Annotated in this window: 44 protein-coding genes and 2 pseudogenes (1 of these 46 running past the window's edge); 30 read left to right on the top strand and 16 right to left on the bottom strand. The window is 58.5% G+C overall.

The annotated features are described in order from the left end of the window. Positions 1–3,795, top strand: partial view of an Eco57I restriction-modification methylase domain-containing protein gene (locus CF161_RS02365; RefSeq protein ID WP_020294949.1) — the 3' portion only. The gene continues 189 nt to the left of window position 1, outside the view; 3,795 of the gene's 3,984 nt are visible here — the last part of the coding sequence; its start codon lies off the left edge, out of view; its stop codon occupies positions 3,793–3,795. On the opposite strand, the gene drmC is transcribed toward CF161_RS02365, so the two are convergent. The 8 genes from drmC to dnaA form a co-directional block, all read right to left on the bottom strand. Further along, on the bottom strand, positions 3,792–4,610 hold the full coding sequence (gene drmC / locus CF161_RS02360; protein ID WP_020294948.1) for a DISARM system phospholipase D-like protein DrmC: 819 nt from the start codon (positions 4,608–4,610) through the stop codon (positions 3,792–3,794). The two genes, CF161_RS02365 and drmC, sit on opposite strands and share 4 nt — an antisense overlap. Before the next feature lie 9 nt (positions 4,611–4,619). Continuing rightward, positions 4,620–6,419: a DUF1998 domain-containing protein gene (drmB, locus tag CF161_RS31970; protein WP_043228450.1), complete on the bottom strand. Its 1,800-nt coding sequence runs from the start codon at positions 6,417–6,419 to the stop codon at positions 4,620–4,622. Between the two features lie 5 nt (positions 6,420–6,424). Further along, on the bottom strand, positions 6,425–9,856 hold the full coding sequence (gene drmA, locus CF161_RS31965) for a DISARM system helicase DrmA (RefSeq protein WP_043228448.1): 3,432 nt from the start codon (positions 9,854–9,856) through the stop codon (positions 6,425–6,427). Beyond that, positions 9,846–11,096 carry a DNA cytosine methyltransferase gene (locus CF161_RS31960; protein WP_218187555.1) on the bottom strand — a complete coding sequence of 417 codons (1,251 nt, stop codon included), beginning with the start codon at positions 11,094–11,096 and terminating at the stop codon, positions 9,846–9,848. The genes drmA and CF161_RS31960 overlap by 11 nt, the downstream gene beginning before the upstream one ends. A gap of 534 nt (positions 11,097–11,630) precedes the next feature. Beyond that, complete coding sequence (gene gyrB / locus CF161_RS02340; RefSeq protein ID WP_020294943.1) at positions 11,631–14,048, bottom strand: DNA topoisomerase (ATP-hydrolyzing) subunit B; 2,418 nt, start codon at positions 14,046–14,048, stop codon at positions 11,631–11,633. A 4-nt stretch (positions 14,049–14,052) separates the two neighbouring features. Then, positions 14,053–15,156, bottom strand: a complete 1,104-nt coding sequence (recF, locus tag CF161_RS02335; RefSeq protein ID WP_020294942.1) for a DNA replication/repair protein RecF — start codon at positions 15,154–15,156, stop codon at positions 14,053–14,055. A gap of 20 nt (positions 15,157–15,176) precedes the next feature. Then, a complete protein-coding gene (dnaN, locus tag CF161_RS02330) occupies positions 15,177–16,280 on the bottom strand; it encodes a DNA polymerase III subunit beta (protein ID WP_020294941.1) in 1,104 nt (367 codons plus the stop codon). A 38-nt stretch (positions 16,281–16,318) separates the two neighbouring features. Further along, entirely contained in the window at positions 16,319–17,830 is a 1,512-nt protein-coding gene (dnaA, locus tag CF161_RS02325; RefSeq protein ID WP_043228446.1) for a chromosomal replication initiator protein DnaA, read from the bottom strand. A 565-nt stretch (positions 17,831–18,395) separates the two neighbouring features. Here dnaA and rpmH point away from each other — a divergent pair. From rpmH to glmS, 21 genes are all read left to right on the top strand, one after another. Further along, positions 18,396–18,530: a 50S ribosomal protein L34 gene (gene rpmH, locus CF161_RS31955; protein WP_003213577.1), complete on the top strand. Its 135-nt coding sequence runs from the start codon at positions 18,396–18,398 to the stop codon at positions 18,528–18,530. A gap of 16 nt (positions 18,531–18,546) precedes the next feature. After that, positions 18,547–18,948, top strand: a complete 402-nt coding sequence (rnpA, locus tag CF161_RS31950; RefSeq protein WP_020294939.1) for a ribonuclease P protein component — start codon at positions 18,547–18,549, stop codon at positions 18,946–18,948. After that, entirely contained in the window at positions 18,941–19,186 is a 246-nt protein-coding gene (gene yidD / locus CF161_RS31945; protein WP_010465488.1) for a membrane protein insertion efficiency factor YidD, read from the top strand. Before rnpA ends, yidD begins: the two co-directional genes overlap by 8 nt. 2 nt (positions 19,187–19,188) lie before the next feature. Beyond that, positions 19,189–20,892, top strand: coding sequence for a membrane protein insertase YidC (yidC, locus tag CF161_RS02315; RefSeq protein WP_020294938.1), 1,704 nt, complete (start codon positions 19,189–19,191; stop codon positions 20,890–20,892). A 79-nt stretch (positions 20,893–20,971) separates the two neighbouring features. Next, on the top strand, positions 20,972–22,342 hold the full coding sequence (gene mnmE / locus CF161_RS02310) for a tRNA uridine-5-carboxymethylaminomethyl(34) synthesis GTPase MnmE (protein WP_020294937.1): 1,371 nt from the start codon (positions 20,972–20,974) through the stop codon (positions 22,340–22,342). Between the two features lie 551 nt (positions 22,343–22,893). Further along, on the top strand, positions 22,894–24,786 hold the full coding sequence (gene mnmG, locus CF161_RS02305; RefSeq protein WP_043228469.1) for a tRNA uridine-5-carboxymethylaminomethyl(34) synthesis enzyme MnmG: 1,893 nt from the start codon (positions 22,894–22,896) through the stop codon (positions 24,784–24,786). A gap of 5 nt (positions 24,787–24,791) precedes the next feature. Continuing rightward, positions 24,792–25,427 (top strand): 16S rRNA (guanine(527)-N(7))-methyltransferase RsmG, encoded by a 636-nt coding sequence (rsmG, locus tag CF161_RS02300; RefSeq protein WP_177326747.1) that lies wholly within the window; start codon positions 24,792–24,794, stop codon positions 25,425–25,427. Positions 25,428–25,445: 18 nt separating this feature from the next. After that, the gene (locus tag CF161_RS02295) at positions 25,446–26,243 is read left to right on the top strand and encodes a ParA family protein (RefSeq protein WP_020294934.1); all 798 of its coding nucleotides are present in this window, start codon (positions 25,446–25,448) and stop codon (positions 26,241–26,243) included. 9 nt (positions 26,244–26,252) lie between these two features. Then, entirely contained in the window at positions 26,253–27,125 is an 873-nt protein-coding gene (locus CF161_RS02290; protein ID WP_020294933.1) for a ParB/RepB/Spo0J family partition protein, read from the top strand. 148 nt (positions 27,126–27,273) lie between these two features. After that, positions 27,274–27,681, top strand: a complete 408-nt coding sequence (locus CF161_RS02285) for a F0F1 ATP synthase subunit I (RefSeq protein WP_020294932.1) — start codon at positions 27,274–27,276, stop codon at positions 27,679–27,681. Positions 27,682–27,697: 16 nt separating this feature from the next. Continuing rightward, entirely contained in the window at positions 27,698–28,570 is an 873-nt protein-coding gene (gene atpB / locus CF161_RS02280) for a F0F1 ATP synthase subunit A (protein ID WP_020294931.1), read from the top strand. 130 nt (positions 28,571–28,700) lie between these two features. Then, positions 28,701–28,958, top strand: coding sequence for a F0F1 ATP synthase subunit C (atpE, locus tag CF161_RS31935; RefSeq protein WP_002555987.1), 258 nt, complete (start codon positions 28,701–28,703; stop codon positions 28,956–28,958). Between the two features lie 57 nt (positions 28,959–29,015). Further along, positions 29,016–29,486 carry a F0F1 ATP synthase subunit B gene (locus tag CF161_RS02270; RefSeq protein ID WP_020294929.1) on the top strand — a complete coding sequence of 157 codons (471 nt, stop codon included), beginning with the start codon at positions 29,016–29,018 and terminating at the stop codon, positions 29,484–29,486. A gap of 12 nt (positions 29,487–29,498) precedes the next feature. Continuing rightward, entirely contained in the window at positions 29,499–30,035 is a 537-nt protein-coding gene (locus CF161_RS02265) for a F0F1 ATP synthase subunit delta (RefSeq protein ID WP_020294928.1), read from the top strand. Positions 30,036–30,056: 21 nt separating this feature from the next. Then, the gene (gene atpA / locus CF161_RS02260; RefSeq protein ID WP_020294927.1) at positions 30,057–31,601 is read left to right on the top strand and encodes a F0F1 ATP synthase subunit alpha; all 1,545 of its coding nucleotides are present in this window, start codon (positions 30,057–30,059) and stop codon (positions 31,599–31,601) included. Between the two features lie 50 nt (positions 31,602–31,651). After that, entirely contained in the window at positions 31,652–32,512 is an 861-nt protein-coding gene (gene atpG, locus CF161_RS02255; protein WP_020294926.1) for a F0F1 ATP synthase subunit gamma, read from the top strand. A gap of 27 nt (positions 32,513–32,539) precedes the next feature. After that, the gene (gene atpD / locus CF161_RS02250) at positions 32,540–33,916 is read left to right on the top strand and encodes a F0F1 ATP synthase subunit beta (protein ID WP_020294925.1); all 1,377 of its coding nucleotides are present in this window, start codon (positions 32,540–32,542) and stop codon (positions 33,914–33,916) included. A gap of 45 nt (positions 33,917–33,961) precedes the next feature. Further along, a complete protein-coding gene (locus tag CF161_RS02245; protein WP_020294923.1) occupies positions 33,962–34,387 on the top strand; it encodes a F0F1 ATP synthase subunit epsilon in 426 nt (141 codons plus the stop codon). 114 nt (positions 34,388–34,501) lie between these two features. Continuing rightward, positions 34,502–35,869 (top strand): bifunctional UDP-N-acetylglucosamine diphosphorylase/glucosamine-1-phosphate N-acetyltransferase GlmU, encoded by a 1,368-nt coding sequence (glmU, locus tag CF161_RS02240; RefSeq protein ID WP_020294922.1) that lies wholly within the window; start codon positions 34,502–34,504, stop codon positions 35,867–35,869. Between the two features lie 225 nt (positions 35,870–36,094). Next, on the top strand, positions 36,095–36,862 hold the full coding sequence (locus CF161_RS02235) for a DeoR/GlpR family DNA-binding transcription regulator (RefSeq protein ID WP_020294921.1): 768 nt from the start codon (positions 36,095–36,097) through the stop codon (positions 36,860–36,862). A 10-nt stretch (positions 36,863–36,872) separates the two neighbouring features. After that, on the top strand, positions 36,873–38,705 hold the full coding sequence (glmS, locus tag CF161_RS02230) for a glutamine--fructose-6-phosphate transaminase (isomerizing) (RefSeq protein ID WP_020294920.1): 1,833 nt from the start codon (positions 36,873–36,875) through the stop codon (positions 38,703–38,705). A 120-nt stretch (positions 38,706–38,825) separates the two neighbouring features. Here the strand turns inward: glmS and CF161_RS02225 are convergent, their stop codons facing one another. Further along, on the bottom strand, positions 38,826–39,737 hold the full coding sequence (locus CF161_RS02225; RefSeq protein WP_043228441.1) for a bifunctional GNAT family N-acetyltransferase/nucleoside diphosphate kinase regulator: 912 nt from the start codon (positions 39,735–39,737) through the stop codon (positions 38,826–38,828). Positions 39,738–40,316: 579 nt separating this feature from the next. Here CF161_RS02225 and CF161_RS02220 point away from each other — a divergent pair. The 7 genes and pseudogenes from CF161_RS02220 to CF161_RS02190 all read left to right on the top strand — a co-directional run bounded on the left by CF161_RS02220 (position 40,317) and on the right by CF161_RS02190 (position 49,134). Beyond that, the gene (locus tag CF161_RS02220; protein ID WP_020294918.1) at positions 40,317–42,521 is read left to right on the top strand and encodes an OsmC domain/YcaO domain-containing protein; all 2,205 of its coding nucleotides are present in this window, start codon (positions 40,317–40,319) and stop codon (positions 42,519–42,521) included. Continuing rightward, on the top strand, positions 42,522–42,845 hold the full coding sequence (locus tag CF161_RS02215) for a hypothetical protein (protein ID WP_020294917.1): 324 nt from the start codon (positions 42,522–42,524) through the stop codon (positions 42,843–42,845). It abuts the gene before it with no gap. 27 nt (positions 42,846–42,872) lie between these two features. Beyond that, positions 42,873–43,775: a LysR family transcriptional regulator gene (locus CF161_RS02210; protein ID WP_043228439.1), complete on the top strand. Its 903-nt coding sequence runs from the start codon at positions 42,873–42,875 to the stop codon at positions 43,773–43,775. 131 nt (positions 43,776–43,906) lie between these two features. Continuing rightward, on the top strand, positions 43,907–44,536 hold the full coding sequence (locus CF161_RS02205) for a glutathione S-transferase family protein (RefSeq protein ID WP_043228466.1): 630 nt from the start codon (positions 43,907–43,909) through the stop codon (positions 44,534–44,536). A gap of 67 nt (positions 44,537–44,603) precedes the next feature. Continuing rightward, a pseudogene (locus CF161_RS02200) lies at positions 44,604–45,500 on the top strand (pyridoxamine 5'-phosphate oxidase family protein); the annotation flags it as partial. Between the two features lie 318 nt (positions 45,501–45,818). Beyond that, the gene (locus tag CF161_RS02195; protein ID WP_020294913.1) at positions 45,819–47,018 is read left to right on the top strand and encodes a DUF3142 domain-containing protein; all 1,200 of its coding nucleotides are present in this window, start codon (positions 45,819–45,821) and stop codon (positions 47,016–47,018) included. Further along, complete coding sequence (locus tag CF161_RS02190; RefSeq protein WP_020294912.1) at positions 47,005–49,134, top strand: hypothetical protein; 2,130 nt, start codon at positions 47,005–47,007, stop codon at positions 49,132–49,134. The genes CF161_RS02195 and CF161_RS02190 overlap by 14 nt, the downstream gene beginning before the upstream one ends. A gap of 51 nt (positions 49,135–49,185) precedes the next feature. On the opposite strand, the gene lpdA is transcribed toward CF161_RS02190, so the two are convergent. The 7 genes from lpdA to CF161_RS02155 all read right to left on the bottom strand — a co-directional run bounded on the left by lpdA (position 49,186) and on the right by CF161_RS02155 (position 56,526). Next, a complete protein-coding gene (gene lpdA / locus CF161_RS02185) occupies positions 49,186–50,586 on the bottom strand; it encodes a dihydrolipoyl dehydrogenase (RefSeq protein ID WP_020294911.1) in 1,401 nt (466 codons plus the stop codon). A 196-nt stretch (positions 50,587–50,782) separates the two neighbouring features. Then, on the bottom strand, positions 50,783–51,715 hold the full coding sequence (locus tag CF161_RS02180; RefSeq protein ID WP_020294910.1) for a phosphatidate cytidylyltransferase: 933 nt from the start codon (positions 51,713–51,715) through the stop codon (positions 50,783–50,785). A gap of 1 nt (position 51,716) precedes the next feature. Continuing rightward, entirely contained in the window at positions 51,717–52,337 is a 621-nt protein-coding gene (locus CF161_RS02175; RefSeq protein ID WP_020294909.1) for a 1-acyl-sn-glycerol-3-phosphate acyltransferase, read from the bottom strand. A 9-nt stretch (positions 52,338–52,346) separates the two neighbouring features. Further along, positions 52,347–52,802 carry a hypothetical protein gene (locus CF161_RS02170; protein ID WP_020294908.1) on the bottom strand — a complete coding sequence of 152 codons (456 nt, stop codon included), beginning with the start codon at positions 52,800–52,802 and terminating at the stop codon, positions 52,347–52,349. Then, positions 52,792–54,135, bottom strand: a complete 1,344-nt coding sequence (locus CF161_RS02165) for a phosphatase PAP2/dual specificity phosphatase family protein (protein ID WP_020294907.1) — start codon at positions 54,133–54,135, stop codon at positions 52,792–52,794. The genes CF161_RS02170 and CF161_RS02165 overlap by 11 nt, the downstream gene beginning before the upstream one ends. Beyond that, the gene (locus CF161_RS02160; RefSeq protein ID WP_020294906.1) at positions 54,135–55,892 is read right to left on the bottom strand and encodes a bifunctional alpha/beta hydrolase/class I SAM-dependent methyltransferase; all 1,758 of its coding nucleotides are present in this window, start codon (positions 55,890–55,892) and stop codon (positions 54,135–54,137) included. The genes CF161_RS02165 and CF161_RS02160 overlap by 1 nt, the downstream gene beginning before the upstream one ends. A 10-nt stretch (positions 55,893–55,902) precedes the next feature. Then, complete coding sequence (locus CF161_RS02155) at positions 55,903–56,526, bottom strand: CDP-alcohol phosphatidyltransferase family protein (RefSeq protein ID WP_020294905.1); 624 nt, start codon at positions 56,524–56,526, stop codon at positions 55,903–55,905. A 252-nt stretch (positions 56,527–56,778) separates the two neighbouring features. On the opposite strand from CF161_RS02155, the pseudogene CF161_RS02150 reads away from it, so the two are divergent. Continuing rightward, a pseudogene (locus CF161_RS02150) lies at positions 56,779–57,671 on the top strand (protease modulator HflK); the annotation flags it as partial.

Here is a 57,671-nt window from a genome sequence, read left to right as displayed (position 1 = left end):
AATGGTCAGCCTGCCTGGATTAGTTTTATTCTCGAAGATTTTCTCGGCCTGAAAGACAAAAACTACTGGCAAGTCGGTGCAGCGATTCCCTTCGACAAAGTAGTAAATTTGCATGAGAAGCAGGAAATTCTGCGCCCAAGTCGCGTCCTGTTGGATGAAGAAAACGCCGTCATGCTAGTGCTTGAAGTGCCGCGTGAGCAGTCGTTAGACAAACCTTGGCAGCAAGAGAAGGGCCGCTGGAAGGCATCGCCCACCACCAAGTTTGAACGATTGTTGCGAGAAGCCGGCGTAGAACTCGGACTGCTAACTAATGGCGAAGCTTGGCGTTTGGTCGTTGCATCACCTTCAGAAACCACATCCTGGATGACCTGGACGACGCAAACCTGGGATGACGACCTATTGACCTTGGCGGCCTTCAAGGATCTGCTGGGGGAGTCGCGCTTTTTTGCCGGGCGTCGGGATCAGGTCATTCTCGAACTGATCAAGCAGAGCCGTCAGCGACAATTGGACGTAGCCGACCAACTGGGCAATCAGGTACGCGAGGTATTACAGATTCTGGTACACGAGTTCGATAGAGTCGATGCCGAACTTGGCGGCGACTACCTTCGCGGATATACCGAAGCTGAGATATTTGAGTCCAGTGTCGCCTTTATCATGCGCCTGTTGTTTACCCTCTATGCGGAAGAGAACGGCTTGCTACCGCACGGTAATGTCACTTACGACAGAGCCTATGGCGTGCTACACCTGCTAACTGAACTCGAAGAAACCCGCCGGCTATCGCCGGAAAAACTCAAACACTCCTACGCAGCCTATGCCCGTCTGTTAGCAAGCTCACGTCTCTTGCATGACGGCAGTGTCGACGCCGACATTCGCATTGCCGCCCATGGAGGGCAGCTGTTCGACCCCAACCGATACCCATTGCTGGATGGAAGGGCTAAGGACGGTAATTGGCCGACCGATATGCCGGAACCGCCAAAGGTCAGCGATGCTGCGATTCGCGATATTTTGCGCAGCCTGAAATACGCCAAGGCTGAAGGCGTTCGCCAACTGGTGAGCTATCGGACACTGGCGGTAGAGCAAATCGGCCATATGTATGAAGGACTGCTGGATCGACGAGTAGCCAGAGCACCTGCTAACCAAACCCTGCTGCTGTTGCAGGGCGGCTCCAAAATTACTGAATCGGAACCTGTGAATGCAATTGAATTTGCAGGCCTGGATAAAGTTGCACTGATCAAGGCCATTGCCCAGCACACCAGTAAAACGGCTGGCACTATCAAGATAGTGCTGGAACGAAACGAAGATCGGCAGACACTGGTTAACCCCGGTACTGATGATGCCGAGCTGCTGGCGCAAGCGAAACCAGTTGAACGATTTTTACAGCCCTTGGGCATCCTCCGGCCGGGCGGACTGTATGTTACCCACGGGCAGGATCGCCGCTCCAGTGGGGCCCACTACACACCTCCTACACTCACCGAACCGGTGGTACGTCGCACGCTAGAGCATCAGGTCTATGTGAATGTTGAGAGTAAACCCGGGCTACTTGCAGAGCCCAGGTTAATCAAGACACCGCAGGAAATTCTAAGCCTAAAGGTTTGTGACCCTGCAATGGGCTCCGGCGCATTTCTCGTACAGGCCACACGGTATCTAGGGGAGCGATTGGTAGACGCCTGGGAGCGTATGGCTGCCGAACAGCCGGATGCCATATTAACTATGCCGCTTGCCTCCCCATCGCAAGGGCGCGCCAGCGAAAACCTAATGCCGGATTCCCGCGAGGAACGCATTGTGTTCGCTCGCCGCTACGTGGCCGAGCGCTGTGTCTATGGCGTGGATATGAACCAGTTAGCAGTGGAAATGGCCAAACTATCCCTCTGGCTGACCACACTCTCCAACGACCGCCCCTTTACCTTTGTGGACCATGCACTCAAGCATGGCAACTCGCTAGTAGGGCTTTCGCCTGAGCAGATACGCAACTTTACTTGGAAGCCCGTCAGCAATGAATTTGGTCCCTTGTTCACCCTTCAGCCCGACCAAGAAGTAGGAGAAGCCGAGCAGCATCGCGAGGCGATACATACCATTCCCGATCACGACTTTATCGCTAAAGAAAAAGAAAACTGCATAGCCGAAGAAGCACTCGCTAGTGTCCGATTAAAGGCGATTTTAGTCATAGCTGCCTTCTTTAATGGCGCTAACACCAAGCAGCGAGAAGCCAAACTGATCGAACATCGTTATTGGCTTGACCGTTTGGGGACTGATGAGAAGGCTTCCGAGGAAATTGAGAAGCTTGTGAAAGGGCTTACTACCGGAGACAAGCCAATCATTCCCTTTTGCTGGGAAGTGGAGTTTCCGGAAGTCTTTCATCGCGAAAATGGTGGTTTCGATGCCTTCGTGGGCAACCCGCCATTCGCCGGTAAGAACACCACCATTGAGGGGAATCGGGACTACTTTGTCGACTGGTTAAAACTGGTACATGAAGAGTCACATGGTAACTCCGATCTGGTTGCGCACTTTTTTCGCAGCACTTTTAACCTGCTGCGAAAACAGGGTAGCTTTGGCTTGATCGCCACCAAAACTATTCGCCAAGGAGATACCCGTAGTACAGGACTTCGATGGATTGTTAATCATGGAGGGGTTATCTATAACGCCGAGCGCCGGGTACCATGGCCCGGTAAAGCGGCTGTCATTATCAGTCTAATCTTTACCATAAAAGGAAGGACTGAACAGCCAATTTATCTCGACAAAAAAGTGGTCAAAAAGATCACCGCTTACCTATTCGACAAGGGTAATAACGAAGATCCTTACGTGCTTTCTGAGAATTCGGATAAGAGTTTCCAAGGGAGCATCCCTCTTGGTATGGGCTTCACCTTTGACGATACAGAAAAAAAAGGAATTGCAAATTCGATTTCCGAAATGATGCAGTTAGTCAAAAGTGACAGCTGCAATGCGGAACGCATATTCCCGTTCATTGGGTATTCCGAGGTCGCAAATGATCCGAAGCATAGCCATCATAGATACATTATTGACTTCGGAGACATGACAGAAGAAGAGGCTAGGAGATGGCCGGATCTTATGCGTATAGTCGAGGAAAAAGTTAAGCCAACTAGAGTCAAGGATAAGCGAGACAGTCGACGGAATAATTGGTGGAAGTTCGCCGAAAGAAGCCGTTCACTGTACAAGGAGGCATCAAAAAAAAGCAGAGTACTTGTTGCTGGATCCCAAGCTACCGCACATTTTGCTTTTGCTTTTCTACCGAAAGAGATGGTTTATTCGAGCAACCTTACAGTAATCACTGTCGACACTTTTGCTTCTTTTTCCAGCCTTCAATGTCGTATTCATGAAACTTGGTCACGCTTCTTCATGACGACTCTTGTGGATAGGCTGGTGTACTCTCCCACTACTTGCTTTGAAAACTACCCTTTCCCTATACATTGGGATAATGATCCAGAACTGGAGCGAATCGGCAAAGAATATTATGAGTTTCGTTCCGAGATAATGATTAAAAACAACCATGGTCTCACTGAGACGTATAACAGGTTTCATAATCCCGATGACCAGTCCGACGACATCAATAGATTAAGGGGGTTGCACAGCGCCATGGACAAAGTCACCCTCAATTTGTACGGCTGGCAAGATATACCCACAGAGTGTGAGTTTCTATTAGAGTTTGAAGTTGATGCAGACACCTCAGGGAATAGGAAAAAGCCGTATTTATATCGTTGGCCCGATGAGGTTCGCGATGAAGTACTTGCACGCTTACTGGCGCTCAATAAAGAGCGCCATCAGCACGAAGCACACTAAGCATCATACGGCACAAGAATTTCCTTGTGCCGTAACAGTTCAAATTGCTGGGCAATCCGTTCACTGGGTTGCCCGTGCGCCCTAACCCCCATCTCCATATTGCGATCCAGCGCATACATTGTGAGATTGGCTGAAGTTACCAGCGCATCGTGACGATCCGCCACCAGTACCTTGGCGTGAAGCTTCAGGTGTTTGTCGTTGTGTGGTATTTTCCAAGTCAGCAACGTTGGAAGTGCAGTACCTTTTGGCCAGAGGGCAATCAAGGTATCGCGGTTATTTTTACCGTAACCTTTTTCGCCTTCATCCAGCACCATAGTGACCTTCACTCCGCGCACAATGGCATCGGCAATTAACTCAATGATGTCGTTGATTATACCTTCGTAATCCTCCACGCCTGCCAACCAATAACCCACTACCAACAGCTCGGATTGCGCAGCGGAAATAATATCCTGCACCACTTGGCGGGTGGCGCGAAGATAGGAACCTTCAACTTTTGGCCCCGACCATACTACTTCGGTTTGGGTGGCTTCCCTTTCGGTCAATAACACGGCTTCTTTGAGCGCTGCCAGCTGTAAGGCAAAGGCAGAATTGCTGAGTGCAATAAGTTCAATTGCCCATGTGGCTATCAGATTCGATAGCGCACTTTGCACTGCACCTCGTCCAGCGGCAAATTTGGCAATAGTCGCAGGGCCGGATTGTGCGGTTAATATATTCGAAGCCACTGCTGCGATCACTTCGGCAAGGGCGCCAGCGTTAATCAACTGGCGCACACTCTCCGCCAGATTATGGGCAGCTTTATCCCTGATAGCAGGCATGACCGCTCCTTATTTGAAATAAGCCATATCGCTGTAGGCCATGGTGGGCACTAAGAAGTTACGATCCAAAAAGCGGTTAAAGGCTTCGCAAGAGGTTTCCGGTGCCAGCACACAGGCGTGGCAGGCCGCGCCGTTGATGGTGGCATGTACGTCCGGCTGGTGGTCTGCACAAAGTGGGTCCGATGAGCAGCGCTTGGCGTTTTCTAAGGCGCTGTGAATTAAATTGGGAAAGCGCTCCTTGCTGCCTAGATCCACCAAACCACCCAGACTGCCTTCGGAATCGGCACTAGCGGTGTACAACAAGATACCCGCCATTCTGCGTTCAGGATCGGTGCTGCTGTAGATACGCTCTCGAACTGCGGATTCGGAGTAACCACAATCTAAAGCAAGCTGACGCATTAATACGTGAGCCAGACTGTGCAGCAGAATGTATCGCGCACCGGGGAAATCATCCGCATCAACACCACGTTCGGCCGCCCACTCTCGGTATTTTTGCTCAATGGCGGACGCCCGTTTTTTTACCGCAGGTATAGCCTCCCAATTTGCCAGAGCATCTTCTTTTAATTCGATAAAAATGCCTTCGCCTCGCACCTCGACGGCGGGAAGCCAATCCTGCCGCTCCTTGTAAATTGGCGCACGAGAGGCGCCCATACCGTCGTCATCCATGCCTGAGGCATAGTCGATGCGCGTAAAACTGGTGAGCGCCCGAACTTCTAATAATTTTCTAGCAAGCACTATTCGATCGATTTTATTGCTTTGCAGATCGGGAACCTCTCCCGCCTCTAAGAAAAAATCGGATTGATCGCCTTGGTTGTTGCCTTCGATATCTCTAAACGCATTCCATTCCGGTAGGCGCAAATCGATTTCATCGGTTTCAATTTCGCCTCGCTCTTTCAGTAAGGTTAGCCAAATATCTTCTACCTTGAACTCTGACAAAGTAGGGAACATTTCCATACCGAGAAGCGTTTTCAGCTTTTCTTTGGAATCGATTTTTTCCACTTGATGTTGTGGGCATTTTTTTAGCGCCTGTCCTATGGGGGTAGCGGCTTCTTTAATGGACAAGGCACTGCGCACCAAGGGGAACCAGCCGTTAGTGGCGCCACGTTGAATGGCGCGCAATTGGCCTGCGTGTTTACATTCATGAGGGTCTTTATTTTTGATACCCAACCAAGGGCGCTTGCGGCTACATTCGCCCAAGGCGAGGCTGCGGTTTTCACCAAAGGCATCACTGACGCTGCGCTTGGCATCGCAGGCACAATAGACCCAGATATCAGACACCGACCCTGTGGTGCCGGAATACACCAAGCGCATGCGCTTCTTACAGTTGTTATCGGCGTCCCGGTGCACATACGCACGCCATGGGAAGTCATCAATATGACCGCTCGGGCAGGCAACTACAAACGGCGCTGGAGTGGTGGGAGCCCGGTATTTACCACGGCCCTTGCAATTCGGTGCCTTGCATTCCATTTCCTGCGTTCTTTCGTTGTATTCAACCAGTTCTTCGCCAGGTTCGGAAAGGGTTGCGCATTCGGGATGAGTGCAAACCTGATAGCGAGGAAACAGAAAGGTTGGTACGGTTCCGCGTTTTGTAAAATAGTTGCCGCTGGTCGGCTCAGCGGAAAAAAAGCGCTTTACTTTAAGGGCTCGCTGCAAGCGCGGCTCGTGAATTACAAGTTCCTCATCCAAATGCCAGCCGTCAATGCCGGCGACGATAACCGACAAAGTTTGCAAGTCAACAATGGCACCAGGACCAAAAGTGGTAATCACCTGACTCGGACGAACGTCTCCGATAGCTCTTTTGCTCGACATTCGTGTTACTCCTCGTCACTAAGATAAAATGCTGCGGTGGGTTCAACTTCGCGCAACGATCCTGGCGTTGTCCATTGGCCTTCGTTATCTGTCCCCGATGTTTTAAGCAATACGCGGGAGTTATTTGGGGGGCGTTCACCACTTTTCAGCCAGGAATAGCGCAAAAGATCATCGGCGTAGTGCGCCCAATCATCGCGGCTCGACATCAGTCGATCATTTACCAATTTGGCGTTTTTCTTACCCACCAGATCTGCCGCGCGCAGGGTGATATTAGTGATCATCAGATCTGTGCTGGGCAAAGCCGGATCAAAATTTTGGGCCTGAACTTCACGAGCCATGTTTTGCCCACCCAGGCGCTGCATGGCAGCAAAGGCACCAAGTAAGCCTCTATCCAAAGCTCGTGACGAAAAAGGTGTGACGCTGATGGCCTCAACATATCGATAAAGCGCTGCATGGTAAGCTCGGAAATGTTCGTAGTGAGAAAGATCACGCGTACCAAGCCAGTTGTACATGGTGATCACCAAACCAGGATGCTTTCGGCCCACCCGACTGGTAGCTTGGATATATTCGGAGGTACTTTTAGGTTGGCCCGTAACAACCATCAAGCCCAGTCGATCGATATCCACGCCTACGGAAATCATGTTGGTGGCTAGCAGGACATCGACGGGGTACTGCTTGTCTTTTTCGCGCGGGAATTTGTTATCAAGCCTTTTTAACAAGCCGGGAATTCGCCAGGAATCAAGTCGACTGGTCAGCTCGTCTGGGTCATTGATATAGCGCTGAGGAAAGCCTCTTTGTTGAGCTAAATAACGAAGACGTTTTTTTATGTCGTCTTCAACCAGCCGGCGTGCACCACCTAGTGCGCGAAGGCTATTAAAATAGCCTACAACCGTTGCGTAGGGATCTGCCGCTTCATGGTCACGGGTGATTTCCGCCTCACCGGCCGCCAGCAGCGCTGCATATACGCGAACGAGCAAGGTTTTGGTGCTGGAGCCTGGCGCGTTCAAGCCCACATACAATCGACCGGCGGTCTTATCGTCGTCCTCTTTGATTTCCTGCTCTTTGGCAAAGAAGGAATCTTTGGATGACAAACCACTCGCCGGGAAGATAGCCAGATCGCGGTTATAGAGTTGGCGAATTTGCTCGCGAGCGCGACGTATTGTGGCAGTGGAGGCAATGATCTTTGCCGGAACTGAGACCCCTGTTTCGGTTTCAATGCGCGTTAAAAAATCGACGGCTGTTTCATATAGGCCGACCATGGTACCGAGTGGGCCAGAAATCAGATGTAGTTCGTCCTGAATGATCAATTCTGGCGGCACTAATCGGCGTGCCGGTTGATCGTCTTTTACCACTCGTTGATTGGGTTTTTCTCCGTGAGCTGGCGTCAGGTGCCCATAGGTTGGGCTGTATCTATTTCGTAATCCGAACAGTGCCTGCGTTTCACCCTTGAATGGCATGCGGGCAAATTTGTCCACCGTGGCGATAACCAATGATGGACATTCGCGATAAATTTCATCATCGACCACTACTACCGGTAGACCTTGGTCGTTAGAACGGCGGGCACAAAATTCACATTTTGGATTGGGGCAGCGAACGAGCGTTCTCAATCTAGCGTTATCGAAATCGTAAGTCTGGTTTTCTGGCTTGCCTTGTGGGGTTACCAATGAGGTGCCGCAACGGGGGCAAGAAACTAACTGTACTGGACTACCGTCCCGCGGTTTCTTGCCTTCTTCCAAATCTTCCAGCGCCTTGCCAGATGCTTTGGCGTCATTGGGCGTGGTAGCTTTCCCGACCCATAGGCCAATTTTGAAAGGTTCGTAGCCCCACTTGCCAGGGTCACTTTTGCGTACCAACTCACAGGCGCAGATCAACGCGGTCGCACGTTGAAATTGCTGCACCGTCAGCAGACGCAGTGTGTAACGCATGATAATGGTTACACCGGCGCTAGAATCAAGACCATTTACGTCGCCGCGCAAACGTCGATACGCCAATGTGAACGCTGCTAAGCCGAGATAGGCTTCCGTTTTACCGCCACCTGTTGGGAACCACAGCAGATCAACAAGTTTTCGATCTGATGCAATCTTTTCACCCGTTTTAGGCTTGTTCACCATGCTCGCAATATTGAGCAAAATAAAGCCCATTTGAAATGGTCGCCACGTACGGTTGTTTGGCATATCAAAGTCAGTAGGCGCTCCTACAATTTGCCCCTTGTCTCGATTTCTGCCTGCCCAAATGGCGTGAATGCGCTGATCCCACATAACGTAATTGGCAAACAAAAATGCTTCAAAGGCCTTCGATTCATTTTTGATGAGTTCCAAACCTTCGCGCATTCTTCGAGCAGCGTCTTCGCACGCTTCTATGAGAACTTTTGCTGTATCCCGGTTCTCTGGTGTGGAAATAAAGGGCGCGTTTTTTGCATCTTGTTTTCTATCTGTAATCCACTGGTCATACGCTGAGACCAGCGGTTCGATAGCGTTGAATACGTCGGTTGGGGAGCTGCACCTGCTCAGTTGCCACATATCCAGATTCAGATCGGGAATATCTCCACTTTGAGCGATTAAGCTTGGCACTTCGGAGTTGGGGATAAAATCGGTAAACAGGATGCTGGCACGATCACGCGTAGCGTTCACCCCGTCCCAGCCAGCGGCTACTCCATGGCCAGTTGCAAATTCTTTCGCATCCCGATAGAGCATGTTAGCCGTAGTAATTTCTGGGTCTTGTGAAATTTCCCTATCAAAATCTTTAGCTACAAATATAGGTTTTTTTTCAGCTGAAAAAAGTTCTAGTTTAGGTTGCATTAACCATTGCTGATCTTTTGCCCTATCGGAATCTTCACCTTTTGGTCGCCTGTTAACTAGGAACAGACTAATTGCTTTGGCCCCATCGATATGGTGAACGACTCCTTCGAGAAATACTTGAGCGTCTCCATCGCCATTCTCCCCAGGCCCTCGAAAACCTTCCGGTGTAATAATTATAGAGGCTGGAGCAGTGGACTTAGACAGAGGGATTGGCTTGAGTTTGCCAATTGTGTCAACAGGGATGGTCTCTACTAGAACTGACCTCTGGTAACGCTTCCAATAGATTCCACCTTCGGACTCATCCTTTTCGCGTCTGTAGTCGCCCCACGAAGCCCTGGCATTAATTGTTTGAGTATCTTGGGATATGAGGAATGAGAGCCCCATTGAGGAAGGGCTAAAGCCCCCAATTAATGGTGGTTGAGGTTCGTATTCACCGCCTTCATCATCATCGTTCCCGGCAGCAATCTGGTCGTGCTCCAGTTCTGGAATCTCTGACTTCAAAGGTGCCAGCCGTCCAACAACATAACGGGTGGTCGGAAATTCAGTGATTACCTCATCCGTAGAAGTGGGGCCCATTAACTCACGCTCAAGCGCTTCGAGAATTCGTGAGCGCGACTCTCGTTTGCTGCTATCTGGCATGGACGTGTTCCTTCTGTTCGCGTTTTTGTGCTCCAGGACCTTTCCCTGTTCCGGGGTGGGCATCGTGAGCGCCACTTAATGACAAATACTTTTTCGGTACCGATTTTGGCTTTTCCGGTGATGGGCAGTCAGTCCTTTTTTCAGGAATGAGCTTTAGCTTTCTACGAACTCGCTCCCCTAGAAGTTGACTCCGTATTTCCAATCCAAAAAGCTCCCCAATCGCCGGAGGGACCGCATTGCCGATCTGGATGTGAGCGGCACGTCGATCTCCCGCAAACATGTAGTCATCTGGGAAGGTTTGGATTCGGGCGAGTTCACGAACCGACAGCAATCTTCCTTGCCAGTGAAAAGGGCCTGTTGCAGGGCCAGGCTGAGCCTGAATCGTCCAGCTTGGTTTATCTTTGGCTAGCTTTAGAAGAAACGACCAAAACCGTGTTCGCCAACCAAACAGCGGTAATCCCCCCATCTTTTCTGTGTGCCACAGGTAGTTTTGCCCTTCGGGTATTGTTGGCAGTAGATCAGCCCATTTTCCTGAGGGTTTAACATCATCAGGCCAAACATCAACGTCCAAGTCGCCAATCGCATCCCACGATGTTAAATAGGGCAAGCCTTTACCCTGAGATTTTTCAGGATCGAAATGTGTGGGCGCTGGAGGATTGAAGTGCATGCCATCCCTACTAGCAAGGATGAATACACGCTCCCTTGATTGAGGTACTCCATAATCAGCAGCATTCACTGCAATTACATGAGGTTTGTAGTTGGTTTTCTTTGCTCTATTGATATTGTTCAGTTCATTTATCAAAAGCTGTAAACCTTCATCCTTCTCTGAGAAGGCTATGCCTTTGACATTTTCAAGCAAAATAACTTCCGGTTGAGCTTCACGGACGATATCTAAATAGGCTTTTAGCGTTCTAGCTCGTGGATCCGTCAGACGATCTGTATCCCCTGTTGCCCAATATCCGGACTTAGAGAAAGGTTGGCATGGCGGCCCGCCAGCGAGGAGGGTGAGTTCTCCAGGCTTAAGATTTGCTTGTTTTAGCAATTCGCTAGGTGTCAATGCGTGGATATCGCCAGGACAAGCTATTTTCCATTTTGGATGATTTAAGGTAAGCGTCTGTTGAGCAATTTCGTCGATTTCCACACATAATTTGTTGGTAAATCCGGCCGCGCTCAATCCAAGATCCAGCCCACCCGCTCCACTGAAGAGAGAAATCATTGTTTTCGTTGGTTTGCTACTCACACCTTATTCTCACTTTTTTGTATTCGAGCAACTCGCCCCACAGAAACTGATAGATATGGATGCGAGAGAGAGCTACCGGTGACGCTGTGCGGTGGTAAACCTAACAAACCGCGCCTATCAAATTACAGAAGCTACGAGATGCATTGCTTCAATCCAAGCGAAGGTGTGGCCCGATGCTTCTGGAGCCCAGCAGCTTCTGGTACTACTCTTGAGTGACTTTGTACATTTTCCGAAGCATTACCAATGTGTCTGGATCGCGGTATTTCCGATTCGTCTGTTGCTGAGCCAACCCTTTGAGCGAAAGTCCTGACGCATATCTTCCCACTGAGGCTTGGCAACTCACCATCTGCTCAACCTTAAGCATGGTCGCCCTGGGCAGGATCCCCCTGGTCTTTCCATTCGAGGTAATGACGATCATTGGGCCATATTTATAGACCAATACATAGAAAAACCCCGGCACGAGGCCGGGGTTTTCATTAGAGAGCGACAATAACCCGCCCACTCGCGACACTTAATGTGCCCATCGACACGGGATTAGAAATCCAGGTTGGACACGGCCAGGGCATTGCTTTCGATGAAGTCACGGCGAGGTTCGACCGCATCACCCATCAGGGTGTTGAAGATCTGGTCTGCGCCAATGGCATCTTCGATGGTCACTTTGAGCATCCGGCGCTGGCTTGGGTCCATGGTGGTTTCCCACAGCTGATCCGGGTTCATTTCACCCAGACCTTTGTAGCGCTGGATGGTGTGACGCTTGGTGCTTTCCGCCATCAGCCACTCAAGGGCTTCCTTGAACTCGGTGATGGCTTTCTTGCGCTCGCCGCGCTGGATGTACGCGCCTTCGTCCAACAGGGTGCTCAACTGCGCGCCCAGGGTGACGACGGTCTTGTAATCGTTACTGCCGAAGAAGTCGCGGTTGAACGTGATGTAGTTCGACAGGCCGTGGGAGATCAGTTCGACCTCTGGCAGCCAGACGTTACGCTCACGGTCTTCACGCAGGCTGGCCTTGTAGACCAGGCCGGACTTCTCGACGGTACGCAGGCGCACTTCGTACTGGGCCAGCCAATCCTGCATCGCAGCATGATCGCCCAGCTGTTCCAGGCTGACGGCCGGCAGGTAGATGAAGTGCTCGGTCAGTTCCTGAGGGTACAGGCGCGACAGACGCTTGAGGGTCTTCATCACCATGCGGAAGTCGTTTACCAGGCGCTCCAGCGCCTCGCCGGAGATACCCGGGGCTTCTTCGTTCAGGTGCAGGCTGGCGTCTTCAAGGGCCGACTGCGTCATGTACTCTTCCATGGCGTCGTCGTCTTTGATGTATTGCTCTTGCTTGCCTTTCTTCACCTTGTACAGCGGCGGCTGGGCGATGTAGATGTAGCCGCGCTCGATCAGCTCCGGCAACTGACGGAAGAAGAAGGTCAGCAGCAGGGTGCGGATGTGCGAACCGTCGACGTCAGCATCGGTCATGATGATGATGTTGTGGTACCGCAGCTTCTCGATGTTGTACTCGTCGCGACCGATACCACAGCCCAGGGCGGTGATCAGGGTGCCGACCTCTTGCGAGGAAATCATCTTGTCGAAGCGGGCTTTCTCGACGTTGAGGATCTTGCCCTTCAACGGCAGGATGGCCTGGGTACGACGGTTGCGACCCTGCTTGGCGGAACCGCCAGCAGAGTCACCTTCCACGAGGTAAAGCTCGGAGAGGGCAGGGTCTTTTTCCTGGCAGTCCGCCAGTTTGCCCGGCAAGCCAGCGATATCCAGCGCGCCTTTACGGCGGGTCATTTCACGAGCCTTGCGCGCCGCTTCACGGGCACGGGCAGCGTCGATCATCTTGCCGACCACCAGCTTGGCTTCGTTCGGGTTTTCCAGCAGGAAGTCGGAGAAGTACTTGCCCATTTCCTGTTCGACCGCGGTCTTCACTTCGGAAGACACCAGCTTGTCTTTGGTCTGGGAGCTGAACTTCGGATCCGGCACCTTGACCGAGATAATCGCGGTCAGGCCTTCACGGGCATCGTCACCGGTGGTGGCGACTTTGTGCTTCTTCGCCAGACCTTCCTGTTCGATGTAGTTATTCAGGTTACGGGTCAGGGCCGAACGGAAGCCCACCAGGTGGGTGCCGCCGTCACGCTGTGGAATGTTGTTGGTGAAGCACAACAGGTTCTCGTTGAAGCTGTCGTTCCACTGCAAGGCGATTTCCACGCCGATGCCGTCTTCACGCTGCATGCTGAAGTGGAACACCTGGTTGACCGCAGTCTTGTTGGTGTTCAGGTATTCAACGAATGCACGCAAGCCGCCTTCGTACTTGAACAGCTCTTCCTTGCCGCTGCGCTCATCCTTGAGGACGATGCCAACACCGGAGTTGAGGAAGGACAGTTCACGAATCCGCTTGGCCAGGATGTCCCAGCTGAAGTGGATGTTCTTGAAGGTTTCAGCCGAAGGCTTGAAGTGAATCTGGGTACCGGTGGTTTCGCTTTCGCCAACGATTTTCATCGGCTCTTGCGGAACGCCGTGCACGTAAGTCTGTTCCCAGATCTTGCCGCTACGGCGAACAGTCAGGATCAGCTCAGCAGACAGGGCGTTCACTACCGACACACCTACACCGTGCAAGCCGCCGGATACTTTGTAGGAGTTGTCGTCGAACTTACCGCCGGCGTGCAGCACCGTCATGATGACTTCGGCTGCGGAAACGCCTTCTTCTTTATGCACATCAACCGGAATGCCGCGACCGTTGTCGCGCACAGTGATGGATTCGTCCGGGTGGATGATGATGCTGATGTCGTCGCAGTGGCCAGCCAGTGCTTCGTCGATCGAGTTGTCGACCACCTCGAACACCATGTGGTGCAGACCGCTGCCATCGTCGGTGTCACCAATGTACATACCGGGACGTTTGCGTACGGCATCCAAACCTTTCAGCACTTTAATGCTGGTCGAGTCGTACGTATTTTCTTCGCTCATGCCTTCACTCCCGATGGTCGTGGGTCTGGGTGATACGGCCCTGTTCCACGTGGAACAGAGCGACTGGCGTTTCCGTCTGCCAGCCTTCCCTCAATAATTCGTGGTCTACACAGGTGATAAACACCTGGCAGCGTAAGTCTTCCAACAAGCGACAAAGTGCGCGGCGATGCTGCTCGTCCAACTCGGACGGCAAGTCATCCACCAGATAAATACACTGCCCGCGCCGGGCCTGGCTGACCAAGTGCCCTTGGGCAATGCGCAAGGCACAGACCACCAGCTTCTGCTGGCCGCGGGACAAGATATCCGCGGCGTTATGCGCACCCAACTTGAGGCGCAAATCAGCACGCTGGGGACCGGCCTGGGTATGACCCATCTGCTGATCACGGTGCAGGGACGTCGCGAGCACATCACTGAGCTCCCGGTCTTTATCCCAACCACGGTAATAGCTAAGCGTCAGGCCCTCGAGCTCCAACAGTTCGCCCAAGGTCCGCTCAAAGACTGGTTTCAAGGCTTTGATATAAGCGCGGCGGTATTCATCGATTTCAGCGCTGGCCTGACACAGTTCCCGGTCCCAGGCTGCTTGCGAAGCGGCGTCAAGTGTACCATGCCGCAGCCATGAGTTCCGCTGCCTCAGGGCCTTCTGCAAGCGCTGCCAGGTCGACATGAAGCGAGGTTCCACGTGGAACACACCCCAGTCGAGAAACTGCCGGCGAATTTTCGGAGCCCCTTCCAGCAGGCGAAAGCTGTCGGGGTTGATCAGTTGCAATGGCAGGATTTCCGCCAACTGAGCTGCGCTACGAGCGTTCTGCCCGTCGATGCGAATCTGAAACTCTCCCTGCCGATCCCGGGAAATCCCCAAGCTGCTATGCCCACCTTCCGCCAGTTCGACCTGGCCAAACACGGTGCATGCCAACTGCTCGTACTGGATTACCGGCAACAGTCGAGCACTGCGAAACGAGCGAGCGAGCCCCAGCAAGTGGATGGCTTCGAGCACGCTGGTTTTGCCACTGCCATTGGCGCCGTAGAGAAGGTTGATGCGGGGGGAGGGGGAGAAGGTCACCGGGTGCAGATTGCGCACCGCGGTGACCGAGACGCGACTGAGGGACATCTAGCTTCTGCTGAGCATGGTTACAGGCGCATCGGCATGACAACGTAAGCCGAGTCGTCGTTGTCGGATTCCTGGACCAGGGCGCTGCTGTTGGAATCGGAGAGGATCAAGCGCACCTGTTCGGTGGTCATCACCCCCAGCACGTCGAGCAGATAGCTGACGTTAAAGCCGATTTCCAGCGAACCGCCGTTGTATTCCACGCCGACTTCTTCTTCCGCTTCTTCCTGCTCCGGGTTGTTGGCCTGGATCTTCAATTGACCATTGGCCAATTGCAGACGGATACCACGGTACTTCTCGTTGGAGAGAATCGCCGTACGGCTGAAGGCTTCACGCAGCGCCTGACGGTCGCCCAGTACCAGCTTGTCGCCACCTTTAGGCAGCACGCGCTCGTAATCGGGGAACTTGCCGTCGACCAGCTTCGAGGTAAAGGTGAACTCGCCGGTGGTGGCGCGGATATGGTGCTGACCCAGGACGATACTGACGTTGCCATCCGGCTCGGTGAGCAGGCGTGCCAGCTCCAGGATACCTTTGCGCGGCACGATCACCTGGTGGCGATCCGGCTGGCCGATATCGGCTTGCATCGAGCACATCGCCAGACGGTGACCGTCGGTAGCCACGGCACGAATGATCCCGGCCGATACTTCCAGCAGCATACCGTTGAGGTAGTAACGCACGTCCTGCTGGGCCATGGCGAAGCTGGTGCGTTCGATCAGACGACGCAGTTTGCTCTGCTCCAGGCTGCAGGTCAGCGAGCCCGGGCCTTCCTCGACAGTCGGGAAGTCATTGGCTGGCAGCGTCGACAGGGTGAAGCGGCTACGGCCGGCCTTGACCACCAGCTTCTGCTCATCGAGCTTGATATCGATCAAGGCGTCGTTGGGCAGGCTTTTGCAGATGTCCATCAGCTTGCGCGCCGGCACGGTGATTTCGCCAGGCTCGGCTGGCTCTTCAAGTTGCACGCGACCGACCAGCTCGACTTCCAGGTCGGTACCGGTCAGCGACAGCTGCTGGCCTTCGACGACCAACAGCACGTTGGAGAGCACCGGCAAGGTCTGGCGGCGTTCGACGACGCCTGCGACCAGTTGCAGGGGTTTCAACAGGGCTTCGCGTTGAATGGTGAAATGCATGGTCTAGTCCCTTGCCTTAATAAGCTGCGCTGGTGTCATCAAGTGGTCAGTGTACGCAGCAGGTTCTTGTAGTCCTCGCGGATGTCCGCGTCGGATTCCTTAAGTTCATTGATCTTGCGGCACGCGTGCAAGACCGTGGTGTGATCGCGGCCGCCGAACACATCGCCGATTTCCGGCAGGCTGTGGTTGGTCAGCTCTTTGGACAAGGCCATGGCCACCTGGCGTGGGCGCGCAACGGAGCGCGAGCGACGCTTGGACAGCAAGTCGGAAATCTTGATCTTGTAGTACTCGGCGACGGTGCGCTGAATGTTATCCACAGAGACCAGCTTGTCCTGCAAGGCCAGCAGGTCCTTCAGGGATTCGCGAATCAACTCGATGGTGATGTCGCGGCCCATGAAGTGCGAGTGAGCGATGACGCGCTTGAGCGCACCCTCCAGCTCACGCACGTTGGACCGAATGCGCTGGGCAATGAAAAACGCGGCATCGTGCGGCAGATCGACTTTGGCCTGGTCGGCCTTCTTCATCAGGATCGCGACCCGGGTTTCCAGCTCCGGCGGCTCCACGGCCACCGTCAGGCCCCAGCCAAAACGCGACTTCAGGCGCTCTTCGAGGCCTTCGATCTCTTTCGGGTAGCGGTCACTGGTGAGGATCACCTGTTGCCCACCTTCAAGCAGGGCGTTGAAGGTGTGGAAAAACTCTTCCTGGGAACGCTCCTTGCGAGCGAAGAACTGAATGTCATCGATCAGCAAGGCATCCACCGAGCGGTAGAAGCGCTTGAACTCGTTGATGGCGTTCAGTTGCAGCGCCTTGACCATGTCGGCCACGAAGCGCTCGGAATGCAGGTACACGACCTTGGCATTCGGGTTCTTCTTTAATAGGTGGTTACCCACAGCGTGCATCAAGTGAGTCTTACCCAAACCTACACCGCCATACAGGAACAGCGGGTTGTAGCCGTGCTTGGGGTTGTCCGCGACCTGCCAGGCGGCGGCGCGCGCCAGCTGGTTGGATTTACCTTCGACGAAGTTTTCAAAGGTGAAGGTGCGGTTCAGGTAGCTGGTGTGCTTGAGCGCACCTTCGACCTGGACGGTCCGTTGTTCGGCGCGCACCGGTGCCTGCTGCGAGCTGGCGCCGGCCATCGGGTCGAAGCTGTCACGGGAAGGCTCTTCACTGACATGGGCGACTTTCTTCGCAGAAGCCTTGGTCGGTGGCGGGGCACTTACTGGCGCGCTGGAAGGTTCAGCCGCCTGGGCTTTGGAAGCGGCAGCCGCCAAAGGCGCGTTAGGCGCAGCCCGAGGTGCCGAACTGCGTTTGCTGCCTATTAATAAGGAGAGCGCAGGTGTTGAACCATTGCCGTGCTCATCGAGCAGCTCAAGCACACGACCCAGGTACTTTTCATTGACCCAATCGAGAACAAAGCGATTCGGTGCGTAGACACGCAACTCGTCGCCTTCGGCTTCGACCTGTAGCGGACGGATCCAAGTGTTGAATTGCTGGGCAGGCAGCTCATCACGCAGAAGCTCCACGCACTGCTGCCAAAGTTCCACTGACACGGATATCCCCTAAGTTGAAAGCCGGTGAGGCAAAAACAGCCGCCATTGTAGCGGCCGCACGCAGACTTATCCACACGTAGGTTGCTCACAGACCACTAAGAATCAATGTCTTAACCGGAAAAAACACGACCAATGGTATGTGCATAAGCTCTGTGGATAACCCCACTTAAGGTCGTTGTACAAGTGGGGGCTAAACTCGGTGGATAACCTGGCTGTGGATAACTACCCATTCCACACACAGCTTATCCGATAGCGCAGCACAGGCAGAGCACTGCTTCTCGACAGTGTTGTCATTCCCTGTACAGTACGTCGTTCAAGGGCTTAAGGCACTTATCCACAGAAGAGTGGCTGCATAGCTTTTATAAGCTTTACAGAAAAGCTTTAAATAATTCCCTTCTTTATTTCTATATCTAGGTAACCGGTGTCTCGAACCAACAGCCACCCATATCTGTTTACAAGGAAAAGCTGGTTGGAAATTGACCTAGAGGCTTGCATTCTCTAGAATCGCCGGTCTCTTAAAACGGGGGCCATTCCGGCCCGTTGTGGACGAACCAGGTAACACGACATGAAACGTACTTTCCAACCAAGCACTATCAAACGCGCTCGTACTCACGGTTTCCGTGCTCGCATGGCTACCAAGAACGGCCGTGCCGTCCTGTCGCGTCGTCGCGCCAAAGGTCGTGCGCGTCTGGCAGTTTGATAATCCGGCACTGGAGGTGAGTCAGGACTTCAGTCGGGAAAAGCGTCTGCTTACTCCCCGGCATTTCAAGGCAGTCTTTGACTCCCCTACCGGCAAGGTTCCGGGGAAAAATCTCCTGCTCCTTGCGCGCAACAACGACCTTGATCACCCCCGTCTGGGGCTGGTTATCGGAAAGAAGAGCGTAAAGCTCTCCGTTGAGCGCAACCGTCTGAAACGTTTGATGCGCGAATCGTTTCGCCTGCACCAGGATTCTCTGGTCGGCTGGGACATCGTTATCGTCGCGCGCAAAGGTTTGGGCGATGTAGAAAGCCCCGAATTGATTCAGCATTTCGATAAGCTCTGGAAACGTCTGGCTCGTAACAAGCCGGTACCAGCAGTCAAAACCGAAACTGCAGGGGTAGACAGTCCTGATGCGTAAACTGGCGCTCGTTCCGATCCAGTTTTATCGCTATGCCATTAGTCCTCTGATGGCCAGTCACTGTCGTTTCTACCCCAGTTGTTCCTGCTACGCGTATGAAGCCATCGAAAATCATGGCCTTCTACGCGGTGGCTGGCTGACCTTTCGTCGTTTAGGTCGCTGTCATCCGTGGAATCCCGGTGGTTATGACCCGGTTCCACCTATCCCTACCTCCCGTTCTTCTTCGATGGCCGAGTAATCATGGATATTAAACGCACGATCCTGATCGTCGCCCTGGCAATCGTGGCTTATGTCATGGTCCTTAAATGGAACCAGGATTATGGCCAGGCTGCCCTGCCGACTCAGAATGTTGCTGCCAACACTACCCCTGCGGGTCTTCCCGACACGGTAAATGGCAACAACACTTCCGCCAGTGACGACATTCCACGCGCAGCGAGCGATACCAGTGCCCCCGCCGAAGTTCCAGTGGCGGTCAGCAAAGACCTCATCCAAATCAAGACGGATGTATTGGATCTGGCTATCGATCCACAAGGCGGTGATGTTGCCCAGCTGAAGCTGCCGCTGTATCCACGCCGTCAAGATCACCCGGAAATTCCGTTCCAACTGTTCGATAACGGTGGCGAACGTGTTTACCAGGCTCAAAGTGGTCTGATTGGCACCAACGGCCCTGATGCCAGCCCGACAGGTCGTCCGGTGTTCTCTTCGGAGAAGAAAAGTTATCAACTGGCTGACGGTCAGGATCAACTGGTCGTTGACCTGAAGTTCAGCAAGGACGGCGTCAACTACATCAAGCGTTTCACCCTGAAACGCGGCCTGTATGACGTGGTTGTGACCTACATCATCGACAACCAGAGCGCCCAACCGTGGACAGGTGCAATGTTCGCGCAGTTGAAGCGCGACTCCAGCGCCGATCCATCGTCGAGCACTGCCACCGGCACCGCGACTTACCTGGGCGCTGCCCTGTGGACAAGTTCCGAGCCGTACAAAAAAGTGTCCATGAAGGACATGGACAAAGTAAACGAAGACAAAACCAAGGCGCCGATCACGGAAACCGTGAAAGGTGGTTGGGTTGCATGGCTTCAGCACTACTTTGTAACGGCGTGGATTCCGCCGAAGGACGAAAATAACGTCGTTCTGGCCCGTAAAGACAGCAAAGGTAACTACATCATTGGCTTCACCGGCCCGGCGTTGACCGTCGCTCCAGGTGCCAAGGCTGAAACCAGCGCCACCCTTTACGCCGGTCCGAAAAGCCAGGCCGTACTCAAAGAGTTGTCCCCAGGTCTGGAGCTGACTGTGGATTACGGCTTCCTGTGGTTCATTGCCCAACCAATCTTCTGGTTGCTGCAACATATCCACAGCCTGGTGGGTAACTGGGGTTGGTCGATCATTTTCCTGACCATGCTGATCAAGGGGATCTTCTTCCCACTGTCGGCCGCCAGCTACAAATCCATGGCGCGCATGCGTGCCGTAGCCCCGAAACTGGCTGCGCTGAAAGAACAACATGGCGATGACCGGCAGAAAATGTCGCAAGCCATGATGGAGCTGTACAAGAAAGAGAAGATCAACCCGCTGGGTGGATGCTTGCCGATTCTGGTACAGATGCCGGTATTCCTCTCGCTGTACTGGGTACTCCTGGAAAGCGTGGAAATGCGCCAGGCTCCATTCATGCTGTGGATAACCGACCTGTCGATCAAAGACCCGTTCTTTATCCTGCCGATCATCATGGGCGCGACCATGTTCATCCAGCAGCGTCTGAACCCGACACCTCCGGATCCGATGCAGGCGAAGGTCATGAAAATGATGCCAATCATCTTCACCTTCTTCTTCCTGTGGTTCCCAGCTGGTCTGGTTCTGTACTGGGTGGTCAACAACGTGTTGTCGATCTCTCAACAGTGGTACATCACTCGTAAGATCGAAGCGGCTACCAAAAAAGCCGAGGCGTAACTTACTCTGTGGATAACCACTCAAAACGCCCCCTAGTGGGGCGTTTTGCTATCTGTCACTTTTGTCTGGATCTCGGGTTATGAATATCCCTCGTGAAACCATCGCTGCCGTCGCCACCGCTCAAGGTCGCGGTGGCGTGGGCATCGTGCGAATTTCCGGACCGCTGGCCAGCGTCGCCGCCAACGCCATCAGCGGTCGCGAACTGAAACCACGTTTTGCCCATTACGGGCCTTTTTTCGGTGAGCTCGACGAAGTGCTGGATGAAGGGATCGCCCTGTATTTCCCAGGCCCGAACTCATTCACCGGTGAAGATGTCCTGGAACTTCAGGGCCACGGCGGCCCGATTGTGCTCGACATGCTGTTGCAGCGTTGCCTGCAACTGGGCTGTCGCCTGGCCCGGCCGGGGGAGTTCAGCGAACGGGCCTTTCTCAACGACAAGCTCGACCTGGCCCAGGCCGAAGCGATCGCCGACTTGATCGAGGCCAGCTCAACCCAGGCCGCGCGCAATGCCTTGCGCTCGCTGCAGGGGGCGTTTTCCCAGCGTGTGCATAACTTGACTGAGCAGTTGATCGGCTTGCGTATCTACGTCGAGGCCGCGATTGATTTTCCTGAAGAGGAGATCGACTTCCTCGCCGATGGCCACGTGCTGAGCATGCTGGATAAGGTGCGCGACGAGTTGGCCAGCGTATTGCGCGAAGCCGGGCAAGGCGCATTGCTGCGTGACGGCATGACCGTGGTCATCGCCGGCCGGCCGAATGCCGGTAAATCCAGCCTGCTCAATGCATTGGCCGGACGGGAAGCCGCCATCGTTACCGAGATCGCCGGCACGACCCGGGATATCCTGCGCGAACATATCCACATCGACGGTATGCCGCTGCATGTGGTGGACACCGCAGGTTTGCGCGACACCGATGACCAGGTGGAGAAAATCGGCGTGCAGCGTGCGCTCAAGGCCATTGGCGAGGCGGATCGGGTCCTGCTGGTGGTGGACGCCACGGCTCCCGAGGCTGCGGACCCCTTCGCCCTATGGCCGGAGTTCCTCGAGCAGCGCCCGGATCCGTCGAAGGTCACGCTGATCCGCAACAAGGCGGATCTTACCGGGGAAGCGATTGCCCTCGAAGTCAGCGACGATGGCCACGTCACCATCAGCCTCAGCGCCAAGTCTGTCGGCATGGGCCTGGAACTGCTGCGCGAGCACCTGAAGGCCTGCATGGGCTTTGAGCAGACCTCGGAAAGCAGCTTCAGCGCACGCAGGCGTCACCTGGAAGCGCTGCGTCATGCCAGTGCCGCCCTTGAGCACGGGCGAGCTCAACTGACCCTGGCCGGTGCTGGCGAGCTCCTGGCCGAAGATTTACGCCAGGCTCAGCAACTGTTGGGAGAAATTACCGGGGCGTTCAGCTCGGATGACCTGCTAGGGCGAATTTTCTCCAGTTTCTGCATCGGTAAATAGCTGCTGCGTTGCACCCAGACAGGCCGTTCGCGCCTGTCTGCTCCCCCTTCCTTTAAAAAATCCAGGGCCTTGCCAGATGAAATCTTTCGTCCTGGCGGCTTTGTTGTGCCCGGCATTTGCCCGAAAGCCGATTTTCTGTGGATTAAGCCCTGTGAATAACTGCCCCTGTGCTCGGTTGATAACAGGGCCTCAAAACTGAGGAAAAACCCCTCTGTGGATAACCACTGCTTTAATCCACAGGCTTAAACCGGTTATCCAACGGCCTCATGCACACATGACCACAGACTTTTAAACCTCTGTACATCACGTAAATAAAGGCTTGTACCAATCTATCCACAGAAAAGGTGCTCAGTAAGAATAAACATAAAAACAAAGATTTAATAACTTTCTCTCTTTTAATTTCTATTGACTGTGATTCATCCACAGCTGGTTAAATTTTGTGCAAAGGGTTCTTTAGAGGTGGGGAAGTCCCTATACTTGTCGACCTGGTTCAAAAACCTGAGCCCAGACCTATTCCTAATTACCTAACTGAAGCAGGCACGAGGTGCGTGGTGGATTTCCCTTCCCGTTTTGAAGTGATCGTCATCGGCGGCGGTCATGCCGGTACCGAGGCAGCACTTGCATCAGCACGCATGGGGGCAAAAACCCTGTTGCTGACGCATAACGTGGAAACCCTCGGTGCCATGAGCTGCAACCCGGCCATTGGTGGCATTGGCAAAAGCCACCTGGTCAAGGAAATCGACGCCCTTGGCGGCGCGATGGCCATTGCCACCGATAAAGGTGGTATTCAATTTCGCGTATTGAACAGCCGCAAAGGCCCGGCGGTACGAGCGACACGTGCCCAGGCCGACCGCATTCTGTACAAGGCGGCTGTCCGCGAAATACTGGAAAACCAGCCGAACCTGTGGATATTTCAACAAGCCGCTGACGACCTGATCGTGGAACAGGACCAGGTTCGCGGTGTTGTGACTCAGATGGGCCTGCGTTTCTTCGCCGATTCCGTGGTACTGACCACCGGGACCTTCCTTGGCGGACTTATCCACATCGGTATGCAGAACTATTCCGGTGGTCGCGCTGGCGATCCGCCGTCGATTGCTCTGGCACAGCGCCTGCGGGAACTGCCTCTGCGTGTCGGTCGCCTGAAAACCGGCACGCCGCCACGCATCGATGGGCGTTCGGTGGATTTCTCGGTGATGTCCGAGCAGCCGGGCGATACCCCGATCCCGGTCATGTCGTTCATGGGCTCAAAAGAGCAGCATCCACGGCAAGTCAGCTGCTGGATCACTCATACCAACGCCCGGACTCACGAAATCATCGCCTCCAACCTTGATCGCTCGCCGATGTATTCCGGCGTGATCGAAGGTATTGGCCCGCGTTACTGCCCGTCGATCGAAGACAAGATCCATCGCTTTGCCGACAAGGAAAGCCATCAGGTCTTTATCGAACCCGAAGGCCTGACCACTCATGAGCTGTACCCGAACGGGATTTCCACATCCCTGCCGTTCGACGTGCAATTGCAGATCGTGCAATCGATCCGCGGCATGGAAAACGCGCACATCGTTCGTCCGGGTTATGCCATCGAGTACGACTACTTCGACCCGCGGGACCTGAAATACAGCCTGGAAACCAAAGTCATCGGCGGCCTGTTTTTCGCTGGCCAGATCAATGGCACTACCGGTTACGAAGAGGCCGGCGCCCAAGGTTTGCTGGCCGGTACCAACGCTGCGCTGCGCGCCCAGGGCAAAGACAGCTGGTGCCCGCGTCGCGATGAGGCCTACATCGGGGTGTTGGTCGACGACCTGATTACCCTCGGTACTCAAGAACCGTATCGGATGTTCACGTCCCGTGCCGAGTACCGCCTGATCCTGCGCGAAGACAACGCCGATCTGCGTCTGACCGAGAAAGGTCGCGAGTTGGGCCTGGTGGATGACACCCGTTGGGCAGCGTTCTGCAAAAAACGCGAGAGCATCGAGCTGGAAGAACAGCGCCTGAAGAGCACCTGGGTTCGCCCCGGCACTGCGCAGGGCGATGCGATTGCCGAAAAATTCGGCACCCCGCTGACCCACGAATACAACCTGCTGAACCTGTTGAGCCGTCCGGAAATCGACTACGTCGGGCTGGTGGAAGTGACCGGGCAGGGCGCAGAAGATCCACAAGTCGCCGAGCAGGTTGAAATCAAGACCAAATACGCCGGCTACATCGATCGCCAACAGGACGAAATCGCTCGCCTGCGGGCCAGCGAAGACACCAAATTGCCTGTGGATATCGACTACACCAAGATTTCCGGGCTCTCGAAAGAGATCCAGAGCAAGCTTGGCGTCACCCGTCCGGAGACCCTGGGCCAGGCTTCGCGGATCCCGGGCGTGACGCCGGCGGCGATTTCCCTGTTGATGATTCACTTGAAAAAACGCGGCGCCGGCCGTCAGTTGGAGCAAAGCGCTTGAGCTCAATGGTCACCTCGCAACATGCAGAAGAGTTATCCACAGGTGCTCGCGAGCTCGGTGTCACTCTGACAGAGACCCAGCATGCGCAATTGCTGGCGTACCTGGCCCTGTTGATCAAATGGAACAAGGCCTACAACCTGACCGCAGTGCGCGATCCGGACGAAATGGTCTCGCGTCATCTGCTCGATAGCTTGAGCGTGATGTCGTTTATCGAAAACGGTCGCTGGCTCGATGTCGGTAGCGGTGGGGGGATGCCCGGCATCCCCCTGGCGATCCTGTTTCCCGAGTCGCAAGTGACCTGCCTGGACAGCAACGGCAAGAAAACCCGCTTCCTGACCCAGGTCAAACTCGAACTCAAACTGGATAACCTTCAAGTTATCCACAGTCGCGTTGAAGCGTTCCAGCCTGAGCAGCCGTTCAATGGGATCATTTCCCGGGCGTTCAGCAGCATGGAGAACTTCACCAACTGGACTCGCCATCTTGGCGACCGCGATACACGTTGGCTGGCAATGAAGGGCGTTCATCCCGCGGATGAGCTGGTAGCATTGCCGACGGACTTCCACCTCGATAGCGAACAGGCCCTGGCCGTACCCGGTTGCCAAGGCCAACGCCATCTGCTGATACTGCGCCGCACGGCATGATTGGGAACACAAGCAAGAATGGCTAAGGTATTCGCGATAGCGAACCAAAAGGGTGGCGTGGGCAAGACCACCACCTGCATCAACCTCGCAGCATCCCTGGTCGCGACCAAGCGCCGGGTGCTGTTGATCGATCTTGATCCACAGGGCAACGCCACCATGGGTAGCGGTGTGGATAAACACGGCCTGGAAAACTCGGTCTATGACCTGCTGATCGGCGAATGCGATCTGGCCCAGGCGATGCACTTCTCCGAACACGGCGGTTATCAACTGCTGCCGGCCAACCGCGACCTGACCGCGGCGGAAGTCGTTCTGTTGGAAATGCAGATGAAAGAAAGCCGTCTGCGCAGCGCCTTGGCACCCATCCGCGAAAATTACGACTACATCCTGATCGACTGCCCACCGTCGCTGTCGATGCTCACCCTCAATGCGCTGGTGGCCGCCGATGGGGTCATTATTCCCATGCAGTGCGAGTACTTCGCCCTGGAAGGCTTGAGCGACCTTGTGGATAACATCAAGCGCATCGCCGAGTTGCTGAACCCCAACCTGAAGATCGAAGGCCTGCTGCGGACCATGTATGACCCGCGCCTGAGCCTGATGAACGACGTTTCGGCCCAGCTCAAGGAACACTTTGGCGAGCAGCTGTACGACACGGTCATTCCACGCAACATCCGCCTGGCCGAAGCGCCAAGCTACGGTATGCCGGCGTTGGCCTACGATAAACAATCGCGCGGCGCCCTGGCTTATCTGGCCCTGGCCGGCGAGATGGTTCGTCGCCAGCGTAAAAATTCACGCGCAGCCGCCGCTCAGGCAACTTAAGGAATCCCCATGGCCGTCAAGAAACGAGGTCTCGGACGTGGACTGGATGCACTGCTGAGTGGTCCGACCGTCAGTTCTCTGGAAGAACAGGCGACCCAAGCCGACCAGCGCGAGTTGCAGCACCTGCCGCTGGACCTGATCCAGCGCGGCAAGTATCAACCGCGTCGCGACATGGACCCGCAGGCGCTGGAGGAACTGGCGCAGTCGATCAAGGCCCAGGGCGTGATGCAGCCGATCGTGGTTCGCCCCATCGGCTCGGGACGTTTTGAAATCATCGCCGGTGAACGCCGTTGGCGCGCCAGCCAGCAGGCTGGCCAGGAAACCATCCCGGCGATGGTCCGCGATGTGCCGGATGAAACCGCGATCGCCATGGCGTTGATCGAGAACATCCAGCGTGAAGATCTCAACCCGATCGAAGAAGCCGTGGCCCTGCAGCGCTTGCAGCAGGAGTTCCAGCTGACTCAGCAACAGGTCGCCGAAGCCGTGGGCAAGTCCCGCGTGACCGTGGCCAACCTGCTGCGCCTGATCGCGCTGCCGGAAGTGATCAAGACCATGCTGTCCCATGGCGACCTGGAGATGGGTCATGCCCGCGCCTTGCTCGGTCTTCCGGAAAATCAACAGGTTGAAGGGGCGCGACACGTTGTCGCACGGGGGCTGACCGTACGCCAGACCGAGGCCCTGGTTCGCCAGTGGTTGAGTGGCAAACAGGAGCCCGCCGAACCGGTCAAGCCGGACCCGGATATCGCCCGACTCGAACAGCGTCTGGCTGAGCGCCTGGGCTCTGCGGTGCAGATCCGCCACGGGAAGAAGGGCAAAGGGCAGTTGGTGATTGGGTACAACTCCCTTGATGAGCTCCAGGGTGTCCTCGCACACATTCGCTGAAACATTTCCTCATGTAGCGCGCAGTCGGAAATCACTACCTGGCAGTTGAATAGGGGCTGAACCGCCCCTATACTCTGCGCGCATTTTGTCGGCACAAATTATGCCAAGTTATTGAATTCTGGCAGCCGACCATTGAGGAGCAATCGTGATGGAAACCCGCACGCCAAACCGCTTGCCGTTCCATCGCCTGGCAGTTTTTCCGGTATTACTGGCTCAATTTGTCGTCGTGTTGCTGGCCGCCTTGGCGCTCTGGCAATGGCATGGGGTCGTAGCCGGATATTCAGGCCTCTGCGGAGGACTGATAGCCTTGCTGCCCAATGTGTATTTCGCTCATAGGGCATTTCGGTTTTCCGGCGCCCGAGCAGCTCAGGCTATCGTCCGGTCTTTTTATGCCGGCGAGGCGGGCAAACTGATTTTGACGGCAGTGCTGTTTGCATTGACGTTTGCAGGTGTGAAGCCATTGGCGCCGCTGGCTGTATTCGGCGCCTTCGTGCTGACCCAACTGGTCAGCTGGTTCGCTCCCCTGCTAATGACAACAAGACTTTCGAGACCTTAGGGCGTTTGAGGCAACCATGTCAGCAGAAACAACCGCTTCGGGCTATATCCAGCACCACTTACAGAACCTGACCTTCGGGCAGCTACCCAATGGCGGCTGGGGCTTTGCCCACACCGCTGCAGAAGCCAAGGAAATGGGCTTCTGGGCATTCCACGTCGATACCCTCGGCTGGTCTGTCGCACTGGGTGTGATCTTCGTTCTTCTGTTCCGCATGGCGGCCAAGAAGGCCACCTCCGGCGTGCCTGGCGCGCTGCAGAACTTCGTTGAAGTGATGGTCGGCTTTGTCGATGGCAGCGTGAAGGATAGCTTCCACGGTCGTAGCCTGGTGATTGCACCTCTGGCACTGACCATCTTCGTCTGGGTGTTCCTGATGAACGCCATCGACCTGGTACCCGTGGACTGGATTCCACAGTTGGCCATGTTGATCTCCGGCGACCAACACATCCCATTCCGCGCAGTGTCGACCACTGACCCGAACGCCACCCTGGGCATGGCCCTGTCGGTGTTCGCGCTGATCATTTTCTACAGCATCAAGATCAAGGGCTTCGGCGGCTTCATCGGCGAACTGACCCTGCACCCGTTCGGCAGCAAGAACATCTTCGTTCAAGCCCTGCTGATCCCGGTGAACTTCCTGCTGGAATTCGTGACCCTGATTGCAAAGCCGATCTCTCTGGCTCTGCGTCTGTTCGGCAACATGTACGCTGGCGAACTGGTGTTTATCCTGATCGCCGTGATGTTCGGCAGCGGCCTGCTCTGGCTCAGCGGCCTGGGCGTGGTGCTGCAATGGGCGTGGGCTGTGTTCCACATCCTGATCATCACCCTGCAAGCGTTTATCTTCATGATGCTGACCATCGTCTACCTGTCGATGGCGCACGAAGAGAACCATTAAGACTGGTTTCGACTAGTCTGATGTCCCTCTCGCCTCGGTGAGAGGGGGCCCTTACAGGGCATGAAACGATTTGTTTTACCGCTTTAATCTAAAAAACCTAAACCATACGACGTAAAAGTCGGGAGGAAAGATGGAAACTGTAGTTGGTCTAACCGCTATCGCTGTTGCACTGTTGATCGGCCTGGGCGCACTGGGTACCGCAATCGGTTTCGGCCTGTTGGGCGGCAAGTTCCTGGAAGGCGCAGCGCGTCAGCCAGAAATGGTTCCAATGCTGCAAGTTAAAATGTTCATCGTTGCCGGTCTGCTCGACGCCGTAACCATGATCGGCGTTGGTATCGCTCTGTTCTTCACCTTCGCAAACCCCTTCGTTGGCCAACTCGCTGGCTAATCACTCGATTCTTCGAGTTGATTGGTGTGATGGACAACGAACGAGCGAGGTGTTGGCGTGAACATTAATGCAACCCTGATTGGTCAGTCCGTTGCGTTCTTAATTTTTGTAGTGTTCTGCATGAAGTTCATTTGGCCTCCGGTCATTGCAGCTTTGCACGAACGCCAAAAGAAGATCGCGGATGGACTGGACGCTGCCAGCCGAGCAGCTCGTGACCTGGAACTGGCCCAAGATAAAGCGGGTCAGCAACTGCGCGATGCAAAAGCTCAGGCAGCCGAAATCATTGAGCAAGCCAAGAAACGCGGCTCTCAGATCGTCGACGAGGCCCGTGAACAGGCTCGCGTCGAAGCTGACCGTGTGAAGGCTCAGGCTCAGGCCGAGATCGAACAGGAACTGAACGGTGTCAAAGACGCGCTGCGTGCCCAACTGGGTAGCCTGGCAGTCAACGGCGCAGAGAAGATCCTGGGTGCCACAATCGATCAAAACGCGCACGCAGAGCTGGTTAACAAACTGGCTGCTGAAATTTAAGCGAGGGCGATCATGGCAGAACTGACCACGTTGGCCCGACCTTACGCTAAGGCGGCCTTCGAGCACGCTCAGGCCCACCAGCAACTGGCCTCTTGGTCAGCCATGCTCGGCCTGGCTGCAGCGGTGTCACAAGATGACACCATGCAGCGCGTGCTCAAGGCCCCGCGACTGACGAGCGCAGAAAAGGCCACCACGTTTATCGACGTGTGTGGCGACAAGTTTGATGCCAAGGCACAGAATTTCATTCACGTTGCCGCCGAAAACGATCGTCTCCTGCTGTTGCCGGAGATTTCCGCTCTGTTCGACCTGTACAAGGCCGAACAAGAGAAATCGGTAGATGTGGATGTCACCAGTGCTTTCGCATTGAACCAAGAACAGCAAGACAAACTCGCCAAGGTTCTCAGTGCACGGCTCGGCCGGGAAGTGCGCCTGCACGCTGCGGAGGATGCCAGCCTGATTGGTGGCGTCGTAATCCGCGCCGGCGACCTGGTTATCGATGGCTCGATTCGCGGCAAACTCGCGAACCTAGCCGAAGCATTGAAATCTTGAGTTTGAAGGGGCAGCAGAGCAATGCAGCAACTCAATCCTTCCGAAATAAGTGAAATTATCAAGGGCCGCATCGACAAGCTCGATGTGACCTCCCAAGCCCGTAACGAAGGCACTGTCGTCAGCGTATCTGACGGCATCGTGCGGATTCACGGTCTGGCCGACGTTATGTACGGCGAGATGATCGAGTTTCCGGGCGGCGTCTACGGTATGGCCCTCAACCTGGAGCAAGACTCCGTAGGTGCCGTTGTATTGGGCGCATACACCAGTCTGGCTGAAGGCATGAGCGCCAAGTGCACCGGCCGCATCCTCGAGGTTCCAGTTGGTAAGGAACTCCTGGGTCGCGTAGTCGACGCACTGGGTAACCCAGTTGACGGCAAAGGTCCGCTGAACAACACCTTGACCGACGCGGTCGAGAAAGTTGCTCCAGGCGTGATCTGGCGTAAGTCGGTAGACCAGCCTGTACAGACTGGCTACAAGGCTGTCGATGCCATGATCCCAGTCGGCCGTGGCCAGCGTGAGCTGATCATCGGTGACCGTCAGATCGGTAAAACCGCTCTGGCGATCGACGCGATCATCAACCAGAAGAACAGCGGTATCTTCTGCGTCTACGTTGCTATCGGTCAGAAACAATCGACCATCGCCAACGTGGTTCGCAAGCTGGAAGAAAACGGCGCCCTGGCCAACACGATCATCGTGGCTGCCAGTGCTTCGGAATCTCCTGCGCTGCAATTCCTGGCACCGTACTCCGGTTGCACCATGGGTGAGTTCTTCCGCGACCGCGGTGAAGACGCGCTGATCGTTTATGACGATCTGTCCAAGCAAGCAGTGGCTTACCGCCAGATTTCCCTGCTGCTGCGCCGTCCACCAGGCCGTGAAGCCTACCCAGGCGACGTGTTCTATCTCCACTCCCGTCTGCTGGAGCGCGCATCCCGCGTTTCGGAAGAGTACGTAGAGAAGTTCACCAACGGCGCGGTAACCGGCAAAACCGGTTCCCTGACTGCTCTGCCGATCATCGAAACTCAAGCTGGCGACGTTTCCGCGTTCGTTCCGACCAACGTGATTTCCATCACCGACGGTCAGATCTTCCTGGAATCGGCCATGTTCAACTCCGGGATCCGTCCTGCTGTGAACGCCGGTGTTTCGGTATCCCGTGTAGGTGGTGCTGCTCAGACCAAGATCATCAAGAAGCTCTCCGGTGGTATCCGTACCGCTCTGGCTCAGTACCGTGAACTGGCGGCATTCGCCCAGTTCGCTTCTGACCTGGACGAAGCGACCCGTAAGCAACTTGAGCATGGTCAGCGCGTTACCGAGCTGATGAAGCAGAAGCAATACGCGCCAATGTCGATCGCCGACATGTCGCTGTCGCTGTATGCCGCTGAGCGCGGGTTCCTGACTGACGTCGAAATCACCAAGGTCGGCAGCTTTGAACAAGCGCTGATTGCTTACTTCAACCGCGATCATGCCGACTTGTTGGCCAAGATCAACGTGAAGGGTGACTTCAATGACGAAATCGACGCTGGCCTGAAAGCCGGTATCGAGAAGTTCAAGGCCACCCAAACCTGGTAAGCCGCAGCGGGAGCCGCAAGGCTCCCGCTTGCTAACCTGATAGGTGTTACATGGCAGGCGCAAAAGAGATTCGCAGTAAGATTGCGAGCATCAAAAGCACGCAAAAAATTACCAGCGCCATGGAAAAAGTGGCGGTCAGCAAAATGCGCAAGGCACAAATGCGCATGGCTGCTAGCCGTCCTTATGCGGAGCGTATCCGCCAGGTAATTGGGCATCTGGCCAACGCCAACCCGGAATATCGCCACCCGTTCATGATCGACCGCGAAATCAAGCGCGTTGGTTATGTCGTCGTGAGCAGTGACCGTGGTTTGTGCGGTGGCTTGAACACCAACCTGTTCAAGGCCCTGGTCAAGGACATGGCGGTAAACCGCGAAAACGGCGTCGAGATCGATCTGTGCGTGGTAGGCAGCAAAGGTGCGGCATTCTTCCGCAACTTCGGCGGTAACGTCGTTGCAGCCATCAGCCACTTGGGTGAAGAGCCGTCGATCAATGATCTGATCGGCAGCGTCAAGGTGATGCTGGATGCTTATCTGGAAGGCCGTATTGATCGCCTGTCCGTGGTGTCCAACAAGTTCATCAACACCATGACGCAGCAGCCTAAGGTGGAGCAGTTGATTCCGCTGGAGGCAACCCCGGATCAAGAACTCAAGCACCACTGGGACTACCTCTACGAACCAGACGCCAAAGAGCTGCTTGACGGCTTGATGGTGCGCTACGTGGAGTCGCAGGTGTACCAGGCGGTGGTCGAGAACAACGCAGCTGAACAAGCCGCGCGGATGATCGCAATGAAGAACGCTACCGACAACGCCGGTGATTTGATCAGCGATTTGCAGCTGATCTACAACAAGGCGCGTCAGGCTGCGATCACCCAAGAGATCTCGGAAATCGTCGGCGGCGCTGCCGCGGTTTAACGGTTCAAATATTCAGAGGATCCAGCTATGAGTAGCGGACGTATCGTTCAAATCATCGGCGCCGTTATCGACGTGGAATTTCCACGCGACAGCGTACCGAGCATCTACAACGCGCTGAAAGTACAAGGCGCGGAAACTACTCTGGAAGTTCAGCAGCAGCTGGGCGACGGCGTAGTTCGTACCATTGCGATGGGTTCCACCGAAGGCTTGAAGCGCGGTCTGGACGTTATCGACTCTGGCGCAGCCATCTCCGTACCGGTCGGTAAAGCGACCCTGGGCCGGATCATGGACGTACTGGGCAACCCGATTGACGAAGCTGGCCCGATCGACACCGAAGAGCGCTGGGGTATCCACCGTCCTGCGCCGTCGTTCGCAGAACAAGCGGGCGGCAACGACCTGCTGGAAACCGGCATCAAGGTTATCGACCTGGTTTGCCCGTTTGCCAAAGGCGGTAAAGTCGGTCTGTTCGGTGGTGCCGGTGTAGGCAAAACCGTAAACATGATGGAATTGATCCGTAACATCGCCATCGAGCACAGCGGTTATTCCGTGTTCGCCGGTGTGGGTGAGCGTACTCGTGAGGGTAACGACTTCTACCACGAGATGAAGGATTCCAACGTTCTGGACAAAGTGGCACTGGTTTACGGTCAGATGAACGAGCCGCCGGGTAACCGTCTGCGCGTAGCACTGACCGGCCTGACCATGGCCGAGAAGTTCCGTGACGAAGGTAACGACGTTCTGCTGTTCGTCGACAACATCTATCGTTACACCCTGGCCGGTACTGAAGTATCCGCACTGCTGGGCCGTATGCCTTCCGCAGTAGGTTACCAGCCGACCCTGGCTGAAGAGATGGGCGTTCTGCAAGAACGTATCACTTCGACCAAAGAAGGTTCGATCACCTCGATCCAAGCGGTATACGTACCTGCGGATGACTTGACCGACCCGTCGCCAGCGACCACCTTCGCCCACTTGGACGCCACCGTCGTTCTGTCCCGTGACATCGCTTCCTTGGGTATCTACCCAGCGGTCGATCCACTGGACTCGACTTCGCGCCAGCTGGACCCGAACGTGATCGGCCAGGAGCACTACGACACCGCTCGCGGCGTTCAGTACGTGCTGCAGCGCTACAAAGAGCTGAAGGACATCATCGCGATCCTGGGTATGGACGAGCTGTCGGAAACCGACAAGCAGTTGGTATCCCGCGCTCGTAAGATCCAGCGCTTCTTGTCGCAGCCGTTCTTCGTGGCTGAAGTCTTCACCGGTGCTTCGGGTAAATACGTTTCCCTGAAAGACACCATTGCTGGCTTCAAAGGCATCCTCAACGGTGACTACGACCACCTGCCAGAACAAGCGTTCTACATGGTCGGCGGCATCGAAGAAGCGATCGAGAAAGCCAAGAAACTGTAATCCCGGCGCCCGGCAACGGGCGCTAATTTAGGTTGAGGCAAGCAGATGGCTATGACAGTCCATTGCGATATCGTCAGCGCGGAAGGGGAAATCTTCTCCGGTCTGGTTGAAATGGTAATTGCGCACGGTGAGCTGGGTGATCTTGGTATCGCTCTGGGTCACGCACCGCTGATCACCAATTTGAAGCCAGGTCCGATCCGCTTGATCAAGCAGGGCGGGGACACCGAGGTGTTTTACATCTCCGGTGGTTTCCTCGAGGTTCAGCCGAACATGGTCAAGGTTCTTGCCGACACCGTGCAACGCGCTGCCGACCTGGACGAAGCCTCCGCTCAGCAAGCCGTCAAGGCCGCTGAGAAGGCCCTGAATGAAAAGGGCGCAGATTTCGACTACGGTTCTGCTGCTGCACGTCTGGCCGAGGCTGCAGCTCAGCTGCGCACCGTCCAGCAGATCCGCAAAAAGTTTGGCGGCTAAGCCCTGAGCTTTATGTGTGATTGATTAAAAAGGGTAGCCTCGGCTACCCTTTTTCTTTTTCTGCAACTCTCACTTCTTGGTCGTAGCCTGACCTCCCAGGATTGGTAGCCAGTCATGTCTCTCGAAATCGTTATTCTCGCTGCCGGTCAAGGCACGCGCATGCGCTCGGCCTTGCCGAAGGTTCTGCACCCGGTGGCGGGCAATTCCATGCTCGGCCATGTTATCCACAGCGCCCGCCAGCTCAGCCCGGAACGGATTCACGTGGTCATCGGCCACGGTGCCGATGCCGTGCGCGAGCGCCTGGCAGCGGATGATCTGAATTTCGTGCTGCAGGACAAGCAACTCGGCACCGGCCATGCGGTTGCCCAGGCGGTGCCGTTCATCAGTGCCGATACGGTGCTGATCCTCTATGGCGACGTGCCGTTGATCGAGGTCGAGACCCTGCAACGCCTGCTATTGCAGGCGGCCCCCGAGCAGTTGGGCCTGTTGACGGTTGAATTGGCGGACCCGACCGGTTACGGGCGCATCGTGCGTAATGGCGAAGGCAAGGTCACCGCCATCGTCGAGCAGAAGGACGCCAACGAAGCCGAGCGCGCGATTACGGAAGGCAACACCGGCATTCTCGCGGTCCCGGCCAAGCGCCTGGGCGACTGGATGAGTCGGCTGTCGAATAACAACGCCCAGGGCGAGTATTACCTGACCGACGTGATCGCCATGGCGGTCAGCGACGGTTTGACCGTGGCCACCGAGCAACCCCATGACGCTATGGAAGTGCAGGGCGCCAACGATCGCAAGCAACTGTCGGAACTGGAGCGGCACTACCAGTTGCGCGCGGCGCGTCGTCTCATGGCCCAGGGCGTGACCCTGCGCGACCCGGCGCGGTTTGACGTCCGCGGCGACGTCACGGTTGGCCGCGACGTGCTGATCGATATCAACGTGATTCTTGAAGGCCGGGTGGTGATCGAGGACGACGTGGTCATCGGCCCGAACTGCGTGATCAAGGACAGCACCCTGCGCAAGGGCGCGGTGATCAAGGCGAACAGCCACATCGATGGCGCGGTGTTGGGCGAGGGCAGCGATGCCGGTCCTTTCGCCCGCCTGCGGCCGGGCACGGTGCTGGATGCCCGGGCCCATGTGGGTAACTTTGTCGAACTGAAGAATGCCCACCTCGGCGAAGACGCTAAGGCCGGTCACCTGACCTACCTGGGCGATGCCGAAATCGGCGCGCGGACCAACATCGGTGCGGGCACCATCACCTGCAACTATGACGGCGCCAACAAGCACAAGACGGTGCTGGGCCAGGATGTATTCATCGGTTCCAACAACTCCCTGGTAGCGCCTGTGGATATCTTGGACGGCGCCACCACTGCGGCCGGTTCGACGATCAACCAGAAGGTGGAGAAATCCCAGCTGGCGGTGGCGCGCTCCCGGCAAAAGAACATCGACGGCTGGAAACGCCCGGAGAAGATCAAAAAGAACTGAGTTATCCACAGCCCGGGTGCAATGCCCGGGCTGTTGCTAGATCAATGTCGCGAGCAAGGGTGCTCCCCAATCCCACCCGAGAAGCGCGCTCCAGTTAGCTGACCCGCTCTGTGGATAACTCTCCACTTGCCGGCACCCCTGGTTTTTTCCATCGCCCGCTTGACGAATTTCAGCCGATAGGTTTTGATTGCTTCCGTTATCTTTCGAATCGAAACTTAAAGCCCCATGTCGAAACGCAATACACCCCAACGACGCCACAATATTCTTGCCTTGCTCAATGAACAGGGCGAAGTGAGCGTGGACGAGCTGGCCAAGCGCTTCGAAACTTCGGAAGTTACGATCCGCAAGGATCTGGCTGCACTGGAGAGCCACGGTTTGCTGCTGCGACGCTACGGCGGCGCTATCAGCATGCCTCAGGAATTGGTCAGCGAGATTGGCCAGCCGGTCTCCAAGTACAAGCAGGCCATTGCCCGCGCTGCGGTCAAACGCATTCGCGAGCACGCGCGGATCATCATCGACAGCGGCAGTACCACCGCGGCCATGATTCCCGAACTTGGCCAGCAGCCAGGCCTGGTGGTCATGACCAATTCCCTGCACGTGGCCAACGCCCTGAGCGAGCTGGAGCACGAGCCGGTGCTGTTGATGACCGGTGGCACCTGGGACCCGCACTCCGAGTCGTTTCAAGGCCAGGTCGCTGAACAGGTACTACGCTCCTACGACTTCGACCAGTTGTTTATCGGCGCCGACGGTATCGATCTGGTGCGAGGAACCACCACCTTCAACGAGTTGCTGGGCTTGAGCCGAGTGATGGCCGATGTGGCCCGGGAAGTGGTGGTGATGGTGGAGGCTGACAAGATCGGCCGCAAGATTCCCAACCTGGAGCTGCCATGGAGCAGTGTCCATACCCTTATTACCGACGATCGCCTGCCGCTCGAGGCCCGCGACCAGATCCAGGCCCGTGGCATTACGCTGATATGCGCGGCTGTCATTTAGGAGAAAAACCATGTGTGGAATTGTTGGCGCCGTTGCTGAACGTAATATCACGCCGATCCTGCTCGAAGGCCTCAAGCGCCTTGAATACCGTGGCTATGACAGCGCCGGTGTAGCCGTTTTCACCAATGCCGGCACCCTTGAGCGCGTGCGTCGCCCGGGCAAGGTCAGCGAGTTGGAACAGGCGCTGGAGGCTGAACCTCTGGTCGGCCGCCTGGGTATCGCCCACACCCGTTGGGCCACCCACGGTGCCCCTTGCGAGCGCAACGCCCACCCGCATTTCTCCGGCGACCTGGCCGTGGTGCACAACGGCATCATCGAGAACCACGAAGCCTTGCGCGCGCAGCTCAAGGCCCAGGGGTATGTGTTCACCTCCGACACCGACACCGAAGTCATCGCCCACCTGCTGAACCTCAAGCTCAAGGAGCTGGGTGACCTGACCGTGGCCCTCAAGGCCACCGTCAAAGAGTTGCACGGCGCCTACGGCCTGGCAGTGATCAGCGCCTCCCAGCCAGACCGCGTGATTGCCGCCCGCAGCGGCAGCCCGCTGGTGATCGGCCTGGGTCTGGGCGAGAACTTCCTGGCTTCCGACCAACTGGCCCTGCGCCAGGTGACCGACCGCTTCATGTACCTGGAGGAGGGTGATATCGCCGAGATCCGCCGCGACAGCGTGCAGATCTGGGACGTGACGGGGAGCCCGGTCGAGCGCGAAGCCGTGCAGTACCGCGACGGTGCCGAAGCTGCCGACAAGGGCGAGTTCCGCCACTTCATGCTCAAGGAAATCCACGAGCAACCGGCCGTGGTGCAACGCACCCTGGAAGGTCGCCTGAGCCAGAACCAGGTATTGGTCCAGGCCTTCGGTCCACAGGCCGCCGAGCTGTTCGCCAAAGTGCGCAATGTCCAGATCGTCGCCTGCGGCACCAGTTACCACGCCGGCATGGTTGCCCGTTACTGGCTCGAAGAGCTGGCCGGCATCCCGTGTCAGGTCGAAGTCGCCAGCGAGTTCCGCTACCGCAAGGTGGTGGTGCAGCCTGACACCCTGTTTGTGACCATTTCCCAGTCCGGGGAAACCGCCGACACCCTGGCCGCCCTGCGCAATGCCAAGGAGCTGGGCTTCCTCGCCAGCCTGGCCATCTGCAACGTCGGCATCAGCTCGCTGGTGCGTGAATCCGACCTGACCCTGCTGACCCAGGCCGGCCGTGAAATCGGCGTCGCCTCGACCAAGGCCTTCACCACGCAACTGGTCGGCCTGCTGTTGCTGACCCTGTCCCTGGGCCAGGTCCGTGGCACCTTGGCCAAGGGCGTCGAAGCGACCCTGGTGGAAGAACTGCGCCGCCTGCCGACCCGCCTGGGCGAAGCCCTGGCCATGGACAGCACCGTGGAAAAAATCGCCGAGCTGTTCGCCGAGAAGAACCACACCCTGTTCCTGGGTCGCGGTGCGCAATTCCCGGTGGCCATGGAAGGAGCGCTCAAGCTCAAGGAGATTTCCTACATCCACGCCGAAGCCTACCCGGCCGGTGAGTTGAAACACGGCCCGCTGGCGCTTGTGGATAACGACATGCCGGTGGTAACTGTGGCGCCGAACAACGAGTTGTTGGAGAAGCTCAAGTCCAACCTGCAGGAAGTGCGCGCCCGTGGCGGCGAGCTGATCGTGTTCGCCGATGAACAGGCAGGCATGACCAATGGCGAAGGCACCCACGTGGTCCACATGCCGCACATCCACGACATCCTGTCGCCGATCCTCTACACCATCCCGCTGCAACTGCTGTCGTACTACGTCGCCGTGCTCAAGGGCACCGACGTCGACCAACCGCGTAACCTGGCCAAGTCGGTGACCGTGGAGTGAGTTATCCACAGGCGTAAATCCTGTGGATCGAGAGGGTTAAAACTGTCGCAGGAGCCGGCCAGGTCTGTCCTACCGCCTCCTGCCTTTCGCCACCCCCTCGCGCCTGATGGACGGGCGCAATTAAAGATGGAAATGGCCCGCAGCCTCCGGCTGGTAAAGCACTTTCCTGATCTCGATCCGCCGGGTCCGATCAGAAATTCGCCAGTCGATGGCGTCCCCCTCCTGATAGCCCAGGATGGCGGCGCCGATGTCGGAATACACGGAATGCTTCCCTGCGTTGCTGTCCGCGTCTTCAGGGTAGACCAAGGCCACTTCGATCTCTTCGTCGTCCAGCTGCAGCAAGGCCCTGGAGTTCATCGTGACCACATTGCGCGCCACCTGCTGCGGCTTGACTACAATGGCTCGCTCAAGCTCATGTTCGAGTTCAACAACCGCCGGGCCTTGCTCGAGCACGATCAGACTCTCGAGCCTGGCCTTGTCGATTTCAGTGATGTAGATCCGGGTGGAGTCGCCAGCGGCACCTTCGCGCAAGAACTGGCGATAGCGCCCCGCCGTCATGGAAAACGACTTCAATGTCGGCGTTTCGCTCTCCAGCTCAAAGCCGCTGCGCAGAAAGGCTTTCAGCGAGCGCGCGTTGTCCGGGTGGATCTTGGCGATGAGCTTCTTGGCCCGCATGTCGAGGAAGGCCAGTTTCATGCCTTCGCGGATCGTGCGGGCGCCAAGGTTTCGGCCCCATTTGTCGCTGTCTCCGATGACCAGGACGATCTCGCAAGTTGAGTCGGTCTTGATCAGACGGACAAAACCCACTGGGGCGTCATGCCGGTCATAGGCCATGAAGAATCGGCCGCCCTGGTTGAATAGATGGGTCAGGATCGGCGATTGAGTCCGATCGATGGCTTGCTCGATGGAGCGCGAGACATGACGCGAATCGCTCAGGTAGCAGGTGACGCGTTCATCCTCCAACCAGTCCATCAGCTTTAGCGCGTGCGCCCGAGTAATTTCAGGGCATAACGAAATGAAAGGCTTGTTCATCTTCACCACACTTATTGCAAGGGATGAAAGCCCTTCATGGCTATGGCCATGACGGTTCTTTCGGCAACCGGCTATGTTAAGACATAACGCGAGTAATGCCGAATTGCCTGGGGCGTTCGAGGATTCAGCCTCTGGTCACTGAGCGTAAATAAAGACCGCCACCTCTGTTTTTCTTCCCACGGGAAACAGCGTGGCGATTTTGCCTTGATACAGGCCGGCCGTTTCTCTTGATATGCATTGGCCGAAGAGTTCTACGTGCCGAAAGTTGATCCCATAAAAATATCGATTAGAGTTATCCACCGCTAACTTGGCGGCGATATCTTGCTTGATCGGCCAGTGTATTAATCTCGGCTCGCTGTTAATCGCTTGCAACTACTGGGTATAAGCAACAAGGCTGCGGCTTTTCAGCCGATATAACGCTGGGTTGAAAATAACGCGGTGTATTGATTGCCCGTAGCCCTGCTGCACAGGGAGCGGCCTATGGCCGGCCAGCGGCCCTCACGGAAAAGCACAAGACTTCCGACCGAAAAACCGGATAATACCGGCCAAATTTGTGGCTCGTTATTCTGGTAATCCCCCATGGAAATCAAGGTCAACTTTCTCGACAACCTTCGACTTGAAGCCAAGTTCGATGACTTCACGGTAGTGGCCGATCAGCCTATTCGCTATAAGGGCGATGGCTCGGCACCGGGTCCATTCGATTACTTTCTGGCTTCGTCGGCGCTGTGTGCGGCCTATTTCGTGAAGTTGTATTGCGACACTCGCAGTATTCCTACCGAGAATATCCGCCTGTCGCAGAACAACATTGTTGACCCGGAAAACCGCTACAACCAGATTTTCAAGATCCAGGTCGAGTTGCCGGCTGATATTTCCGACAAAGACCGCCAGGGCATCCTGCGCTCCATCGACCGGTGCACGGTGAAGAAGGTGGTGCAGGCCGGGCCGGAGTTTGTGATTGAGGAAGTGGAAAACCTGGATGCCGATGCCCAGGCGTTGTTGATGCCCAATGCGGCCAGCGATGCCGGCACCTACATTGTGGGCAAGGACCTGCCGCTGGAGCAGACCATCGCCAATATGTCGGCCATTCTGGCGGGCCTGGGGATGAAGATCGAGATCGCCTCGTGGCGCAATATCGTGCCCAACGTGTGGTCGCTGCATATTCGCGATGCGCATTCGCCGATGTGTTTCACCAATGGCAAGGGTGCGACCAAGGAAGGCGCTCTGGCGTCGGCCCTGGGCGAGTTTATCGAGCGCCTGAACTGCAACTTCTTCTACAACGATCAGTTCTGGGGTGAGGACATCGCCAACGCGGCGTTTGTGCATTACCCGGATGAGCGCTGGTTCAAGCCCGGGCGTAAAGATGAACTGCCGGCCGGACTTCTCGATGCGTATTGCCTGAAGATCTACAACCGCGACGGCGAGTTGCGCGGTTCGCATTTGTACGACACCAACTCCGGCAACGAAGAGCGCGGCATCGTTTCGCTGCCCTTCGTGCGTCAGTCCGATGGCGAGGTGGTGTATTTCCCATCGAACCTGATCGAAAACCTGTTCCTCAGCAACGGCATGAGTGCCGGTAACACGCTGGCCGAAGCCCAGGTGCAGTGTCTGTCGGAGATCTTCGAGCGCGCGGTGAAACGCGAAATCATCGAAGGTGAATTCGCGCTGCCGGATGTGCCCCAGGACGTGCTGGCCAAATACCCCGGGATCCTGGCCGGGATTCAGGGCCTGGAAGCCCAGGGTTTCCCGGTGCTGGTGAAGGACGCGTCCCTGGGCGGTGAGTTTCCGGTGATGTGCGTGACCTTGATGAACCCGCGCACCGGCGGTGTATTCGCCTCGTTCGGCGCCCACCCAAGCCTGGAGGTGGCGCTGGAACGCAGCCTCACCGAACTGCTGCAGGGCCGCAGTTTTGAAGGCCTCAACGATTTGCCGCAGCCGACCTTCGAAGGCCATGCGGTCACTGAGCCGAACAACTTCGTCGAGCACTTTATCGACTCCAGCGGCGTGGTGTCGTGGCGCTTCTTCAGTTCCAAGTCGGACTACGAGTTTGTGGAGTGGGACTTCACCAGCCAGGGTGAAAACGCCAACGCCGAAGAGGCCGCGACGCTATTCGGCATTCTCGAAGGCATGGGTAAAGAAGCCTACATGGCGGTGTACGAGCATCTTGGCGCCCCGGCCTGCCGCATCCTGGTGCCGGACTACTCGGAAATTTATCCGGTGGACGATCTGATTTGGGATAACACCAACAAAGCGCTGTTCTTCCGCGCCGATATCCTCAACCTGCATCGCCTGGACGAGGAGGCCCTGAAGGACCTGGTCGAGCGTCTGGTGGAAAGTGAGCTGGACGACTACACCGATATCACCACCTTGATCGGCATCGAGTTCGACGACAACACGGCCTGGGGCCAGTTGACCATCCTTGAGCTGAAACTCCTGATTTACCTGGCCCTGCAGCAATTTGAAGAGGCCAAGGAGGCGGTCGAAACCTTCCTCCAATACAACGACAACACGGTCGAGCGCGGGCTGTTCTACCAGGCCGTGAACGCAGTGCTGGAAATGGAACTGGACGAAGACCTGGAGCTGGAAGACTACGAGGTCAATTTCCGCCGCATGTTTGGCAACGAGCGGATGGACGCCGCGATCGGTTCGGTCAATTCCAGCGTGCGTTTCTACGGCCTGACCCCGACCAGCATGAAGCTCGAAGGGCTCGACCGGCACCTGCGGCTGATCGACAGCTACAAGAAGCTGCACTCGGCGCGGGCCAATGTCGCGGCGTCAGCCCGTTAAATGCCCTGGTCGCGCCTGCTGTACCCATTGATCTTGGCCGGCGCGGCCGCGCTCCTGTTGCTGGGGGCGCTGACGCCGGTACTGTCCAACAGCCTGCTGTTGCTGATGGAGCGCTCCAACTTCATCCCGGCCGAGTCGTCGATCTGGACCTTCGAACCCACGGTGATCAACCAGGGTTCGTCGTCCTATTGGCTGTACGGCGAAGACCGGCAGCACTATTTTTATTTTTCCTACGCGGCGGATGCGCCTTATCGGTTGATCGCCAAGAACAACGGCTGCGTGGCGTTTGACAAGCATGACGTCACCACCTGGTGCATTCGCTAGAACAACCACCGCCGCCGAGGTTGATCCATGGACAGATTCCAGGAAATGCAGGTGTTTGTCTGTGTTGCCCAAGAGCAGGGATTTGCCGCGGCGGCCCGGCGCCTGAACCTGTCGGCGGCCAGTGTGACCCGCGCGGTGGCGGCACTCGAACAGCGCATTGGCAGCCTGCTGCTGACCCGCACCACCCGCAGCGTGCACCTGACCGATGCCGGCCAGCGTTTCCTCGAAGACTGCCGGCGAATCCTTGGCGAGTTGCAGGACGCCGAAGCCTCGGCCGCCGGGGTGCATGCCCAGCCCCGTGGGCAACTGACGATCACCGCGCCAGTGTTGTTTGGCGATTTGTTTGTCACGCCGCTGGTGGTCGATTACTTGCGGCAGTTTCCCGAGGTCAGCATCAACGCGTTGCTGGTGGATCGGGTGGCGAGCATGGTCGACGAGGGCATCGACGTCGCGGTGCGCATCGGCGAGCTGCCGGACAGCGGCCAGCATGCGATCCGGGTAGGCGAAGTGCGCCGGGTGGTGTGTGCCTCGCCGGCCTTTCTGTCGGCCCATGGTCGGCCTCAGCACCCGGAGGATTTGCGTCAGGCGCCGATCATTGCCCCGTCTGCGGTCGGCCAGTCGCGTCATTGGCAGTTTGAGCAGGGTGGTAGTGCACTGAGTATTCGCCTGGAGCCACGGCTGCTGGTTTCCGCTAACCAGGCGGCGATCAGCGCGGCGTGCCTGGGGCTGGGCCTGACCCGGGTGCTGTCGTACCAGGTGGCGAGCAGAGTGGCGGCTGGCGAACTGGAAATCGTTTTGCAGGCCTTCGAACTGGCGCCCTTGCCGATTCATGTGGTGTATCAGGGCGGGCGCAAGGCGCCGGCGCGGGTGCGCAGTTTTGTCGATCTGGCGGTACAGGGGTTGCGCGAGCACCCGGCATTGAGCGGCTAGCCACCCGGCTTTATTGCAGCCGATGAAATAATGGATTGTGTTTTCTGGTGATTCTGCAGTTTCAACACAAGGTGGAAGATGGCTCCCGTCAGTGCGGCTCCGGTGAGCCGCCGTTGCCTTGCGGAGTTCCCGTGTCCCAGTCCCCGATCAAGTTTTACAACTTCCCCCGTTCTGGCCATGCGCACCGCGTCGAGTTGATGCTGTCGCTGCTGGGCCTGCCGGTCGAGACCCTGTTGGTCGACCTGGCCCAGGGGGCACACAAACAGCCGGCGTTCCTGGCATTGAATTCATTCGGCCAGGTGCCGGTGATTGATGACCAGGGGGTGATCCTGGCCGACTCCAACGCGATTCTGCTGTACCTGGCGCAGCGTTATGGCCAGGGCCGCTGGCTGCCAAGTGACCCGGTGGGCGCAGCCCGGGTTCAGCGTTGGCTGTCGGTGGCGGCGGGGCCGTTGGCCTCGGGCCCGGCCACGGCACGCCTGATCACGGTGTTTGGCGCGCCGGACGATGCCCCGCAAGTGATTGCCCGTTCCCACACTCTGCTCAAAGTGTTCGAGCAGGAACTGGCGCCTAAGGCTTACCTGGCGGGTGCCGAGCCAACCATCGCCGATGTGGCGTGCTACAGCTATATCGCCCACGCCCCGGAAGGCAACGTGTCCCTGGCCGATTACCCCCAGGTCCGCGCCTGGCTGGCGCGCATCGAAGCCTGGCCCGGTTTTGTTCCGATGCCGCGTACTGTGGCCGGCCTGCAAACCGCGTAAACCACTGAGGGGCCAGCCAGTCTGGCGGCCCCGTTGACTGTGCCCCGGGCACAGGGGAGCCATCGTCATGAACCCACAATCGCCCTGGCATGCCGGTGAACAACGGTTGCAGGCGCATCTGGGCGTGGTTGAGCGCATGCAAGCCCTTGGCAGCAAGGTCATCCGCCAGGAAATGCCCGATCAGCACCGCCAGTTCTATCAGCAGTTGCCTTTCCTGTTGTTTGGCGCGGTGGATGCCGCGGGCAATCCTTGGGCCAGCCTCCTTGAAGGGCCGCCCGGCTTCGCCCATAGCCCGGCGCCGGAGCTGTTGCGCATTGAGCGTTTGCCAGCCCGCGACGACCCGGCGCAGTTGGCGGCGGGCGCCGCCATCGGCCTGCTCGGGATCGAACTGCACACGCGACGCCGGAACCGGCTCAATGGCCGGATCCAGGCTTACGCCGCAGACGGCTTCAGCGTTGCGGTGCAGCAGGCGTTCGGCAATTGCCCGCAATACATCCAGCGCCGCGAGTTCGAGCAGGCGCCACCCATCACCTCGGCCATGCCTGCGGTGCAACGGCTGGAACACCTGGACGCGGCCGCGACGGCCCTGATCAGCGCCGCGGATACGCTGTTTGTCGCCAGTTACCTGGACCAGCCGGAGGGCCGTTCGGTGGATGTTTCTCATCGTGGCGGGCCGCCCGGGTTCGTCAGGGTCGAGGGTAATTGCCTGACGATTCCGGATTACTCGGGCAACCGTTTCTTCAACACCCTGGGTAACCTGCTGCTCAATCCCCGCGCCGGTTTGCTGTTTATCGACTTTGCCCGGGGCGATCTGCTGCACCTCAGCGGCCGTACCCAGATCATCCTTGAGGGCCCGCAGGTCGAGGCGGTGCCGGGGGCCGAGCGGGTGTGGCAACTGCAGGTCGAGCACCTGGTGCGACGCCCGGCGGCCCTGGGTTTGCGCGGGCATTTCCCGGCGCCGTCGGTTTGATCGGAGCGGTGAAAAATACCCGGCGCGCATTGCTCCCGAGCCTGGGCCTGCGTAGGCTGGCGGATCTGAAAACAGGGCCTTGAACCGTAATGCCAGCCAGTTAAGGGCAAGCACTGTCATTGTGGCGAGGGAGCTTGCTCCCGCTGGGCCGCGCAGCGGCCCCAAAAATGGGACTGCTACGCCCCGGAGCCCCGGCTGGCCCCACGGGAGCAAGCTCCCTCGCCACAGGTTATGTTTCGCTCGCTCTAGCGCTTAACTGATCGGCATTAGCCTTGAACCGACCTTTTTTGCGTCAAGGGATACCCGCGATTCATGTCCGCTTCCGTCTGCGTCCGCCTTGGTGTGTTGCTGTTCGCCCTGTTGCTCGGCGGCTGCGAGCCCAGGGACACGAGCGCGCTCGATCAGCAGCTGTATATCTGGCAACGCCAATGGACCCCGGCCCACGGCGATGCACTGGCGCGGACCCGCGCCGACTTCTCCACCTTGCGCGTGCTGGCGCTGCAGGCCTTCCCCGGTGCCGGCTGGAGCCGCGCACGCATCGATGCACCGCTGCTCAAGGCCGACGGACGCCCGCTGATTGCGGTGATCCGCCTCGATGGCCAGCTCAAGAGCCTGGATCAGGCCGAGGTCAGCGCGCAGATCCTGCAATTGCTCGCTGACTGGCAGGCCCAGGGCCTGACCCCGGCCGGGGTGGAGATCGACCACGACGCCGGCAGTGCGCGGCTGCCGGCTTATGCCGGGTTCCTCACTCAATTGCGCGGCGTATTGCCGGCCTCTCTCAAGCTCAGCATCACTGCCTTGCCGTCGTGGCTGGGCAGCCGCGAGTTGCCGGCGCTGCTGGCCACGGTCGACAGCAGCGTGTTGCAGGTGCATGCCGTCAGCGATCCGCGGCGCGGCCTGTTCGATCCCCAGCAGGCCCGGCAATGGGCCGCGCGCTGGGCCAAGGTCAGCGATAAACCGTTCTACCTGGCCTTGCCGGCTTACGGCGTGGCCCTGCTGCCCAGTGATGGCGGGGCGCCGATTATTGAAAGCGAAGTGCCGGTGCCAGGCCTGGGCCAGCGCCGCGAGCTGATGGCCGACCCGGTGCAACTGGCCCAGCTGGCTCGCGAATTGCGCGCGGATCGGCCGCCCCATCTGGCGGGGTTGATCTGGTTTCGCCTGCCGCTCCAGGGCGATCGGCGGGCCTGGAGTGTCGAAACCCTGGGCGCGGTGGCCCGTGGCGATGAATTGGTCAGCCGGTGGCAGCTGACATTCAGCGAAAAAGACGGTCTGTTTGATATTCGCCTGGGCAACACGGGCAATCTCGACAGCCCCTTGCCCGAGCAGGTCAGCCTGGCGGTGGAAGGCTGCCAGGCCAGCGATGCCCTGGCCGGTTACGCGGTGCAACAGCGCCCCGGGCAGTTGCTGTTCACCCGGCGCAGTGAAGGCCGATTGCAGGCAGGAAACGCGCGAGCCCTGGGCTGGGCGCGTTGTTCAAGAATTGATCAAGGAGCGTCCCATGTTCGTCCCTAAACCCCGTCACCTGTTGTGCCTGAGCCTGTGCCTGCCGCTGACCTCGGCGCTGGCCTGCGGGCCGTTCTTCCCGGCGCGCCTGCTGGGTGACCGGGCGCAAACCCTGGCCGTGTTGCCCGAGGGCAGCTTTCAGTTCGAGGTCAGTCGCCTGGGGCAGGTGATTGCCGGGCTCAAGCCGGCGACCGAGGCTTCGCTGGCGCCCTATTACGACGGCGGCGAGCAGCCGTACCTGGAGCAGCGGGACAAGGCCGAGCAGGACGGCCTGACTGACGCCCAGCGCACGCTGGTGGCCCAGTTGCGTCAACTGCAGGACCCGCATCAGGCGCAGCAACAGGGCGCCAGCCTGCCACCGGAAATCAACCTGTACCTGGCCGGTGCCGTGGCCTTCAAGGCCGGCGACAACGCCCAGGCGGCGGAGTATTTCCGCCAGGTGCTGGCCTTGCCGGCGCCGCAGCGCGCACTGCGCAGTACCTGGGCTGCCTATTCCCTGGGGCGGGCGTTGTCCGCCATGGGCCAGGAGGCCAGCGACCTCGACGAACAGGGCCGCCAGGCGCTGATGCAGCAGGCCTGGCAGGCGTTCCAGCAAGCGCGGCAATTGAGCCGCGACGGCTTTGCCGACCCGTTGGAACTGGGCATCGCCAGTTTGGGCGAAGAAGCCCGCCTGGCGAAAACGGCCGGCGACTGGCAGCAGGCCATTGAGCTGTATGCCAGCCAGAGTCGCCTGGGTTCGTCGATCGGCACCAGCTCCCTGCGTGAGCTGGCGGGGGAACTCGCGGCACTGCCTGACGAGCAGTTGCAGGCCTTGTTCAGTCAACCTGCCGTCCCGCGCTTGCTGGCGGCGAGGCTGATCAGCCGCTTGACGGGCGAACCCACGCAGCGCTCGGAGTCTGATCAGAAAATGATCAAGCTGCTCAGCCATTCGGCCAGCGGCAGTCTGGACAACGCCGACCGCCTGGCGGCACTGAATTATCAGATCGGCGACTACGCCACCACCAAGCTGTTGCTCGAACAGGCCGGCGATGGCGGCCTGGCCTGGTGGCTGCGGGCCAAGCTGGCGCTGCGCGACGGTGACAAGGCCGCGGCGGCCAGCGCCTATGCCAAGGCGGCCAAGGCCTTCCCCCGGGGCGAAAGCTGGGGTGAGCGCACCGGCGAGGACGGCAACTACGAAACCCTCAGGCCCGGCTGTCGGGTCGAGGGTGAAAGTGCGGTGCTGGCGCTGGAGCGTGGCGATTACCTGCAGGCGTTCGAGCAGCTGTATCACAGCGACGACATCTACTGGCAGGACGCGGCCACCGTGGCCGAGCGCGTGCTGACCGTGGATGAACTCAAGCAGTTCGTCGACACCCAGGTCCCGGCGCCACCGCCGACGCCCAAGCAGGAACAGGGCTACTACCAGACCCTGCCGATTGCCGCGCAGCTGCGAGAACTGCTCGGCCGCAGGTTGTTGCGCGAAGGCCGCTACGCCGAAGCGCCGGGCTACTTTGACAGCCCCGAGTTGCAGGCCACTGCCAAGGCCTATGGCGATTACCGGCGCCAGGCGGAATCGGCCTGGCTGCCCACCGGCCGTGCCGAAGCCTACTACCGGGCCGGGCAATTGGCGCGCAAGTCGGGGATGGAGATCCTCGGTTATGAGATGGGGCCGGATTACCGCACCCTGTGGGGGGACTACAGCCTGGAGATCCCCGCGACCACGGTCGGGCCTTTTGTCAGTGCGGCGGAAGTCGAACGCCAGCAGGCCAGCCAGGCCGAGCCCGACGTGCGTTATCACTACCGCTATGTGGCGGGCGCCTTGGCCAACACCGCCGCCGATTTCCTGCCCCACAGCAGCCAGGCCTTCGCCGCGGTGCTGTGCAAGGCGGCGCGCTGGACCCGGGGCAGCGATGTCGAGATCGACTACTACCAGCGTTATGTGGAACACGGCCCCTATGTGGAATGGGCCGGCAACTTCGGCATGAACTGTGAAGAGCCGAATTTCGACACCGCCAACAAACGCTACCTGACCCAGTGGCTGGACGGGCTGTACTCCACACTGCGAGCCCACAAGACCGGCGTACTGCTGGGCGCAGGTTTGCTGGCGCTGGGCGCCGGCTACCTGCTCTGGCGCAGAAGAGCCTAAGCGGCAAGCTTCAAGCGGCAAGCTACAAGTTTGAGGCTCGCCGCTCGCCGCTTAGAACTGCGTTGCTGCTCCTTCCACATCCATTGCTGCCTGGCGCAGGGCTTCGGAGCGGGTGGGGTGGGGGTGGCAGGTGAGGGCGATGTCTTCGGCCGAGGCCGAGAACTCCATGGCCACGCAATACTCGCCGATCATTTCACTGACGCTGGGGCCCACCAGGTGCACCCCGAGGATCTGGTTGGTGTGCTCATCGGCCAGCACCTTGGCGAAGCCTTCGGTCTCGTGGTTGATCTTGGCCCGGCTGTTGGCGCTGAACGGGAACTTGCCGACCTTGTAGGCCCGGCCTTCGGCCTTGAGCTGCTCCTCGGTCTTGCCGACGCTGGCCAGTTCCGGCCGGGTGTAGATGACGTTGGGGATCAGCGCGTAATTGACCTCGGCGGCCTTGCCGACGATCTGCTCGATGCAGGCCATGGCTTCGTCCTCGGCCTTGTGGGCGAGCATCGGCCCGGAGGTCACGTCACCGATCACCCAGACCCCGTCCGCCGCCGTACGGTGGCGCTCATTGGCCAGCATGCCCCGCGGGTCGGTGCTCAGGCCGACGTTTTCCAGGCCCAGCCCCTGGGTGTAAGGCCGGCGCCCGATGGCTACCAGCACGTAGTCGGCCTCGATCAGCTCTGCGCTGCCGCCGGCCGCCGGTTCGACGCTCAACTGCACGCCATTGGCCGAGGGGGTGGCGCCGGTGACCTTGGCCCCGAGCTTGAAGGCGATGCCCTGTTTGCCCAGGGCGCGCTGCAGGGTTTTGCCGGCTTCGCCGTCGACCCCGGGGCAGATCCGGTCCAGGTATTCGACCACGGTCACCTCGGCCCCCAGGCGGCGCCAGACCGAGCCCAGCTCCAGGCCGATGACCCCGGCCCCGATCACCACCAGGTGCTTGGGCACTTCGCCCAGGGACAGGGCACCGGTGGAGTCGAGGATGCGTTTATTGTCGATCTCCACCCCGGGCAAGGGCGTCGGCTCGGAGCCGGTGGCGATCACAATGTCCTTGGCCTGCAATAAGGTCTTGGCGCCCTGGTTGTCGGTCACCGTGACCTGGCCCGGCCCGTCGATATGGCCCCAGCCCTTGATCCAGTCGACCTTGTTCTTGCGAAACAGAAACTCGATGCCCTTGGTCAGGCCAGCCACGCTTTCATCCTTCTGTTTCATCATCTGCGCCAGGTTGAGGGTCGGCTTGACCTCGATGCCCAGGTTGACGAATTCCTGGCCCATGGCCGCGTCGTACAGCTCCGAGGCATGCAGCAAGGCCTTGGACGGCATGCAGCCGACGTTCAGGCAGGTGCCGCCGAGGGTGGCGCGGCCTTCGACGCAGGCGGCTTTCAGCCCCAGCTGGCCGGCACGGATGGCCGCGTTGTAGCCACCGGGGCCACCGCCCAGAATCACGACGTCGTAGGTACTCATGGGGTTACTCCTGCACAAGGGATGAGAAAGGGAGACCGTTAAAGGCGGCTCGGATAAAAAATTATGGTCGTAATATGAGACTTCGAAAGCGCACCGGTCAAGGGCCGGGTTTCGAGGAGGGAAGGCGGGGCAGAGCAGGAGGGAGGTTGCTCGGGGGAGGTCGATGCCCCCGCCCGAGCGATAGCGCGTCGTTACCTCAGGTCCACCAGTAGCGCACCAGGTGGAAGAAGATCGGCGCGGCGAAACACACCGAATCCAGGCGATCGAGCATGCCGCCGTGGCCTTCGATCATGTGGCCCCAGTCCTTGACCCCACGGTCGCGCTTGATGGCCGACATGACGATGCCACCGGCGAAGCCCAGCAGGTTGATCAGCAGGGCGATCAGGAACGACTGCCAGATGTTGAACGGGGTGATCCAGAACAGCGCGCCGCCGATCAGCGAAGCCAGCAGGATGCCGCCGACAAAGCCTTCCACGGTCTTGGACGGTGACAGGTTGGGCGCGATCTTGCGTTTGCCGAAGAGTTTTCCACAGACGTACTGCAGCACGTCCGACAGTTGCACGACGATCACCAGGTAGGCGATCAGCAGCAGGTTGCGGCCTTCATAACCGGCAATGTCGAGGGTCAGCAGGGCCGGCACGAACGACACGCAGAACACCGCGATCATCAAGCCCCACTGGACCTTGGAGGCGCGTTCCAGGAAGTGCGTGGTGTCGCCGCCCAGGGACGCCAGGATCGGTAGCAGAAGGAACACGTAGACCGGGATAAAGATCGAAAACAGCCCGTACCAGTCCGAGTAGATCAACAGGTATTGCAGGGGCAGCGCCAGGTAGAACGCCGCCACCAGCGCCGGGTAGTCGCTGCGCCGGGTCGGGGTCAGGGTCAGGAATTCACGCAGGGCGTAGAACGACACCGCGTAGAACAGCAGGATCACCGCGCTGGTGCCGAGCCAGAACGCCAGGCCGATCACCACCACCATCACCCACCAGGCGTTGATCCGCGCGTTGAGGTTGTCGATCACCGAGTTGGGCGTGCCGCGGGTGCGCAGCTTGAGGATGAAACCGATCAGCGAGGCCAGCACCAAAATGGCACCGATGCCGCCGAACAACATCAGGGTTTGCTTATCCATGTCAGGAATGCTCCGGGGCCAGGGCCAGCAGCGCTTCGCGGCTGCGTTCAAGGAAGTGCTCTTTGCTTTCACCTTCTTCAAGGTTCAGCGGGGCGCCGAAACTGGTGGTGCATAACAGCGGCAGCGGCAGGAACCGGCCCTTGGGCATGACCCGGTTCAGGTTGGCGATCCACACCGGGATCAATTGCGCCTGTGGGTAACTTTTTGCCAGGTGGTAGATCCCGCTCTTGAACGGCAGCAGGCCGTCTTCGAGGTTGCGCGTGCCTTCGGGGAAGATGATCAGCGAATCACCGTTCTCCAGGGCATCGAGCATGGGCTGCAAGGGGTTATCCACAGGCTCTTTGCGCTCGCGGTCGATCAGCACGCCGTTGAACACCCGGTTGATGATGTAGCGGCGCAGGGTGCTCTTGTGCCAGTAGTCGGAACCGGCCACCGGTCGCGTCAGCTTGCGCAGGGCCGGCGGCAACGAAGCCCAGAGCAGCACGAAATCGCCGTGGCTGCTGTGGTTGGCGAAGTAGATGCGCTGGGTCGCTTCCGGCGCGCAGCCGAGCCACAGGCTGCGAGCCCCGGTGATGCTGCGCGCGGCAGAGGTGATGAGGGTGGAGACCACGGGTTCGAACATGAGAATTCCTTATCCGGCAAAGGCCAGCCAGGGGCTGGCCAGGATGAAGCCCAATGTCAGCAAAACTTGTGCAGCGAGCAGCAGGGCCTGGCGGCGCAACAGCCCCAGGGCACCACGGGTACGTTCCGGCCAGGGCCGGCCAGCGCGTGCGGCGGGTTGCAGGCCCAGCGCACTGAGGGCCAGGTCCAGCGCCTGGGTGCGCTCGGCCAGTGGCTGTGGGTCGTCGGCGACCCGTTGAAACAGGTCGGCATCGAAGGCCACGCGCAGCGCCCAGTATTTTTCCAGCAGGCCCAGCACCAACAGGGTCGCCCCGAAAAACAGCAGCCATGGATTGAAATTCGCCAGCCACCAGGGGCTCAGCCCCAGAGCGACACCGAACAGGCTCAGGCCTGTGGATAACTGATCCAGGCTGCGCCCGCTGCGCAACAGGCTGGCCATCGCGTGCAATTGCATGTCAGTGGCCATAAACCGCACCCGCGACTGTGGATAACTGCTCCAGGGCCTGACGGTGCGCCGGGTGCAGGACGATCTGCGGCCGCGCACGCTGAATCTGCACGATAGCGGCATCGACATTGACCGCGCGCCCGGTGTGCAGCAGCCAGGCGGCGATGGCGGTGGCGCTGCGGGAATAACCCAGGGCGCAGCACACCAGCAGCGGGCCGTGCTGGCGCAGGCGCTCGATGGCCTGCGCGGCGGCCAGGCACTGTTCGGCGCTGGGGGCGGTCAGGTCGAGCACAGGGATCGAGCGGTAGGCCAGGTGCCGGGCATCCAGGGACAGCTCGGCGCACAGGTCGACCACCGCGCTGAACGGGCTGTCCCGCAGCTCGGCGGGGGTCGGAATCCGCCCCAGCCAGACGTTATCCACAACCTGGTCCGGCTGTGGATGCTTGCGCGTCCACAGCCTGGAGTTGATCCAGGCCGCCGCCAGGTAAGGCGCCAGCAGCCAGCGCGCGGCGGGGCTCAAGCGCCCGTCCGCGCTTTTTTGAAAGCCTTCGGCGCCGATCAGGGCGTAGTTCAGGGCCACCAGCAGCACGGCCACGGCCGGCCACACCAGCCACAGCCAGGCGCCGCCCAGGGTCAGGGCAGGGTAGCCCAATAGCGCCGCTGCAATTGCGTAGCGCACGGCCAACTGCCAGCGCTTGGGGTCCTGGGCGGGCTTGAGGCGCAGCAGCGGGCTGGGCCGGTCCAGGGGCCAGAGCCAGACGCACAGCCAGCCGGCCAGGGCGCCTGTGGGCAAGTCGACAAAGTGGTGTTGATAAGTGGTGAGTACCGAGACCCCGATCAGCGCGAACCAGCCGTGCACCAGCCAGCGCCAGAGCCCTTGGCTGTGCCGTTGATAGCAGACCCAGAGGATCACCAGCAGGGCGATATGCAGCGACGGCGCCTGGTTGAACGGTTTGTCGAACCCGGCCAGGACCTCGAACATCCAGCCGAACACCCCATCCAGCTCCGGCCGGGCAAAGGTGAAGCTCAACGGCCAGAGCAGGAAGCAACTGACCGCGATCAACTGCGCCGTCAGCAGGCGCAGGGCGTGGCGCTTGAGTTCTTCGCGGCTGTTGGGCAGCAACAGGGACAGGCCGTACAGCAGGTCGATGGACCAGTAGGGCACGATGGTCCAGGCCCAGAACGGCATGTGGCTTTCCCAGCCGAACACCAGGCTGCCGACATCGTCACGCTGGGAGGTGTACCAGGTGGCGAAACCGTAGGTGCTGAAAAACAGCGGTGCCAGCAGCAACAACCAGAGCACCGCGGGTTTCAGCAAGCCGGGCTCGCGGCCCGGCGTTGCGGCGTGGGTCATCATTGCACCCGTTGGGCCAGGGACACGCTGAAAATGCCCCACTCATCGACGCGCATGGTCACTTTGCGGAAACCGGCGGCTTCCACCAGTTGGTCCATCTCCGCCTGGGTCCGGCGGCGCATGACCCAGGCCTGGCCCTGGCGGTGGCTGGTCAGGGCGCGGGCGATCAGTTCCAGCTGCGGGTGCCACGGCTGCCCGGTGTACACCAGGTAACCGCCGGGTTCCACGGCCTCGGCCAGGCCGGACAGCGAGCCGCCGACCATCTGGTTGTCGGCGAACAGCTCGTACAGGCCCGAGACCACCGCCAGGGTCGGTTTCGGGTCGAGTGCCGCGAGGTCGGCACGGTCGAAGGCGTCGCCTTTGACGAAGCGGGCAATCTGGCCCAGGCCTTTCTCGCCGATCAGCGCACTGCCGTCACGCACGTTGATGTCGCTGTAGTCGCGCAGCAGGATCGATTCCGGCAGCGGGCTGACCCCTTGCAGGGCTTCGAGAATGTAACGCCCGTGACCGGCGGCGATGTCGACGATGCGCACTTCGCTGTTCTGTTCGCGCAGCTTGCCCATGGCCAGGCGCAGCAGCTCCTCGACGTTCAGCTTGCGTTGGCGGATGCCGCGCCAGCCGATGGAGTTGAGGTAGTTCTGGTCGATCATGCGGCCCAGGGCCGAGGTGCCGGTGGGTGTGTTGCGGTACACGTAGTCCAGGGTGCTGCCGGAATCGAAACCGGTGTCGAAGCCCAGCTTGACCCCGGCCGACAGCTGGCTGCCCAGGCGCATGCTGGCGCGGGTCATGCGCCAGTACAGGTCACGGGGCGAGTTGTGCGGCAGCGGCGCGGCCAGGGATTCGGATTCGGCACAGGTGGCGCCCAGGCGATCGGCATCGAGCAGGGAAGGGCGGTCCAGGGGCTGGGCGAAGGTCTGCAGGATAAAGCGTCGTGCGCTGGCAACCGCTGGGGCGCGGTTCTTCTCGCCCAGGGTGTCGTGGAAGAAGCCCGGCAGGATGTGTTTTTCCTTGTGCAGGCTGCCCAGGCGTTCGAAGAACTGCTCCTGGGGTTTGCGGTGCACCACGAAGTCGGCGCCGGAAATCAGCAGTTGGGTCGGCACCTGGATCGCCTGGGCGTCGGCCACCACGCGATCGGCGGCTTCATACAGGCCGAGCAAGACGTTGACCGAGATCGCCTTGGTGATCAGCGGGTCGCTGTCATAGGACGCGACGCGTTCCGGGTCATGGCTGAGAAAGCGCGCCTTGACGTAGCTGTTGACGAAGAAGTTGCCGCGAAACTTGCGCATCAGGGCCAGGCCGCTGCGAGCAAAGGGCACGTAGAGCTTGACCTTGAACGCCGGCGACGCGAGTACCAGGGAACGGATGCGTGGCGCGTAGTCGTGGACCCAGGTCGAGACGATGACCGCGCCGACACTCTGGGCGACGACCGCGATGTGCTCTTCGTCGATCTGGTAGGTGGCGTTCAGGTGGTCGCAAAAGGTCTGCACGTCCCGCGCGCTGGTGGCGAAACTCGGGCTGTCGCCCCGTGCACCCGGGGACTGGCCATGGCCACGGGCGTCCCAGGCGAAGAAGTCGAAGCCGGGCAGGTCCAGTTCGTCCACCAGGTGGGCGATGCGTCCGGAGTGTTCGTGACCGCGGTGGAACAACAGCACGGCCTGGCGCGGCTCGCCGGGTGTGGCGGCGGTGGCTGGCCAGTGCCGGTAAAACAGTTCTACGCCATCGTGGGTAGTGAACGTCTGGTGTTGAGCATCGCGCATTGCAATTTCCTTATGCTGAGGGAGCGTTGTTCTGCACTTCTTTAAGGCCCTGGCGGACCCGGTTCACGAGGGTGTAAAGCAGCAGTGCGGCGACGATCGCCAGGACGCCGTTGATCCAGGCAGCGGCAAGCCAGCCCAGGGCAATGCCGGTGGCCATGACGCCGAGGATGAACGCCCGATCGCTTTTGCCCATTGGCCCGTCGTAACGCCGGGTGGCGCCGACCATCGGTCCGAGCACGCCGGCGTATTCGCTGAACAGCGCCAGCAGCGTGACCGCCAGCACCAGCAGCAGGCTGACGCCGGGGATCACGGCAAACGGCAGGATCAGTGCGCAATCGGCGACGATGTCGCACAGTTCATTCAGGTAGGCGCCGAGGCGCGACTGCTGGCCGAACTCTCGGGCCAGCATGCCGTCGATGGCGTTCAACGCCATGCGCAGGATCATCCATAGGGGAATCAGGGCGAACAGCCACAGGTGGCTGGCGAAAAAGGCGATCACCACACCCACCAGCACCGAGACCAGCCCGGCCAGCACGGTGATCTGGTTGGCCGTGGTGCCGTTGTCGTAAAGACGCTGTACCAGAGGCCGCAGCAGGTTCTGAAAGCGCGGTTTGAGCTGATAAATCGAGAGCATGGTGGGACAGTTCCTTGTCACGCTGGGGAAGCCGGGTTGGATTATTGCCATAAATCCCGGGGCGCCGACATCAGTACTTCCCTTGAGGCCCCGGGTTGCCTAGTGATTTTTTGACGCACCGCACAGACGAAAAGGCATAGGTCGTGACAAAAATTTCACTACTATTGTTATATTGTAACTAATTGTTTCGATTTCAGCGGCCTGGAAATTATCCACAGGCCCGGTTTGAACAACTGTACCTGTTGGGGTGGTATGCAAGTCGATCTTGATGCGCAAGGGGAGGGCGTCCAGGCCTTGCCACGGTTTCAGCGCGCGGGGTTTCACGCCCGCCGCTTGAAACGCTGGGGGGTTGGCCTGGCCGCCGTCGCGGCGAGTGCGATGGTGCTGGCGTTGTTTGTGGTGCTGTTTGCAACGCAGTCGATCTGGCCGGTGCTGCTGATGAACCTGGCAGCGGCACTGATGGTGCTGGTCTGCGGCCTGCAATCGGCCTGGTGGGTGGCGCATTGGCGTGCCGGGGCGCTGGAAAACGCACCGCTCCTGATTGAGCCCCAGCCCATTTCCCCTGACGCGCCAACCCCCGCCGCCTACGAGCGTTTGCTTGAAGGCATGGGCCGGCGCGGGCGCGGGCTGTTATCGCAGATCGGCGCGCCGACCTTGTGGCTGGCGGCCGGCGCCTTGCTGGCGCTGTGGGCCATCAGCCAGTTCTGGAACCTGGAGTTGCCAGGTGCGGCCCTTGGTGTGTCCGCCAGTGTGGGCGCGGCCCTGGCCTTGTTGCTGGCGTTCGCCCTGCTGGTGTTCGAGCGACAGCTGTCCCAGGAGCACCCCGCTGAATGGCCGGAGGCCGGGGCTTTGGCGCAGCTGGCGCGGGTGGCGATCATCTGCCTGGTGCTGGGTGCGCTGTGCCTGTTGTTTGCCGGCGAATCCGCCGTCTGGCCGGTGCGCCTGGCGGTGCTGCTGGGGGCGTTGCCGGGGTGGGTGGCGGTGGAGCTGCTGCTGCGGGCGCTGCTGTCCCTGTTCAGCCCCCACCGCGCACGCCTGGAGCCGCGGCTGCTGGCCCACAGCGTGGTGGCCGATATGCTGCGCTGGCCGCCGCAACCGCTGCGCGCCCTGCAACACGAGCTGCACAACCGCTTTGGCATCGACCT

Source organism: Pseudomonas sp. CF161 (genome assembly GCF_000416215.1).
GTDB lineage: Bacteria > Pseudomonadota > Gammaproteobacteria > Pseudomonadales > Pseudomonadaceae > Aquipseudomonas.
The sequence above is the reverse complement of the archived record's forward strand: the minus strand, read 5'-3'. Positions and strand labels throughout refer to the sequence as shown.

Bases quoted from the DNA above. Each gene is read 5' to 3' on its own strand.
- drmC (WP_020294948.1), bottom strand. From the start codon at position 4,610: ATGCCTGCTATCAGGGATAAAGCTGCCCATAATCTGGCGGAGAGTGTG.
- drmB (WP_043228450.1), bottom strand. From the start codon at position 6,419: ATGTCGAGCAAAAGAGCTATCGGAGACGTTCGTCCGAGTCAGGTGATT.
- drmA (WP_043228448.1), bottom strand. From the start codon at position 9,856: ATGCCAGATAGCAGCAAACGAGAGTCGCGCTCACGAATTCTCGAAGCG.
- gyrB (WP_020294943.1), bottom strand. From the start codon at position 14,048: ATGAGCGAAGAAAATACGTACGACTCGACCAGCATTAAAGTGCTGAAA.
- recF (WP_020294942.1), bottom strand. From the start codon at position 15,156: ATGTCCCTCAGTCGCGTCTCGGTCACCGCGGTGCGCAATCTGCACCCG.
- dnaN (WP_020294941.1), bottom strand. From the start codon at position 16,280: ATGCATTTCACCATTCAACGCGAAGCCCTGTTGAAACCCCTGCAACTG.
- rpmH (WP_003213577.1), top strand. From the start codon at position 18,396: ATGAAACGTACTTTCCAACCAAGCACTATCAAACGCGCTCGTACTCAC.
- yidD (WP_010465488.1), top strand. From the start codon at position 18,941: ATGCGTAAACTGGCGCTCGTTCCGATCCAGTTTTATCGCTATGCCATT.
- yidC (WP_020294938.1), top strand. From the start codon at position 19,189: ATGGATATTAAACGCACGATCCTGATCGTCGCCCTGGCAATCGTGGCT.
- mnmE (WP_020294937.1), top strand. From the start codon at position 20,972: ATGAATATCCCTCGTGAAACCATCGCTGCCGTCGCCACCGCTCAAGGT.
- rsmG (WP_177326747.1), top strand. From the start codon at position 24,792: ATGGTCACCTCGCAACATGCAGAAGAGTTATCCACAGGTGCTCGCGAG.
- CF161_RS02295 (WP_020294934.1), top strand. From the start codon at position 25,446: ATGGCTAAGGTATTCGCGATAGCGAACCAAAAGGGTGGCGTGGGCAAG.
- CF161_RS02290 (WP_020294933.1), top strand. From the start codon at position 26,253: ATGGCCGTCAAGAAACGAGGTCTCGGACGTGGACTGGATGCACTGCTG.
- CF161_RS02285 (WP_020294932.1), top strand. From the start codon at position 27,274: ATGGAAACCCGCACGCCAAACCGCTTGCCGTTCCATCGCCTGGCAGTT.
- atpB (WP_020294931.1), top strand. From the start codon at position 27,698: ATGTCAGCAGAAACAACCGCTTCGGGCTATATCCAGCACCACTTACAG.
- atpE (WP_002555987.1), top strand. From the start codon at position 28,701: ATGGAAACTGTAGTTGGTCTAACCGCTATCGCTGTTGCACTGTTGATC.
- CF161_RS02265 (WP_020294928.1), top strand. From the start codon at position 29,499: ATGGCAGAACTGACCACGTTGGCCCGACCTTACGCTAAGGCGGCCTTC.
- atpA (WP_020294927.1), top strand. From the start codon at position 30,057: ATGCAGCAACTCAATCCTTCCGAAATAAGTGAAATTATCAAGGGCCGC.
- atpG (WP_020294926.1), top strand. From the start codon at position 31,652: ATGGCAGGCGCAAAAGAGATTCGCAGTAAGATTGCGAGCATCAAAAGC.
- atpD (WP_020294925.1), top strand. From the start codon at position 32,540: ATGAGTAGCGGACGTATCGTTCAAATCATCGGCGCCGTTATCGACGTG.
- CF161_RS02245 (WP_020294923.1), top strand. From the start codon at position 33,962: ATGGCTATGACAGTCCATTGCGATATCGTCAGCGCGGAAGGGGAAATC.
- glmU (WP_020294922.1), top strand. From the start codon at position 34,502: ATGTCTCTCGAAATCGTTATTCTCGCTGCCGGTCAAGGCACGCGCATG.
- CF161_RS02235 (WP_020294921.1), top strand. From the start codon at position 36,095: ATGTCGAAACGCAATACACCCCAACGACGCCACAATATTCTTGCCTTG.
- glmS (WP_020294920.1), top strand. From the start codon at position 36,873: ATGTGTGGAATTGTTGGCGCCGTTGCTGAACGTAATATCACGCCGATC.
- CF161_RS02225 (WP_043228441.1), bottom strand. From the start codon at position 39,737: ATGAACAAGCCTTTCATTTCGTTATGCCCTGAAATTACTCGGGCGCAC.
- CF161_RS02220 (WP_020294918.1), top strand. From the start codon at position 40,317: ATGGAAATCAAGGTCAACTTTCTCGACAACCTTCGACTTGAAGCCAAG.
- CF161_RS02215 (WP_020294917.1), top strand. From the start codon at position 42,522: ATGCCCTGGTCGCGCCTGCTGTACCCATTGATCTTGGCCGGCGCGGCC.
- CF161_RS02210 (WP_043228439.1), top strand. From the start codon at position 42,873: ATGGACAGATTCCAGGAAATGCAGGTGTTTGTCTGTGTTGCCCAAGAG.
- CF161_RS02195 (WP_020294913.1), top strand. From the start codon at position 45,819: ATGTCCGCTTCCGTCTGCGTCCGCCTTGGTGTGTTGCTGTTCGCCCTG.
- CF161_RS02190 (WP_020294912.1), top strand. From the start codon at position 47,005: ATGTTCGTCCCTAAACCCCGTCACCTGTTGTGCCTGAGCCTGTGCCTG.
- lpdA (WP_020294911.1), bottom strand. From the start codon at position 50,586: ATGAGTACCTACGACGTCGTGATTCTGGGCGGTGGCCCCGGTGGCTAC.
- CF161_RS02180 (WP_020294910.1), bottom strand. From the start codon at position 51,715: ATGGATAAGCAAACCCTGATGTTGTTCGGCGGCATCGGTGCCATTTTG.
- CF161_RS02175 (WP_020294909.1), bottom strand. From the start codon at position 52,337: ATGTTCGAACCCGTGGTCTCCACCCTCATCACCTCTGCCGCGCGCAGC.
- CF161_RS02170 (WP_020294908.1), bottom strand. From the start codon at position 52,802: ATGGCCACTGACATGCAATTGCACGCGATGGCCAGCCTGTTGCGCAGC.
- CF161_RS02165 (WP_020294907.1), bottom strand. From the start codon at position 54,135: ATGACCCACGCCGCAACGCCGGGCCGCGAGCCCGGCTTGCTGAAACCC.
- CF161_RS02160 (WP_020294906.1), bottom strand. From the start codon at position 55,892: ATGCGCGATGCTCAACACCAGACGTTCACTACCCACGATGGCGTAGAA.
- CF161_RS02155 (WP_020294905.1), bottom strand. From the start codon at position 56,526: ATGCTCTCGATTTATCAGCTCAAACCGCGCTTTCAGAACCTGCTGCGG.